Genomic DNA, 57671 nt, shown 5'->3' with positions numbered 1-57671 from the left:
GTACTTCAGGACGTTCTTGCGGATCTCGGCGTTGCGCCCCTCGACCTGCGACTGCGCGCTCTTGATGGCACGCGAGACCATGCCGGATTCGATCGCGACGTCGTCGGGGAAGTTCGTCCGCGCCAGGATCGCCTCGGCCGCACCCGACTGGAACAGACGCATGAGGTCGTCCGTGAGCGACAGGTAGAACCGGCTCTCCCCCGGGTCGCCCTGACGACCCGAACGACCGCGCAGCTGGTTGTCGATGCGACGCGACTCGTGGCGCTCGGTGCCGAGGACGTAGAGTCCCCCGGCGGCGACGACCTGCGCACCTTCCTCGTCGACCGTGGCCTTCGTGGACTCGTAGACCTCGTCCCAGGCCGCCTCGTACTCCTCGGGCGTTTCGACCGGGTCGAGGCCGCGGGACTTCATCTCCTGGACCGCGAGGAACTCCGCGTTCCCGCCGAGCATGATGTCGGTACCACGACCGGCCATGTTGGTCGCGACCGTCACGGCGCCGAGACGTCCCGCCCGAGCGACGATCTCGGCCTCACGGGCGTGGTTCTTCGCGTTGAGGACCTCGTGCTTGATGCCCTTCTTCGCGAGGAGCCGCGAGAGGTACTCGCTCTTCTCGACGCTGACGGTTCCGACCAGCACCGGCTGGCCCTTCTCGTGACGCGCGACGATGTCCTCGACGACCTGCGCGAACTTCGCCTGCTCGTTCTTGTAGACGAGATCCGGCATGTCCTTGCGGACCATCGGCTTGTTCGTGGGGATCGGGACCACGCCCAGCTTGTAGGTCGACATGAACTCCGCCGCCTCGGTCTCGGCGGTACCGGTCATGCCGGCGAGCTTGTCGTAGAGGCGGAAGTAGTTCTGGAGCGTGACGGTGGCGAGCGTCTGGTTCTCGGCCTTGACGGGCACGCCCTCCTTGGCCTCGATGGCCTGGTGGATGCCCTCGTTGTACCGGCGACCCACCAGGATGCGACCGGTGTGCTCGTCGACGATCATGACCTCGTCGTTCATCACGACGTAGTCGCTGTCGCGCTTGAACAGCGCCAGCGCCTTGATCGAATTGTTCAGGAACGAGATCAGCGGCGTGTTGGCCGATTCGTAGAGGTTGTCGATGCCGAGGTAGTCCTCGACCTTCTCGATACCGGGCTCGAGCACACCGATGGTGCGCTTCTTCTCGTCGACCTCGTAGTCGACACCCGCCTCGAGGGTCTTGGCGATCCGCGCGAACTCCACGAACCAGCGGTTCGCCTCGCCCGACGACGGACCCGAGATGATCAGCGGTGTACGCGCCTCGTCGATGAGGATCGAGTCGACCTCGTCGACGATGGCGAAGAAGTGCCCCCGCTGAACGAGATCCTCCTTGCGCCACGCCATGTTGTCGCGCAGGTAATCGAAGCCGAACTCGTTGTTCGTGCCGTAGGTGATGTCGGCGTTGTACTGCTCGCGCCGCACCTCCGGGGTCTGACCGGACACGATCGTCCCGGTCGTCATCCCGAGGGCGCGGTAGATGCGACCCATGAGCTCGGACTGGTAGGACGCGAGGAAGTCGTTCACGGTGATCACGTGCACGCCCTGGCCGGCGATGGCGTTGAGGTACACCGGGAAAGCACCGGTCAGGGTCTTCCCCTCACCGGTCTTCATCTCGGCGATGTTGCCGAGGTGGAGGGCGGCGCCGCCCATGATCTGGACGTCGTAGGCGCGCTGCCCGACCGTGCGCTTGGCGGCCTCGCGGACGGCGGCGAACGCCTCCGGCATCAGCTGGTCCAGCGTCGCCCCGGCCTCGTAGCGGGCGCGCAGCTCTGCCGTCTCGCCCCGGAGCTCCTCGTCGGTGAGGGCCTCGTAGTCCTCTTCGAGGGCGTTGACGGCCTTGACGACCTGGTGAAGCCGCCGAAGGATCCGTCCCTCGCCGGCGCGAAGCAGTTTCTCGAGAGGGTTGGCCACGAAGAGATCTCCATCTGTCGGGTGCGACGCGGGGCGTCGGGCCCCCGGGCGACGCCCGGGCACACTCGCCCATGTTATCCACCTGTGACCTTGAGGTGTGCTGGACGGGGCGAGTGAGGACGCATCCCTATACTCGGAAAACACATACCCGGTATGCAGACCGCCGCGACGGCGGAGTCGAGGAGTCGTCGATGTCGGTGCGTCAGAGCCTCTTGGCCATCCTCGATCAGGGCGCCTGCTACGGCTATCAGCTGCGCGCGGAGTTCGACCGCCGCACCGGATCGACCTGGCCCCTGAACGTCGGGCAGATCTACAACACCCTCGACCGGCTCGAGCGCGACGGCCTGGTCCGCCGCGGCGACGCGGATGAGCTCGGACACGTCTACTGGCACATCACCGAAACGGGCCGCATCGACGTGCGGACTTGGCTCGACGAACCCGTCGCCCGAACCGCCGGCACGCGCGACGCACTCGCGATCAAACTCGCCGTCGCCGCCACACTCCCCGGAGTGGATGCCGCGGACCTGGTCCGCCGTCAGCGGGAGGTATCCGCGCGGATCCTGGAGGAGCTGCGCGCATCGCACCTCCTCGATGCCGCGACCGACGACGCGGAGGACTTCGCCCGCTCGCTCATCCGCGAGGCGGTGGTCTTCCAGGCCGAGGCCGAAGTGCGCTGGCTGGACCACCTCGCCGGCGTTCTGGCGCAGCGTCCCGCCCACGCGATGGGCCTGTCCCTGTCGACGCAGACGCCCAAGCGCGGACGTCCGGTGACCGCTTCGGTCGCCTGAGCCGACCCCTCCTCCGATGGCGTGCTGTCGCCTCACAGGCCGCGCACACTACCCTGAAGCGTGACCGAAACACAGCCTTCGCCCGATTCCGACCCCCAGATCGAGGCCGAGGCTCCGCAGGAGCCCGCCTCGCCGACCTTCGCCGACCTCGGTCTCGGAGACGCGGTCCTGGAAGCGCTCCGCGGCGTCGGATACGAAACCCCCTCCGCCATCCAGGCCGCCACCATTCCCCCGCTGCTCGCCGGCCGCGACGTGGTGGGTCTCGCTCAGACCGGCACCGGGAAGACCGCCGCGTTCGCCCTGCCGGTCATCGATCGTCTGGATCTGACCCAGAAGACACCGCAGGCGCTCGTACTCGCGCCGACCCGCGAACTCGCCCTCCAGGTCTGCGAGGCGTTCGAGAAGTACGCCTCCCACCTCGACGGCGTGCACGTCCTCCCCGTGTACGGCGGGCAGGGCTACGGGGTGCAGCTGTCGGCCCTCCGCCGCGGCGTGCACATCGTCGTCGGCACCCCCGGCCGTATCATCGACCACCTCGAGAAGGGCACGCTCGATCTCTCCGAGCTGCGCTACCTCGTGCTCGACGAGGCCGACGAGATGCTCAAGATGGGCTTCGCGGAGGACGTCGAGACGATCCTCGCCGACACGCCCAAGACCAAGCAGGTCGCCCTCTTCTCGGCGACCATGCCGGCATCCATCCGACGGATGTCGCAGCAGTACCTGAACGATCCCGCCGAGATCACGGTCAAGACCAAGACGACCACCTCGGCGACGATCAGCCAGCGCTACCTCATGGTCTCGTGGCAGCAGAAGATGGATGCCCTGACCCGCATCCTGGAGGTGGAGAACTTCGACGGCATGATCGTCTTCGGCCGCACGCGCAGCGTGACCGAGGAGATCGCCGAGAAGCTCCGCGCTCGCGGATACTCCGCCGCGGCCATCAACGGAGACGTCGCGCAGCCGATGCGCGAGAAGACGGTGAACCAGCTGAAGTCCGGCGCACTCGACGTGCTCGTGGCCACCGACGTCGCCGCCCGCGGGCTCGACGTCGAGCGGATCTCCCACGTCGTCAACTTCGACATCCCCACCGACACCGAGTCGTACGTGCATCGCATCGGGCGCACCGGTCGGGCGGGCCGCACCGGCGACGCCATCAGCTTCGTCACGCCGCGCGAGCGCTGGCTCGTCAAGGCCATCGAGAAGGCCACGCGGCAGGAAGTGACCGAGATGTCGCTGCCGAGCGTGGACGAGGTCAACGAGACCCGACTGACCCGGTTCGACGACCGCATCACGGCCGCCCTCGCCGAGACGGACCGTGTGGACCGCTTCCGTGACATCGTCGCCCACTACGTGCGCCACCACGACGTGCCCGAGGTCGACGTCGCGGCCGCGCTCGCCATCGTCGCGCAGGGAGAGACCCCGCTGCTGCTCGAGCCCGATCCCGAGCCCTCCGCGCGGCCGGCCCGCGCGGCGCGCGACGGCGAGCGCTCGGGGACTGCCCGGGACCGCGGCGGCGACCGCGGTGCGGACCGGGACCGCGGCGGCGACCGCGGCGACCGCGGCCCGCGCAAGGCGCCCCGCGGCGGATTCGCCATGTACCGCATCGCGGTCGGCAAGCGTCACCGTGTCGAGCCCCGCCAGATCGTCGGCGCGCTCGCGAACGAAGGGGGCCTGCGTCGCGACGACTTCGGTGCGATCCAGATCCGCCCCGACTTCTCGCTCGTCGAGCTGCCGTCGCCTCTGCCCGCCGGCACCATGGAGCGCCTCAGCGACACGCGCATCTCGGGCCGGCTGATCGAGCTGCGGCCCGACACCGGCGGCCCTCGCCGCCGCGACGACGACGCGCGCGGTCGGAAGCCCCGCCACGGCGGCCCGCGCGGCTGACGACGCCACCCCGCCTCGGCGGGACCCCTTCACGTTCGCCGAGAGCGCGAGGCTGGTCCCGCCGAGCGGGCTGCCGCCTGCATAGGATCGAGAGCATGGCCGGATTCTGGGGCAGTCGTAAGAAGGAGCGCGAGGAGCTCGCCGCGGCGGACGCCGACCTCGCACGCAACGCGCAGACGGCGCTGGTCGAGGCGGACGAGCGCATCCGCACCACGTCGGACGAACTGGTGTTCGCCGTCGCGGAACTCGGAAACGATGCCACGAAGGATCTCCGCGACGCCCTCGACGCCGTGCGCACGCACCTGCAGGAGGCCTTCCACCTCCACCAGCTGAACCACGACGAGATCCCCGACACCCCGGAGGAGCTCCGCACCCGGAACGCCCGCATCGTGCAGCTGTGCGAGTGGGCCGGTGCCCTGCTCGACGACCGGACCGGCGCACTGTCCGAGGCGATCGCGCGGGCTCGCCGGGCCCCGGAGATCATCGCGCGCGTACGAGCGGATGCCGCCACCCTGCGCACCCGTCTCCCCCACGCGCGCGACACCGTGGAACGCCTGGCCGCGCGCTACTCCGACCACGCTCTCGCCCAGGTGCGCTCGAACCCCGCCGAAGCGGATCAGCTCCTCGGCTTCGCCGAGCACAGCGCCTCGGTCGCCGAGCGCCGGCGCGACGCCGGCAACCGCGAGCAGGCCAACATGGCCCTCGAAGCGGCGACGGAATCGGTGCGTCGCGCCGAGACCCTGCTGGACGCGGTCGAGACCTTCGAGGTCGAAGCACTCCGGGCCGAGTCCCTCCTCGCCGCGATCATCGAGGATTCGCGCGAAGACATCGCCGTGGCCCTGCGCGAACCGCACTCTCCCGCTGTGAGCGCGGCGATCGGCGAACTGCAGGCCGCCCTCGCCGCTCTTCCCGCCGCGGGCGTGAACACCGACCCGTTCGAGCAGCTGTCCCGACTCCGCGAGGCCAATGCGGGGTTGGATGCCGCCATCGCCGCCGCCCGTGAGCGCGCCGCGCGCCCGATCCCGCCTCTCGAGCACGTCCGGCACGCCATCGACGACGCCGACCGTCAGCTCGCCGTCGCGCGCGACGTCATCGCAGGCCACCGAGGATGGATCGGCGCGGATGCCCGGACCCGCCTGGCCGAGGCCGAGCGCGTCCGGCAGGACCTCGATCGCGCCCTCGGCACGAGCGCGTCCACCGCGGTGACGATCGCGGAGGATGACCGCGAGCCCGCGATCGCGCACGCCCGACGGGCGGCGTTCCTCGCCGGAGAAGCGCTGCAGCTCGCCCAGCGCGACATCGACCAGTCCCGTCCGCAGAACCCGGACTCCTGGGGCGGCGGACCCGGCTGGGGCGGCGGCGGACGTCGCGACGGCGGTTCGGGCGTGATGGGCGGCCTCCTCGGCGGCCTCGTGATCGGCAGCCTCCTGGACGGCATGTTCGACTGACACTGGCGCCGGCGTTCCGTCCGGACGTCCGTGCCCGGACGCTCGTGTGCCCCGGCACACGGCCGGGGCACACGCGGGTTGTCAGGACGCCACGACCTCCGGGGCCGTCTGCGTCGTCAGCGCGATGACGCCGTAGTCCCAGCCCTTGCGGCGGTACACCACACTCGGCTGGTCGCTCCGGGCATCGATGAACAGGAAGAAGTCGTGTCCGACCAGCTCCATGCGGTCGACGGCATCCTCCACGGTCATCCACTCCGCGTCGAAGCTCTTCGTGCGGATGACGACCGGGGTGTAGTCCGCTTCCTCCTCCGCAGCGACGACCGGGACCTCCCCGGTGGCCACGGCGCGGAGCATCTCCACGGATGCCGGCTGCACGTCGATGCCGTGCAGCTCGCCGCTCTCCTTCTCGAACTTCGCCCCGCGCGGGTGGTTCCGCGCGTCGATGCGCTTGTCCTTCGCGCGGCGCAGCTGCTCGCACAGCTTGTCCACGGCGAGATCGAGGGCGGTGAACTTGTCGCCGTCCGTGGCCTCCGCCCGCACGATGGGCCCCTTGCCGGTCACGGTGAGTTCGACGGTGTCGTCCTCGACCCGACCGTTGTGGTACGCGCGGTGAGTGACCTTCACGTCCACGCGCTGCGCGCGGGGAGCGAGGTGCTCGATCCGGGTGACCTTGTCTTCGACGACCGAGCGGAATCGCTCGGTGATGCTCACACCCACGCCGACGATGCTGGTTTCCATCCCTGACCTCCTTGTTCCGGTCCTCCCGGTCAAGGGCGGACCTTCAGTCGCCTTGTGCACTCCACGCTAGTGCCGCGCGAGGCCGAAGTCACCTGGCAGTTTCCGATGCGCCGAATCAGCCCGTCCCGTCCCGAGCGGAGGTTCCGTGACGCCGAGGCGTGGCCGCGAGCGCGACCGCTGCCACGACATGGGCGCCCTCCGCGCGCAGGGCCCGCACCGCGTCCTCGAGCGACGCGCCGGTGGTCACCACGTCGTCGAGGACGATCACCGGCAGCCCTCGCACACCCGCCGCCACGAGACTTCCCCGGACGTTCCGGCGTCGCGCCTCGGCGTCGAGCCCGCGCTGATCGGCGGTCGCCCGCGCGAGCCGCAGGCAGCGCAGGGTCGGGAGGCCGGCGCGGAGCGCGAGAAGCTCCGGAACCCGGTAGCCGCGGCGCCGGAACGCCGCTCGCGAGGTCGGCATCGGCGCGATGACCGTCCCGTCGTGCGCGACCGAGTCGACGGCGGCACGGAGTGCGGGTCCGAGCGCACGGGCCAACGACGTCCTCCCCTCCTCCTTCACCGCGCGCAGCACCCGTGCGGGGACGCCCTCGAACCGCAGCGCGCTCGCCAGCGCGAGGTCGGTGCCGGGCACGCGCCCGTGCACGACGGCGGGCGCGAGGGCGTCCCCGCACGCCGTGCAGAGGGCGATGTCCTCGGCGCCGCAGCCGGCGCACTCGACCGGGAGCAGCAGGGTGAGGGCGTCGGCGAGCGCGCCGCGCACAGCCGCGGACCATCGATCGGCATCCATCCGCCGAGCCTCGCGTCCGGTGCCATGCCCACACGGTGCGGATGCGGCATCCGTGGAGGAACACGTCTTCGGCACGCCAGGGCCGCGCCTGGGGAGGAGGGCGGCTCCCGTGAAGGGTTACTGCGGTGCGCCCTGCTGCGTCGCGAGGACACGGATGCCGGCGGCCGCCTGCTGCCACGTGGACCCGCGCCGGACGTACAGGGCGCCGTCCTCGCCGCGCAGGCGCACGTTCGACAGGGACGTTCCGCCGGCGAGGGAGGCTGCGTCCCGCGGCGCCACCACGGTCGTCCCCGGACCTCCGACGACCTGCTCGAGGACGACGTTCGTGTCGTCCTGTCGCACGAGGACGCCGACGGTCTGGTCATCGAGCCAGGCGACGTCGACGCCCGACCCGCCGAGAACCGACAGGAGCAGGGGCTCATCCAGGACGATGGTCCCTTCGTCGGCACCGCGCCCGACCCCCGCGACCCACAGCACGGACCGGCCGCCTGCGGTCACTACGGCGGCGAGCCGCGTGCCGTCGCGGGAGAGAGAGAAGGCCTCGATGCCGGTCGCGTCGGGGAACGCGCCCTCGACGTCGATCGGCTCCCCCGCGAGAGGGAAGACGCGCAGCGCCGACGGGTCCTCGCGCGGGACGCTCCATACCCCGCCGCCGGGACCGATCGTGGGGTCCAGGAGGCCCGTGCGCTCGTCCAGGACCACGCTGGTCCGATCGTCGCGGACGCGCGCGACTTCGCCGGTCCGCAGCAGAAGCGCGGCGAGATCACGGTCGGCGGAGGTCTGGATCGCGATCGGATCCACGGTCGTCATGCCGTCGCTCAGCCCCGCGACGGGTTCGAGCTCGTCGCCGGCGAGATAGCCGAAGCCGAGCTCGGTCAGCACGAGCGGGGCGCCCGGGATGCGGGTGGAGCGGACGGGCGCGGCGGTCGCCTCGAGCGGGGTGCCGTCGACGCTCATCTGCACGGCGGTGACGTTCGCCGTCGCGAGACTCGCCTCAAGCTGCGCCTGCATCCGATCGAGAGCCTGCGTGTCGGACGCGAGGACGCTCTCGGTGAGCTCCACCTCGGCCACGCCCGCGGACACGGGCACCGTCGGCCGGGCCTCGACACCCTCGGGGAAGGCGGAGAACACGGCCCCGTCGAGCCAGTCGCTCTTGCTGCGGTTGACCAGCGCGTCGACGATGCTCGTCGCGGCGGTCGTGGTGGGGAACCACCGCACGTCGGGGACGAGGTACTCCCACCCGGGCGAGAAGTACATCACCGCGTACTCGTGGAACACGCTCGGGAACAGCGCACGGTCGAGGACCACGAGGTCGGGCGCCGCGGTGATCCGCCACTCGCCGTCATCCTGTTGGGCGAGCTCGTAGGAGAGTGTGGTCGCCGCCTCGTCGGCCTGCTGGTATGAACCGCGTGCGTCGGTCGTGCCCACCGCAGTCAACGACACCGAGACGAGCCCTTCAGCCGTCTCGACCGGTACGCGGTCGCTCTCGATATCGATGATCACACCCGCCGCCGGGCGCCACGCCGAGCGGAAGCCCGGCGCGAGGAACTCCCGCGCGCGTTCCCACCGGGCGCCCGCGCCCGGGGCGGAACCGGCGCGGATGAAGCCCTCGACGATCTGTTGCGGCGTCGCGCCGGGGAGGGGGCCGACGGGACGGAAGAAGACCTCCTGGGAGCCCTCCGCCTCACCCGGCGCGCGTCCCGGATTCACCGGGCCGCTCGTGGGGAGTCCGGCGCACGCGGTCAGCACGGCGGCGAGGAGCGCAGCGCCGAGCCACGCGACGAGGCGACGTCCCGCGCTCATCGCGCTCCCTCCCTCTGGGTACCGTCGGGCAGGAGCACGTCGATCGGCTGCGTGCCGCCGAGGGCGTCGAGCGGCGCCGCGGAGTCGTCGCCGGGATCGAGCGCGATCGGAGAAGGCCCGGTGAGCACTCCTCCGCGCCGCGGAAGGGTGAGGACGAAGTGGGAGCCGCGGCCGACCTCGGTCCACACCGCCAGGTCTCCGCCGTGCAGGCGCGCGTCGCCGAGGGAGATCGACAGCCCCAGACCCGTACCGCCGATGGTGCGCTTCCGGGACGGATCGGCGCGCCAGAACCGGTCGAAGACCCGCTCGGCATCCGCCGCACTCATGCCGAGACCGTAGTCGCGCACCCCGAGCGCCACCGCCTGCTGGTCGCTGTCGACGGTGACCACGATGGGACGGCCCTCCCCGTGTTCGATGGCGTTGCCGAGGAGGTTGCGGACCACCCGGCGCACCCGGCGCGGATCCATGTCGACCGGGGAATATCCTCCGGGAGCGACCAGGCGGACATCGGTGCCGTTCTGGTCGGCGAGCTGCTGCATCGAGGCGATGACATCCTCCGCGAGATGGGCGAGACTCGTCGGCTCGAGTTCCAGCTGTACGGAACCCGCGTCGTAGCGCGAGATCTCCAGGAGGTCGGTCAGGAGGGTCTCGAAGCGCTGCACCTGGGCGTTCAGGAGCTCGGCGGCGCGCGCGGTGGTCGGATCGAACTCCTCGCGTCGGTCGTTGATCATGTCCGCGGCCAGGCGGATCGTCGTCAGCGGCGTCCGCAGTTCGTGCGAGACGTCCGACACGAAGCGCTGCTGCACGAGGGAGAGGTCGGCGAGCTCTTTGATCTGCGATTCGATGCTGTCGGCCATCGCGTTGAAGGAGCGCCCGAGCGTCGCCAGCTCGTCCTCGCCGCGCACCGGAAGCCGCACACCGAGCTCGCCCGCCGCGAGCTTCGCACTCGTGTCGGCGGCCTCACCGATCGGCGTGGTCACCGAGCGCAGGACGAACCACGCGATGCCGCTGATGAGGAGCACGAGCCCGATGCCGACGATCCACAGGGTGCTCTGGACGAAGCCCAGGGTCTGGGGCGCGCCGGCGAGGTCGTAGCCGAGGTACAGCTCGTACGGACCGATCTCGGGGACGGACAGTTGCTGACCGACGAGGATGCCGGGCACCGTCGTGCCGTCACCGGCCGGGAGCGCCACCGACTGCCACCACTGCTGATCCGGATCCAGCTGCACCCGATCGCGCAGGCCGTCGGTGACGATGTCCTCGATGCCGAGGAGGGAGGTGAAGTCCTGCGGGGCGTCGGCGGTGGGCGGCCCGATGCGGAACGCCGCGCTGACCGTGCTCGCCGACTGCTGTGCCAGGGTGTTGCGCACGACCGTCCAGACGTTCTGCAGCTGGACGCCGTCGCCCTGCACCGACGCGTCGATCGTCCGCTGCGCGGCGACGGTTGCGCGCTGGGCGTCGCGCAGCACCTGGTCCTTGCGGGATTCGAAGAGCTCGTTCTGGATCGCCAGGGCCATCCAGACGCAGGCCACCGTCACCGCGAGCGCGGTGAGACCGAGCGTCACCAGGATCGTGCGGAAGCGCAGACTCCGCCGCCAGAGGGTTCGGAGGTTCCGCCACCACACGCGCCATCGCACGCGGCGAGGGAGGGACGTTGCGGTGGTGATCACCCCGGTGGTGACGGTCCCCGCGGGAGCCGCGCCCGGGGTGGACGACAGCGTCACCTCACACGACCGTGCCCGCTCGATAGCCCACACCGCGCACCGTCGTGACGATCCGCGGGTTGTCGGGGTCGAGCTCGACCTTGGCGCGCAGGCGCTGGACGTGCACGTTCACCAGTCGCGTGTCGGCCTTGTAGTGATAGCCCCAGACCTGCTCGAGGAGCATCTCCCGCGAGAAGACCTGCTGCGGCTTGGAGGCGAGGGCCACGAGGAGCTCGAACTCCAGAGGCGTGAGCGGGATGACCTCGTCACCGCGCCGGACCTCGTGGGCGGCGACGTCGACGGTCAGGTCGCCGATGCGCAGCGTGTCGCTCGCGGGCTGCCCGGCCGGGCGCAGACGCGTGCGGATACGGGCGACCAGCTCCTTCGGGTTGAACGGCTTGACGATGTAGTCGTCCGCGCCCGACTCCAGGCCCTTCACCACGTCGGCGGTGTCGGTGCGCGCGGTGAGCATGATGATCGGGATGCCGGACTCCGCGCGCACGCGCGTGCAGATCTCGATCCCGTCCATGCCGGGAAGCATGAGGTCGAGGAGGATGAGGTCCGGCCGCTCGGTGCGCCACGCCTCGACCGCCTGCCCGCCGTCCGCGCAGAACGCCGTGTCGAAACCCTCCGTGCGCAGGACGATGCCGATCATCTCGGCGAGAGCGGTGTCGTCATCGACCACCAGGATGCGTGAGGTCATCTCGCGGGTTCGTCCTCCACGTTCGGCGGGGTCGCCGATCAAGCGGTCCCCGTGCGCTTGTCACAGAGTAGTCGACCCGTCTGGATACCCGCCGCACACCGGGCCGGTGTCGCTGATCGGCCGCGGCGCGTGTGACACGATAGGACCACCGTCCGGTCCCCGAGACAGGACGGAATCCGAGCACAGGGAAACCATGCACAAGGGGGCACCGTGACCGCGTACCCGGCCTGGACGCCGGCTTCTCGCCCGGGGATCATCCCCCTGCATCCGCTCTCCTTCGGCACGATCCTCGGCCGCTCGTTCACGGCGCTGCGGCAGAACCCGCGCGTGCTGCTCGGGTTCGCCCTGGTGGTGCAGACGGTGGCCTATCTCGTCGTGCTCGTCGCCATCGGCGGCGTGGCGTTCGCGACCTTCGCCCGCCTGGACACGCTCCGCCCGGGAAGCGACGAGTTCGAGACGATCCTCGTCGGCTCCATCGCGATCACCGCCATCGCGTCCCTCGTGCTGGGCCTGGCCGCCGGAGCCCTCGGGGTCCTGGTGCAGGCGATCGTGGTGACCGAGGTCACCCACGCAGCCGTCGCCGAGAAGCTGCGCCTGGGACAGCTGTGGCAGCGGGTGAAGCCCGTCGCCTGGCGGCTCATCGGCTACACCGCCCTCATCCTCGTCGTGATCGTCGGCGCGCTGGCGCTCGTCGCCCTGGTGATCGTCTCGCTCGCGCTCGTCGCCGTCCCCGTCGCGGTCATCCTCGGCATCCTGATCGTGCTCGGGATGATCCCGCTCGCCTGGTGGCTGACGATCAAGCTCCTCCTCGTGCCGGCTGTCATCCTCATGGAGCAGGCCACGATCGGTCGGGCCATCGGCCGGTCCTGGCGCCTGACGAAGGGGCGCTTTTGGCCCGCCCTGGGCGTCATCTTCCTCATCTCGCTGGTCTTCGGAGCGGTCGGGCAGGTCATCTCGATCCCCTTCACCTTCCTCTCCAGCGGCCTGACGACGATCATCTCCCCCACCGGCGACCCCGCCCCGGCGGTGATCATCGGCACGATCGTGACCCTCCTCCTCGCGCAGGTGCTCACCCTCCTCATCCAGGCGGTCGCGGTCGTGGTGACCTCCACCGCGACCGCGCTCATCTACATCGACGCGCGGATGCGGCGCGAGGGCCTCGACCTCGACCTCATGGCGTACGTCGAGCAGCGCGATGCCGGGGCCACCGGCCTCGGCGACCCCTACCGAGCACACATCGGTCGCGAGATCGCCCCGCGTGCGGCGGCGCCGGCGCCCGTCCCCGGTGCGGCGCCGTACCCGCCCGCGGCCGGATATCCCGGCGCGGGATACACGGCGCCGGGCGCGACGTACGCTCCCCCGGCCGGGTACGCACCGGCAGGGGCACCCGCTCCCCCGGCGCCGGAGGCACCGGCCGCGTCGACACCGGACACCGCGCCGCAGTCTCCGGCCGCGCCGGCACCGACCCAGTGGGCGGCTCCGGGCGCCTCCGGATCCGAGGCCCCGCGCGAGTGAGGCCGCCGCTGACCGTCACGGCCGTGCCGCCGCTCCTCCCCGACGGGGACGAGGCACGGGAGTGGGCCGAGCGCGAGCTCGCCGACCCCGCCTACCGGATCGCCGAACCGACACCGCTCGATCGCGCGGCGCGCGCGGTCGTGGACTTCTTCACCGACCTCTTCTCCACGCCGCTCGACGGTGGCCTCGGCCCGACCGTCGCGCTCGTCGCGGCGATCGTGGCCGTCCTCCTCATCGGCGCCGCCTTCGCCGTGTGGGGGATGCCGCGTCGGCGCCCCCGGGCACCCGCGGCGTCGACGATCCTCTTCGGAGAGCGGGAGGACCGATCCGCCGACGACCTCCGACGGGCGGCGGACGAGCGCGCCCGCGCCGGCGACTTCGACGCCGCGGTGGTCCTGCGCTTCCGCGCCCTCGCGCGCGGATGCCTCGAGCGGGGAGTCGTCGACCTCCCTCCCGGCGCCACGGTGCACGCCTTCGCGCGCGCGGCAGCGGCATCCTTCCCCGCGTCGCGAGAAGGGCTGGACCGGGTCGCCGACGACTTCGACGATGTGCGCTACCTCCGAAAGCCCGGGTCAGCCGAGGCATACCGCCGCGTGAGCGAGGTCGACGACGAGATCCGCCGTGCCACGCCCCGCATCGCCGCGGCGGTTCCGGCATGAGCGCAGCATCCGTCTCCGAGCGGACGACCACGCGCGGACGGCGCATCGGCACGTGGATCGTGATCGCGCTCGTCCTGCTCCTGGTCGGGGCGGCCGGCGCCGCGATCTCGAGCCTGTCCGAATGGAGCCAGCGGGGGGTCCTGGACCCTGAGTCGGCGGGCCCTCAAGGCACCCGCGCGGTCGTGGAGATCCTGCGAGAGCAGGGCGTCGAGGTGCGCGTCGCCCGGTCTCGCGATGATGCCGCCGAGCTGCTCGAGGCCGGTGCGGCGACCCTCGTCCTGCCCGATGCCCCCGCACTGTCGGATGAGGCGTTGGCGGCCCTCGCCGACGAGGCCGCGGACGTCGTGCTGATCGAGCCGCGTTCGCGCACCCTGTCGATGTTCCTCGCGGATGCCGCACCCGGCGGAGTCGCCGACGGCGACGCGGTCGCCCCCGCCTGCACGCTGCCCGCCGCGGAGCGCGCCGGCGCGATCACGCCCGGAGTCCTGTATCTCGCGGGCGATGCCGCCACCGCCTGCTATCCGGTCGACGACGCCCACGCCCTGCTCGTCACCGAGGACGGCGATGCCTCGCGCAGCGCCGTGGACGGCCGGTCGATCATGACGAACGAGAACCTCGCCGCCGAGGGCAATGCCGCCCTGTCGCTGGCCCTTCTCGGGCAGAACCCCGTGGCGGTCTGGTACGTCCCGAGCGTCGCCGACTCCGACCTGGCGCCCGGCGACCTGTCGCTCGGAGAGCTCACTCCCCCGTGGGTGAGCCCCGTCATCGTGCTGCTCCTCGCGGCGGGCGTCGCCGCGGCGATCTGGCAGGGGCGCCGCTTCGGCCCGCTCGTCGCCGAGCGGCTTCCCGTGACCGTCCGCGCCGCCGAGACGACCCAGGGTCGCGCGCGCCTGTACGCCCAGACCCGCGACCGCACGCACGCGCTCGACGAGCTGCGGATCGCGGCCCTTCGACGCCTGGCCCGCGCGCTCGGCCTCGGCCCCGCGGCTTCCGCTGCGGAGATCGCCGACGCCGCGGCGCTGCGCACCGGCACCGACCGCGGCGTCGCCCGCGGCATCCTGATCGATGACCTCCCCGGCACCGACGAGCGCTTCGTCGCCGTCGCCGCGTCCCTGCGAGACCTCGAGGACGCCGTGCACGCGGCCGTCCGACCGGAAAGGAACACCCCGTGACCGATTCCCCGCTCACCCCCGCCGCCGAGGCCGACGCCGCGGCATCCGTCGGCGGCTCCTCCTTCGACGACGCGGCTCTGCGCGAGGCCATGAACCGCGTGCGCACCGAGGTCGGCAAGGCCGTCGTCGGACAGGACGGCACCGTCACCGGGCTCCTGATCGCGCTGCTGGCTCGCGGTCACGTGCTGCTGGAGGGTGTGCCGGGAGTCGCCAAGACGCTTCTCGTGCGCGCGTTCAGCACCGCCCTGGGCCTGGACACCAAGCGCATCCAGTTCACCCCGGACCTGATGCCCGGCGACGTGTCGGGTTCGCTCGTCTACGACGCGCGGACCGGCGAGTTCGAGTTCCGCGACGGACCGGTGTTCACCAACATCGTGCTCGCGGACGAGATCAACCGCACCCCGCCGAAGACCCAGTCCGCCCTCCTGGAGGCGATGGAGGAGCGCCAGGTGTCGACCGACGGCGTCTCGCGGCGTCTGCCCGACCCGTTCGTCGTCGCCGCCACGCAGAACCCGATCGAGCACGAGGGCACCTACACACTCCCCGAGGCGCAGCTGGACCGGTTCCTCCTGAAGCTCATCGTGGAGGCGCCGTCCCGCGAGGCCGAGATGACGGTGCTCCGCCGCCACGCGAGCGGGTTCGATCCGCGCGACCTCGCCGCCGCGGGCCTCGTGCGCGCCGCGAGCATCGACGAGGTCCACGCGGCGCAGCGTGCCGCGGCGCGGGTGGACGTCTCCGACGACCTCCTCGGCTACGTCGTCGATCTCGCCCAGGCCACCCGCCGGAGCCCCTCGGTGCAGGTGGGTGTGAGCCCCCGCGCGACCACGGCCCTCCTCGCCGCGGCGAAGGCATGGGCGTGGCTCGGTGGCTACCCCGCGATCACCCCCGATCACGTGCAGACCATGCTCGTGCCGACGTGGCGTCACCGCATCCGTCTCCGGGCGGATGCCGAGCTCGAGGGCGTCTCGGTCGACGCCGTCCTCACGTCGGTGCTGCAGCAGACCCGCGTGCCCGTCTGACCCGCCGTGTTCGTCACCGCCCGCCTCCCCCTGCTCGTCGCCGCCGGCGCCGTGCCGGTGGTGCTGCTGTCGCTCGCGGGCATCGACGCCTGGATCGCCGCCGGGGCGTGGCTGCTCCTGTGCATCGCCGTGACGCTCGTCGACGCCTTCGCCGCCCCCGATCCCGGCGACCTGCGCGTGGAGCGCTCCCTGCCGAGCAGGGCGCGCCTCGGCACGCCGGTGACCACCGACCTGACCCTCCGCAACGCGGGATCACGGCGCATCCGCGGGCGCGTGCGCGACGCCTGGCAGCCCACCGCGGGCGCGCCGGCCGACCGGCCGCGCATCGACATCCCCGCGGGTGAGGCGCGCACGCTGCACATCCCGCTGCTCCCCCGCCGGCGCGGCGAACTCACCTCGCGTTTCGTCGTCGTCCGCGCGGAGGGGCCGCTGCGGATCGCGGGACGCCAGCGCCGCCTCGACGCCCTCGGCGCCATCCGCGTGCTCCCGCCCTTCCACGCCCGTCGTCACCTGCCCTCGCGCCTCGCGCGTCTGCGCGAACTCGACGGCAACACCAGCGTGCAGGTGCGCGGACAGGGCACCGAGTTCGACAGCCTGCGCGAGTACGTCCGCGGAGACGACGTCCGCTCCATCGACTGGCGCGCCACCGCGCGCACGGGCACGACGATGCTCCGCACCTGGCGGCCCGAACGCGACCGGCACATCGTCATCGTCATCGACACCGGACGCACCTCCGCCGCGCGCGTCGGCGACGGCGTGCGCATGGATGCCGCGATGGAAGCGGCGCTGCTCCTCTCGGCGCTCGCGACCCGCGCGGGCGATCACGTTCACCTGGTCATGTTCGATCGCGCCGTCCGCGCCCGGGTGAGCCGCGAGGACGGACCGGCACTGCTCCCCGCTCTCGTGGACGCGATGGCACCGGTGGAACCGCAGCTGATCGACACCGATTGGGACACCGCGATCGCACAGGTCCGCGCGCTGACCTCCCGCCCGTCGCTCGTGGTGCTCCTGACGGCGCAGGACGCCGTGGGCGCCGCGCGCGGATTCCTCGCGACGCTGCCCGCGCTGACCCGCGATGCGGTCGTGCTCGTGGGCTCGGTCACCGAGGATGCGGCATCCGTTCCCGACCGTCCCGACGTCGATGACCTCTATGCGCAGGCGGCCGCGGCGCGCGCCGAGCGGGATGCGGCCGCGGTGGCTGCGGCGGTCGTCCGTGCCGGGGCCGATGCGATCGCCGGCTCACCGGACGACCTCCCCCCGCGGATCGCCGACCGCTACCTCGCCCTCAAGGCCGCAGGCCGCCTGTAGCGGAGCGCCGACACGCGAGGTCATTTCGCGCGGCGAGTCTGGGAAAAACCTGGGTGCGTCGGTACTCTCACGTCGAGGAAAGGAGTCCGCCATGTCGGATGCCGCCACCACCCCGTCCACGGCGACCAAGCTCGTCGCGGAGGCTCTGGGGACGTTTCTGCTGGTTTTCGGTGCGATCGGGACGGCGCTCGTCGCCGGAGAGGTCGTCGGAGTGCTCGGGATCTCGCTGGCCTTCGGTCTGACGATCCTCGCGGGCATCTACGCCTGGGGCCCGATCTCGGGCGGCCACTTCAACCCCGCGGTCACCGTGGGGCTCGCCGCCGCGGGACGTTTCGCCTGGAAGGACGCCCCGGCCTACATCATCGCCCAGGTCATCGGCGGGGCGCTCGGGACCACGCTCATCGTCCTCATCGGCCTGTTCGGCCCCGAGGGATGGCTCACCGCCGCGCAGGACGGCGGCTTCGCCAGCAACGGCTTCGGCGGGGCATCCCCCGGCGGCTTCGGACTGGGAGCGGCGATCATCGCCGAGATCCTGTTCACCGCGATCTTCGTGCTGATCATCCTCGGGGTCACGCACCCGCAGCGGGGCACGGCGGGCTTCGCCGGCATCGCGATCGGTCTCACCCTGACCCTGATCCACCTCGCCTCGATCCCGATCGACAACACCTCGGTCAACCCCGCCCGGTCGATCGCGACCGCCCTGTACGGCGGCGGTGAGGCACTCCTCCAGCTGTGGGTGTTCCTCGTCTTCCCGATCGTGGGCGCGCTCGTCGCGGGTCTGCTGCACCGCGCGCTGTTCGAGCCGAAGGGGTCGGTGCCCCCGGCCCCCAAGGAAGCACGCGTCAAGTAGCCCCGCCGTCGGTGAAGAACGCGGGAGAAATCGCGCGAAACGGGGCCGGAAATCCCCGACACGCCGAAGATCACCCCGGGGTTTGACGGGGGTCGCACACCGCGAACGACGACAGGCCCGCCCCGGAGGTTCCGAGGCGGGCCTGTCGTGTCGATCAGACGTCAGCGCGGTGTCAGCGCAGGTCGAACCGATCGAGCTCGGTGACCTTGCCCCAGGCCTTCACGAACTCGCGCACGAACTTCTCGTTCGCGTCGTCCGAGGCGTAGACCTCGGCGAGCGCGCGCAGCTCGGAGTTCGAGCCGAACAACAGGTCGGCACGCGTTCCGATGCCGACGACCTCGCCCGAGCCGTCCTTCGTGCCCTGGAACGCGTGGGCTCCCGGGTCGAGCGGCTTCCAGGTGGTGCCGAGGTCGAGGAGATTCACGAAGAAGTCGTTCGAGAGGACTCCCGGACGCTCGGTGAAGACGCCGAGCTGCGATCCGTCGTAGTTGGCGCCCAGCACGCGGAGCCCGCCGACGAGGACCGTCATCTCCGGCGCGCTGAGGGTGAGGAGGTTCGCCCTGTCGACCAGCAGGTACTCCGCCGGCAGCTCGGCGAGCGGGCCGTAGTAGTTGCGGAACCCGTCGGCGACCGGCTCGAGCCAGTCGAAGGACTCCACGTCGGTCTGCTCGATCGAGGCGTCGGTACGACCCGGGTGGAAGACCACCTGGGCCTCGACACCGGCATCCGCCGCCGCCTTCTCGACCCCCGCGTTGCCGGCGAGCACGATGAGGTCGGCCAGCGACACCTTCTTGCCGTCGGCGCGGTCGGCGTCGAACGAGGCCTTGATGCCCTCGAGCACGCCGAGCACCTTCTGCAGCTGGGCGGGGTTGTTGACGGCCCAGTCCTTCTGCGGGGCTAGCCGCACACGCGCGCCGTTGACGCCGCCGCGCTTGTCGCTGCCTCGGAAGGTGGATGCCGCGGCCCACGTGGTCGAGACGAGCTCGGCCACGGTCAGCCCGGAGTCCAGGATCTGCGCCTTCAGCGCCGCCGCGTCGGCGTCGTCGATGAGGACGTGGTCGACCGCGGGGATCGGGTCCTGCCAGATGAGGTCCTCTGCGGGGACCTCGGGGCCGAGGTAACGGGCCTTGGGTCCCATGTCGCGGTGAGTCAGCTTGAACCACGCGCGCGCGAACGCGTCGCCGAACGCCACCGGGTCCTCGAGGAAGCGGCGCGAGATCTTCTCGTATGCCGGGTCCATGCGAAGCGCCAGGTCGGTGGTCAGCATGCGCGGCTCACGACGCTGCGACGGGTCGTGGGCGAGGGGAACCATGTCGGCGCCTCCGCCGTTCTTCGGACGCCACTGGTGCGCGCCGGCCGGGCTCTTGGTGAGCTCCCAGTCGTAGGCGAACAGGATGTGGAAGAACTCGTTGTCCCAGCGGGTCGGGTGGTAGGTCCACGTCACCTCGAGGCCCGAGGTGATCGTGTCGTCGCCCTTGCCGGTGCCGTAGGAGTTGCTCCAGCCCAGGCCCTGCTCCTCGAGACCGGCGGCCTCGGGGTTCACGTCGAGGTGCGCGTCGGATGCCGCACCGTGGGTCTTGCCGAAGGTGTGCCCGCCGGCGATGAGCGCGACGGTTTCCTCGTCGTTCATGGCCATGCGGCCGAACGTCTCACGGATGTCGTGCGCGGCGAGCAGCGGGTCGGGGTTGCCCTCCGGGCCCTCGGGGTTGACGTAGATGAGACCCATGTGGGTCGCGCCGAGCGGACCGCGGAGCTTGCGGTCGGACCCGGTGAAGCGCTGGTCGCTTCCCATCCACTCGGTCTCGCCACCCCAGTACACGTCGTCGTCGGGCTCCCAGACGTCGGGGCGCCCACCGGCGAAGCCGAAGGTGTTGAAGCCCATGGACTCCAGCGCGACGTTGCCGGCGAGGATCATGAGGTCGGCCCACGATAGCGACTGGCCGTACTTCTTCTTCACGGGCCACAGAAGGCGCCGCGCCTTGTCGAGGTTGACGTTGTCGGGCCAGCTGTTCAGCGGCGCGAAGCGCTGCTGACCGGCACCGCCGCCACCGCGGCCGTCGGTGACGCGGTAGGTGCCCGCGGAGTGCCACGCCATGCGGATCATGAGCGGACCGTAGTGTCCGAAGTCGGCGGGCCACCAGTCCTGCGAGGTGGTCATCAGCTCTTCGATGTCCTTCTTCACCGCGGCGAGGTCGAGCGACGCGAACGCCTCGGCGTAGTCGAAGTCCTCACCGAGCGGGTTCGCCACGGCGGGGTTCTTCGCGAGGATCTTCAGGTTCAGCTTGTTCGGCCACCACACGCGGTTGGCCTCGCCCGCGGTGGGATGGGGCATCGAGGTGTGGACGACCGGGCAGCCGCCGGCTGCGGCCTCGGGCTCGTCGGTGACGGTGACGGACTGTTCGGGCTCGACCTCCCCGCCGACGCCGGCGGTGGCCTCATCGTGATGGGACATGGTGTTCCTTCCTCGAGGGGTGGGGTGACGGATGCCGGTTCAGGTGACGGGTGCGCCCGCACAGGCGGGGCACACCCCCCAGAACGTGACCTCCGCGGAGGCCACGGTGAACCCGCGGGAGTGGGAGGGGGTCAGGCACGGCGCTTCGCCGACGACGCAGTCCACGTCTTCCACCGCGCCGCAGCGCGAGCAGACGAGGTGGTGGTGGTTGTCGCCGACGCGGAGCTCGTACATCCCCGCGCGCCCGGCCGGCTCGATCCGGCGGGCGATGCCCGCGTCGGTGAAGTCGCCGAGGGCGTTGTACACCGACTGACGGCTGGCGCCCGGCATCCGTTCGACGACGAGCGGGAAGAGCTCGTCGACGGAGGAGTGCGGGCGTGCCGCGAGCGCGCCGAGCACCGCTCGTCGCGACTCGGTGACCCTCAGGCCCGCGTCGCGCAGAACGGCGCTCGCGTCGGGTCCGGAGTGGTCGTCATGCACCCCGCCATCCTAACCCTTTTTTGATCAGATCAAAAGAAGAGCGGATGCCGGATCACCCGGCGACGAGGGTCGGGGTGCCGGCGTCCGCCTCGTCGAGATCGCCCGTCTCCCCCAGCCGGACGGCGCGTCGCCCCACGACCAGCATGTAGACGAGGAACAGGGCGAGGGCGAGCGCGCCGATGCCGATCTTGATCGGCCACGGCCACGGCTGCGCGGTCACGAAACCCTCGATGAGACCCGAAACGGCGAGCGCGATGACAAGCCCGATGGCGATGGTCGCCAGCGATCGTCCGGCCGCGGCGAGGGCCTCTCCGCGCGAGCGTCGGCCGGGCGCCACCCACGCCCAGAAGATGTGCAGGCCCGCCGCCCCCGCGACGAAGATCGACGTGAGCTCGAGCAGCCCGTGCGGGAGGATGAAGAGCAGGAACACGTCGCCCCGGTCGAAGGCGAGCATGATGGCGGCGGCTGTTCCGACGCCCACGGCGTTCTGAACCAGCACCATCAGCGGCCAGATGCCGGTGATGCCGAACAGGACGCACTGCGCGGCGATCCAGGCGTTGTTGGTCCACACCGTCCCGGCGAAGACCGCCGCGGGGTTCTCGCTGTAGTAGTCCGTGAACTGCTCTTCGGCGTACTGCTCGAGCTGCAGCTGCGGGCCGAGGCTCGCCACGAGCGCCGGGTCGCCCGAGACCCAGAACGCCACGACCGCGCCTGTGGCGATGAACGCGAGCGCGATCACGAGCGTGGTCCAGCGCACGCGGTACAGCGCCGCGGGCAGCTGGAGCACGAAGAAGCGCGGGATCTGTCGCATGACGTTCTCCGGCGCCCCGGTGAGCTTCAGCCGGGCGCGGGCGAGGACGGTCGAGAGGTAGTCGCCCTGTGTGGTGCGACCGGCGGAGGTCTTGAGGTCGGCGAGATCCGCGGATGCCGCGCGGTACCGCTCGACGAGCTCATCGATCTCGGCTCCGGTGAGGTGACGCTGCCGGCTCAGGGCGTCGAGGCGCGCCCACTCCTCGCGCCGTGCGGAGGTCAGGGCGTCGAGGTCCATTTGATTTACTGTACCCATGGCCGCCGACCCGATCCTCGTCCAGATCCATCAGGACGAGGTGCTCACCGGGGAGGCCGTCGCCCTCGACGTGCAGCCGGTCGGCTTCTTCCTGCGGGCCCTCGGCGTCCTCATCGACATGCTGGCGAGTCTCGTGCTCCTCCTGCTCTTCGCGCTCGTGGCGTCCTGGATGGTCGGCGCCGGCGTCGTGGACGAGACCGTCGTCCCGATCCTCACCATCGTGATGGTGGTCCTCGTCCTGGTCGTCCTGCCCACCGTGGTCGAGACGACCACGCGCGGGCGGAGCCTCGGCCGACTCGCGGTCGGCGGGCGGATCGTCCGCGCCGACGGCGGGGCATCCGGATTCCGACAGGCCTTCATCCGGGCGCTCACCGGCGTCCTCGAACTGTGGTTCACCTTCGGCGCCCTCGCGGCGATCGTGGGGGCCTTCACGCCGCGGTCCCAGCGCCTCGGCGATCTGCTGGCCGGCACCTACTCCGAGCGCACGCGGACGCCGAAGCTCGTCGACACCCCGCTCCCCGTCCCGCCGCCGCTGGCCGCGTGGGCCGAGATCGCCGACGTCGCGCGCCTTCCCGACCCGCTCGCGCGCCGCATCGCGCGGTTCGCGGTGTCGGCCCCGAACCTCGATCCGGCCGTGCGGGCACGGCTCGCCGCATCCCTCGTCGAGGAGTCCCGCGCGTTCGTCTCTCCGCTTCCGACGATGGATGCCGAGACCGTGCTGCGCGGTATCACCGCCGTCCGTCGCGAGCGCGAGGAGCGGGCCCTGCAGCTCCGCGCCGAGCGCGTCGACACCCTCGCCCGGCACGCCGGCGACCCGCCCCGCGGCTTCCCCGCCCGCTGAACCGCGGGCCCGCGGAACCGCACACGCGAAGAGCCCCGGGCTCGACGCCCGGGGCTCTCTGCGAGCGTCAGTAGCGGTAGTGCTCGAGCTTGTAAGGCCCCTCGACCGGCACGCCGATGTAGGCGGCCTGGTCACGGGTGAGCTCGGTGAGCTGCACGCCGAGGGCGTCGAGGTGCAGGCGCGCGACCTTCTCGTCGAGGTGCTTGGGGAGCACGTAGACCCCGGTGGGGTACTCCTCGCGCTTGGTGTACAGCTCGAGCTGGGCGAGCACCTGGTTGGTGAAGGATGCGCTCATGACGAACGAGGGGTGGCCGGTGGCGTTCCCGAGGTTCATCAGGCGGCCCTCGCTGAGGATCAGGACGCTGCGGCCGTTCGGCAGGCGCCACTCGTGCACCTGCGGCTTGATCTCGATGCGCTCGGCACCGGGCAGCGACTCGAGCGCGGCCATGTCGATCTCGTTGTCGAAGTGGCCGACGTTGCCGACGATCGCGAGGTGCTTCAGCGACAGCAGGTCATCGACCGTCACGACGTCCTTGTTGCCGGTCCCGGTGATGAGGATGTCGATCTGGTCGGCGACGTCGGTCAGACGCGCGACCTGGTAGCCGTCCATCGCGGCCTGGAGTGCGCAGATCGGGTCGACCTCGCTGACGATGACCCGCGCGCCCTGACCGCGGAGCGCCTCCGCCGCACCCTTGCCGACATCGCCGTACCCGGCGACGAAGGCGACCTTCCCGCCCACGAGGACGTCGGTGGCGCGGTTGATCCCGTCGGGAAGCGAGTGACGGATGCCGTACTTGTTGTCGAACTTCGACTTCGTGACCGAGTCGTTGACGTTGATCGCGGGGAAGAGCAGCTCACCCGCCGCGAAGAGCTCGTACAGGCGGTGGACGCCGGTCGTGGTCTCCTCGGTGACGCCGATGATTCCCTCGGCCATGCGGGTGAAGCGCTGCGGATCGCGGGTGAGGCTCGCGCGCAGGATGTCGAGGATGACCCGGTACTCGCCGGAGTCGCCCGCGGCGGCATCCGGCACTGCTCCCTCGCGCTCGAACTGGACGCCCTTGTGCACCAGGAGCGTCGCGTCTCCCCCGTCGTCGAGGATGAGGTTCGGACCGTCGGCGCCCTCGGCGCTCCAGTCGAAGATGCGGTCGGTGCAGCGCCAGTACTCCTCGAGCGTCTCGCCCTTCCACGCGAAGACGGGGACGCCGGCGGGAGCGTCGACCGTACCGGTCGGGCCGACCACGACGGCCGCGGCGGCTTCGTCCTGCGTGGAGAAGATGTTGCAGCTGGCCCAGCGCACCTGCGCACCGAGGCTCACGAGCGTCTCGATGAGGACGGCGGTCTGCACCGTCATGTGCAGGGACCCCGCGATCCGCGCGCCCTTGAGCGGCTGCAGCGGACCGAACTCCTCGCGGAGGGCCATGAGGCCCGGCATCTCGTTCTCGGCGAGGCGGAGCTGGTGGCGTCCGGCCTCGGCGAGGCTCAGATCGGCGACCTCGAAGTCGAGGGCGGGAACGGCGGGAGCAGCGGCGGTGTCGATGGACATTCCGCCATTGTCCCACGCGCCGGATCGAGGCCGGCGGCGTGCGTCAGACGCGCAACGTCTCGTGACGGACGACGACCCACCCGCGGGGGACGGAGAGTCGATCGGTGTGGATGGCGCACAGATCGTGGGCGTGCGGGTCGTTGCCCGCTCCCAGCGGGCCGAGGGCCGCCATCTGATCGCCGTAGTCGTACGTCAGGGTCGTCACGGCCTCGCGGGCGCACCCGACCTTGGAACACAGTCTCTCGCGCATCGCCTCGACCCTAACCGCGAAGGACGCGAGTCGGACGGATGCCGCGCCGCACGACGTAGGCTGTGTCCATGGCATGGCGGCGTACGCGCACTCCGGAGAAGGCTCCGGCCCGTCGCTCCCGGCACGGTCGGCACGGACGCGAGGGCCGCAGCGCCGTGGTCCGTCCTCCGCTCCCGCCGCTGGACACCCGGGTCGAGCGGTTCGACCTCGCCGTCGGCACCGCGGTGGAGTTCCTCCGCTCGGCGTGGCCCGAGCTGCGCGAGGTCCGGTTCGAGATCGCCGAGATGCCCACGGCGGCGGATGCCGACGGCATCCCGCGCTGGAGCGTGCTGACGGACGAGCGTCGCATCGTGCTCTACCGACTGCCGATCGAGCGCCTCGGCCACCCGCACCGCGACGACGACCTGCACCGGCGCATGATCGTCGAGGGTGCCGTCTTCCGTGCCGCCGCACAGTATCTCGACCGTGATCCGTGGGATCTCGGTCACGACCGCTTCCACTGACGCGGCGTCCCTTCCTCAGGGGTAGACGATGATCGGCGGAGCCGCGGCATCCGCCGGCCACACGGGGTAGCCCGCGAGGGCGCCGTCGCCCGAGAGCGACACCGCCGCACGGACGGGCACGGATGCCGCGTCCAGCGTGTACACGGTCTGCGGAGCCAGCCGCAGGGTCGTGCTCTCCCCCGCCAGGACGATGACCTCGACGCGGGACCCGCCGTCGACGGCGGCGAGGACGACGGTGGCGTCCTGGTCGCCGGGGTTCTGCAGGGTCAGCACGGGTTCGGGACCGGCTGGAGTGGCGAAGACGCTCGGGACGTCGACGAGCGGCGCGGGCGTGTACCACGCGAAGTCATCGCCCGCCTCGAAGCCCGTGGCCTGCCAGACGGCGCTGACGACCGGCTGATCGGCCGCGACACCGACGGTGTAGCTGCCGTTCTCGAGCCCGCCGAGGTCGACCTCGAGCGGCTCGCCGGCGACGAGGTCGACCTCGGTCGGGGTGAGGGCGGGGGTCGAGGATCCCACGGGCGTCACGGTCACGCGGACCGTGGCGTCCGCGGACGGCGAGAGCACGCGCACCAGGGTGGGCACCTGGGCCGCGTCGACCGTTCCGCCGGTGACCGTGACGCCGAGGATCGCGGCATCCGTCGCCGGCTGCGCGAGGGCGCCGACCTGGTCGACGCCGCCGGCGGTGAGGGTGCGCGTGATGCTCGACTGCAGCGACGCCTGCACGGGGGCACCGGTCGCCTGCACGCGCACGACCGGGCGCTCTTCGCCGATGGCGAGGCCTGCGAGCGGAACGACGCCCTGCGAACGCGGCGGCACCACGACGCCCGCGCCGCCCGGCGGGACGGTGAGCCCCTCCGCGCCGAACACGGCGAGCTCGACGGTCGCGGCGACGTCCCCCGGGTTGCTCAGCACGACGAGGTCAGCGGCTCCGGTGGCGGCAGAGCCGCCCACGAGCCAGGACTCCAGCAGCGGAGGGCGACACGCGGATGCCGCGTACCCGGCGAGGTCGGGCTCGGCGATCTGCGCGGAGGAGGCGGCGGCGATGTCGGCGCGGGTGCGGCCCTCGGGGAGCGCCGTGAACGCGGCACCTCCTTGGCCTTCGGTGAGGAACGGCGCATCGAGCGCGGCGGCATCGGGAACGGGCACCTCCGCGCGTGCTCCCGCCATGACCGCCGCCGTCGCGGCGATGCTCAGCCCGTCGGCGGCGACGGGGTCGCGCCCGAGCGAGAGGAGCCCCCCGCCGCAGGCGAGGACCACGGGAGCGGGCGCGGGGACCGCGGCGATCTCGGCGGGATCGCGCTGGATCGTCGGCCATGGCGCGGTGAGCCCGGCGACCACGGCGACCACGACACCGGCCGCCACCGCTCCGCCGCCGATCAGGCGCGCGCCGGTGCGGGCGGCGCGGCGGCCCCGGCCCTCACTCATACGGATGCTCCTGTCGTGGGGCCGACGGTGCGCGGCGTCCGGCGCGCCTCGCGCCGGGACGCGGCGGTGGGGACGGCCAGCAGCAGCGCGATGCCGACGACGACGAGCTGCGAGATGGCGATGGCCGTGGCGATGTCGCGGATCGCGGTCGGCTCGGCCGGGCGGGGGGTGATCTCGGGGGTGATGCGCCAGAGCGTGCCGCGGGCGGTCTCGCCGACCCCGTCGAGCGTGCCGCGCTGCGCGATCGCGTTCGCCGCCGACAGGCGGGTGCCGCGGGCGATGTCGGATTCCGGCGGCGCGGCCGAGGCGAGGAGGACGAATCCGACTCCGCGCGAGGCGAGCGCCTCGACGGCGCCGTCGGCCGACGACGTGACGAGGTCGGCGGCGATCTCGGCGACGAGGACATCCGCCGGCGCGGCGACGGTGCGGGTGCGCAGCGACGTCGCCTGACCGTCGAGGGTCTCGGTGGCGCCCCACACGACGCGCGCCGAGAGGCCGCCGTCGTTCTGAGGCGTGAGGATCATGGTGCCGACGTCGGGATCGCCGCGCCCTTCGGCGCTGACGTAGGCCGGGAGGGTCGAGGCGGGGCCGTCGGTGAGGTTCGAGGTGCCGCGTGCGACGGCGGTGAGGGCGGGCACGGCGAGGACGAGGATGCTCAGGCACGCTGCCGCCCCCACGAGGACCCGCGTCCACCGCGCGGGGGCGGGAAGCCCTGCGTCGAGGGTCACGGTCGCTCCGCCGACCAGCCCGAGCCAGGCGAGACTGAGGGCCGCTCCCGGCCAGGTCGGCACGGGGACGGACTGCGCGAACGACACCGCGATCCCCACCGCGGCGAAGGCCGTGCCGAGACCGAGCGTCGTGATCACGAGCATCGCGACACCCTGCGGCCACCGACGGGTGACGGGGGCGAGGAGGGCGAGGACCAGCACCGGGGCGGCGAGGAGCGGCACCCACCAGGACGGGACATCGCCGAGGAACGACGTCCAGCCGAGGAGATCCGGTGCGGGGATGCCGAACACGAGCAGGGTGCGGCCCGCCGCATCGGCGGCCACCTGCGCTCCGGTCCACACGGCGCCGGGGTCGGCGAGGAGCGCCCACCCGTCACCATCGGCGATCGCGCGCCAGATCAGCGGCACGGCGAAGACGACGAGCGGCACGATGACCCACACCAGCCGGCTGGCGCCGCGACCGCCGAGCGCGGTGAGGACGACGAGCACCGCCAGGAACCACAGCACCACGAGCGCGGGGACGAGAGAGGGGGATGCCGCCGCGACGGCGACCACGAGGAGCGACGCCATGCCCGCGCCGGTCCAGGAGCGGTGGGCGACCGAGCCCGCGACGAACAGCCACGGGAGGAGCAGGTGCAGCAGCACGGCCGCCGGACGCCCCGTGGTCAGCGCCGCGAGGAACGTCGGGGCCAGGGCCCACAGGACGCCGGCGACGATGCGCAGCGACGACCGCTCGGTCAGGCGGGTCGCGGCGAACCAGCCGCCGAGCGCGGCGAGCGGCAGGGCGGCGACCCACAGGATCACCAGCGAGAGCGAGGGCGCCCACGGCGTGAACGATCCGACGATCGCGACGAGGGCCGCGAAGGGATCGGCGGGGGCGATCGTGTCGAAGCCCTCGGCGCGGAGTCCGAAGCGCGTCTGCGCCCACAGCTGGCCGAGGTCCGCGCTCAGCGGCAGCACTCCTCCGCCGCCGAGGACGGGCCAGGCCAGAAGCGCGGGGAAGGCGGCGATCGACACCACGAGGGCGCCGAGGACGAGCCACGGCGCGCCACCCGAGAAGAAGCGCAGCTCGCCGCGGCGGTGCGCGCCCGCGACGAGATCGTCGACGGGCTCGTGGTCGAGCCGTTCGCGGAACTCGGCGCGCGACATCCGCAGCTGGTCCAGCTGCCGCCACGACATCGTCCGGTTCTTCGCGATCCGTCGTCGCGCACGGACGACGGCCGCCAGCCGCACGGCGACGAGGATCGACGCGGCCCACTCGGGGGCGATGAGACCGGGGTCTTTGCGCAGGAGGTGCAGCAGCGAGCGCGCCACGGCGAGCGGGAGCAGGGAGAGCCAGTGCAGCGGCACGACGAACCAGGGCGCGTACGCCAAGCGGCGGTGCAGCTGCGCGGTGCGCGACGACAGGGCCGCCGCGCGGCGCCGACCGGCTGTCAGCGGCTCGGGTTCACCCGCGACGCCGTCGCCGGCGGTGGCCACGACGGCGCTGGAGACGAGCGAGACCCGGTCGCCTGCGAGACGCGCGCGGATGCCGAGGTCGAGGCCCTCGTCGGCCCCGAGGAGCGCGCGGTCGAGGCCGTCGAGCGCGCGCCAGCGGTCGGATCGGACGAGGATGCCGCGGACGTCGGCGCCGAGGGCGTCCTCGCGCGCGTCGTGCTGGCCCTGGTCGAGCTCGCCGTCGGAGACCCCCACGGCCCGTCCCCCGCGGGTCATCGTCACGCCGAGCGAGACGATCTCGGTCCGATCGTCCCAGCGGACGACCTTCGGGGCGACGTAGGCGACCGTCGGCGAGAGCTCGAGGATGCCGGCGAGGCGCTCGAGCGCGTCCGGCTCGGGCGCGGTGTCCTGGGCGAGGAGCCATACCGCGTCGCCGTCCAGGCGCCGGGTGGCGAGAGCGACGGCTTCGGCGTAACGGGTCGAGGCCGGCGCGGTGATCACGCCCTCCGCGGGCGCCGCGGAGACGACGTCGCGGACGCCGGGGTCATCGCCGCACACCACGATCGTGAGCACATCGACCGGGCGCGTCTGCGCGCGCAGCGACGCCAGCGTGCGACGCAGGTGGTACGCGGCCGGCGTGCGCCCGTCGGGGCGCACCACGAGGAGGGCGTGAACTCGGAGGGGCATGACGGGGAAAGCCTAGGCGGGGGCGGCGCGGGGTCGTGGCGCACGCGCCGTGGCGCGCGGAGCGCGGTGCGGGCGGGAGCGGCTGCCGCTCAGCTCGCGCGGCGCTTGAGCTTGCGACGCTCGCGTTCGCTGAGGCCGCCCCAGATGCCGAATCGCTCGTCATTGGCCAGCGCGTACTCGAGGCACTCGGTGCGCACGTCGCACGTGGTGCACACGCGCTTGGCGTCGCGGGTCGATCCGCCCTTCTCCGGGAAGAAGGCCTCCGGGTCGGTCTGGGCGCACAGGGCGTCGGTCTGCCAGGCGAGGGCGTTGTCCTCTTCCTCCACGGCCGGCCGGCGCACACCCGGCACACCGAGGTTGACCGGATCGACGAACCAGTCTTCTGGAACGCCGGAACGATAGTGCGAAGTCGTCATCTCTCGTTCTCCCCCCTGGGAATCCCCCATCACGCGTTTTGCGCTTGAGTAATTACACCCGTGTCATTCCCGGAGGTCAAGTCGCAGATAGTAAATCCTCAACCCGGTATTGAACCTTTGCGACGCGCCGGGCGTGTCGAACCGTTCGATAACGGTCCGACCCTCACCGCCCCGGCGTCGCGACGAAGACGGTGCCGGTCCCGCGGAGGGTCAGCGGCCCCTCGTCGGCGCTCGCGAACACCGCCTGTCCGGGGCGGAGGCGCACGGCATCCGATCCCGCAGAGGAGACCTCCACGTCGCCCGCGACGGCGAGCGCGATCGCATCGCCGGATGCCGGGAGCTCGACGTCGTCGCCGGCGACGTCGGCGCGCACGAGGGCGAAGTCCGACACCGGCACCGGGTACTGCACGATCCCGGCCGAAACGGCCTCGGCGGCGACGGTGGGCGCGGCGGAGGGCCGGGCATCCAGGACGCTCAGGAGTTCGTCGATGTCGATGTGCTTCGGGGTGAGCCCGCCGCGGAGGACGTTGTCGCTCGCGGCCATCAGCTCGACGCCGAGGCCGGACAGGTAGGCGTGCAGGACGCCGGCGGGGACGAAGAGCCCCTCGCCCTCACGGAGCTCGACGAGGTTCATCAGCATCGCCACGACGATCCCGGGGTCGCCGGGGTACGCCGCCTCGAGCTCCGCCACGAGGGCGAGCTCGGCGGCGAACTCCTCCGACGTCGCCGCGAGCGCGGCGTCGATGACGGCGCGGGTGTCGCCGTCGGAGGAGGGCGCGAGCACCCACTCGATGACGTCCGCGAGCGAATCGACCGCCGTGGCCAGGCGCTCGGCGAGCGGCGCCGCCGACAGACCCAGCTCGGCGATGAAGCGGCGGGTGGTGTCCAGGTCGCGGATGCCGGCGAGCGCCCGGAACGTCGGACTCACCGCCACGATGAGCTCGGGCTTGTGGTTCGCGTCGCGGTACGTGCGCGTCGGGGCGTCGCGATCGATGCCGGCGGCCTCTTCCCGCGCGAAGCCCTCGATCGCCTGCGGACGCGACGGGTGGGCCTGGATCGAGAGCGGCGACCCCGCCGCCAGGAGCTTCAGCAGGTACGGCAGCGCCTGCTCCTGGGCATCCGTCGCCCCCAGGACCTCGTCGAGACGTCCGTCGGGGGTCTCGGCCGGGTCGCCGGGGTGAGCGCCGAACCACACCTCGGCCTCGGGGCGTCCGGAGGGCTCGCGCCCCTCGAGTTCGGCGATCAGCGTCGTCGAGCCCCAGGCGTAGTCGCGCGGCTCATTGCGGAGGGGTGCCAGCATGCCCCCACTTTATTCGGCGGGCCCTCGCTCGCCCGTCGCGCGCGCAGGAGGGGCGCGGGCGGCGGGGGTACCCTGAGGGACGATGGCCGTCCACTCGAAGCACCCCGCGTCGGCACCGCCGACCGCTCCGGTGCGCGAGAAAACCGGACACCTGCTGCTCCGGGGCTGGTGCATCCTCGTGCTCGTGCTCGCCCTGGGCGGCACCGCGTGGGTGAACGCGTTCGGCGAGACGGTCGCCGCGGTCGGGGCGATCGCCTCCGGCATCCTGTCGGTGATCCTGTGGGTCGTCGTGCGGCCGCCGGTCCAGTGGCGGCGTCTGCCGTGGTTCGCCGTGGCGTACGTCGCGTGGGCGACGGCCTCCCTCCTCTGGTCGGCATGGCCGGCGACGACGGCGCTGACGCTGCTTCTGCTCTACATCACCACCGTGCAGGCCCTCTTCGTCGGCACCGTTCTGACGTGGGCCGAGCTCGTGCGCGCCGTCGCGTCGGCGCTGAAGTGGGTCATCGGCCTCTCGCTCGCCTTCGAGCTGTGGGTGTCGCTGTTCATCGGCGGACCGCTCCTCCCGGGTTTCATCATCCCGAGTGAGCCGGCAGCGGATCCGATCCTGTATTGGTCGCGCGACAACCTGTTCGACGGCGGACGCATCCAGGGGATCATGGGCAACGCCAACCTCCTCGGCTCGGTCGCTCTTCTCGCCATCATCGTCTTCGCAGTGCGCCTGGGTGCACGCGCGCCTCGACGGGTCACGCTGTGGATCTGGATCGCCGTGTCGGCCTACCTGCTGGTGCGCTCCTCGTCGGCCACGGCGTTCGTGGCCGGAGCGATGGTCGTCGTCGTGCTCGTCACCGTGCTGCTCATGCGCCGCGCACGCCGCCCCGGCGAGCGCACCCGCTACTACATCGCCTACGCCGTGATCGCGATCGGCGGCGGGATCACACTGTGGACCCTCCGCGACACGATCTTCGGCGCGCTCGGTCGCGACTCCGACCTCACCGGGCGCGAGCAGATCTGGGAGCAGGTGCTCGCCCGCGCGAACGAGCACCCCGTGATCGGGTGGGGCTTCGCCACGCCCTGGCTCCCCTCCGACCCCGCCTTCGACCGCTGGATCGTCGACCACGGCCAGACGGTGATGCAGGCCCACAACGTGTGGGTGGACGTCTACCTGCAGCTCGGTGCGATCGGCGTCGCCCTGCTCGGACTCGTGTACCTGGCCTTCGTGTGGCGGGCCTGGTTCTTCGCCGTCGACCGCCCCCGCTGGGACCTCCGCGCCGACCGCCCCTACTCCGCGCTCACGCTCCTCCCGACGCTCGTGGGAGCCGTGGTGCTCGTCCAGGGCTTCGCCGAGTCCACGCCGCTGCTGCTGTGGGGATGGATGTTCGTGGTCATGTTCGGCGCGAAGATCAAGCAGTCGCCGCACGTCGGCGTCGGGCCCGCCGAGCAGAGCGCGGCCATCGAGCGCGGCGAACCGGCGAAGCAGGCCCCGTGAGCGGCGGGGGAACCCCCTCCTCCGGTTCCTCCGGGTGGGTGACGACTCTCCTCGCCTCGGCATCCTTCGCCCGCGCCTACACGCTCACCGTCTTCGCGGCGGTGTTCGCGTCGTTCGCCATCGAGCGGCTCATGAGCCCGACCACGTACGTGACGATCGTCGCCGGGCTCTGCCTCCTCGGCATCGGAATCCTCATCGCGCGGCGCGACGAGATCGCACTCCTGCGGCTCGTCCCGTTCACGGTGCTCGCGTTCATCGCGTGGGCGACGATCAGCGCGGTCTGGAGCACGGATGCCGCCGCCACGCTGCGGAACGCCCTCACCCTCGCGGGGATCGGGCTCCTGGCCGTCGTCATCGGCCACATCCGCGACACCCTGCAGACCGTTCGCGCGCTCGGCGATGTGCTGCGGACGCTCCTCGGCATCTCGCTGGGCGTGGAGATCCTCTCCGGCATCCTCCTGGACACGCCCTTCCGCTTCCTCGCCGTCGAGGGGAACCTCGCCTCGCTCGGGCCGGTCCAGGGCATCTTCGGCACCCGCAACCTGCTGGGCTTCGTCGCGGTGCTCGCCCTCATCACCTTCCTCATCGAGTACCGCACGCAGTCGGTGCGCACCGGGGTGTCGGTCGCCTCGGTGATCCTCGCGGGGTCGCTCGCCGCGTTCAGCGACTCCCCCACCGTCCTCGTCCTCGCTGTCGCCGTCGGCCTCGCCGTCCTCGCGCTGGTGCTGGTGCGCCGCGTGCGCCCCGCCCGCCGACGTGCCGTGCAGTTCACCCTCGGCGGGGTCGTCGTCGTGGGGATCGCCGTCGGCTACGCGCTGCGGCATCCGATCGTCGCCCTCCTCGGCGCGGGCACCGACTTCTCGATGCGCGTCGACCTGTGGAACCTGATGGTCGACTACCTGCGCTTCCGCCCCGTCCAGGGGTGGGGCTGGTACGGCCCGTGGGACGACGGCGAGTTCCCCTTCAACGCCCTGAACTTCGCGCTGCGCTCGGACCACGCCACCGGCCTCAACTCCTATTTCGACGTGCTCCTCCAGCTCGGCTGGCTGGGCCTCCTCCTCTTCTTCGCCCTCGCCGGCATCGCGCTGGTGCGCTCGTGGCTGGTGGCGACCGAACGCCGCTCGGTCGTCTACGCCTGGACGCCCCTCCTCCTCGTCGCCCTCCTCGTCGACTCGATGTTCGAGAGCTTCACCCTCACCGGCCTCGGCTGGCTCATGCTCGTGCTCTGCGCCGTCCGCGCCGGCCAGTCGCGCTCGTGGCGCGAGCGCATCGGCGAGCGCCTCGACCCGAGCCTTCCGCCCGCCGCACCGGGGCTGTAGAGCGGCATCCGCCCCTCCCGGGGAACGCGAAAGCGGGCACGGTAGGCTTACGCCTCGGCCCGACGCCCTCGGCGCCCCCGCGAGCCCCTTCGGAGAAGCCCCGTGCCCCACGTCCTGCAGAACGTCGTCTTCCCGACCGACCGCGATCCGGACCTCCTGCCCCTGTACGTCGACCCGGAGACCTGGTCGGTCATCGATGAGGAGCCCGTGCGCGTATCGAACCGCGCACAGCTGGGGAACATCCTCGGTCGCACCACGGCCCGGATCGTCGCCGGCCGACGGGTGTCGTTCGGCACCTACTTCAACGCCTTCCCCGCGTCGTACTGGCAGCACTGGACTGCGGTGCGGCAGGTCACTCTGACCGTCGACACCGAGGGCATGGCGACGATCCTCGTCTACCGCTCGAACGGAGCCGGCGTCCGTCAGCGCCTCGAGACCCGCGAGGTCGAAGGAGCCACGCATTCGACTTTCGATCTCGTGCTCGACCAGTACAGCGACGGCGGCTTCATCTGGTTCGACATCGTCGCCGACGACGACACGGCGATCTTCCGCGGCGCGCAGTACAGCACGGAGCAGGAGCCCGCCCGCGCCGGCAAGGCCTCGATCGGCATCACCACGTACAACAAGCCCGACTACTGCGTCGGCACGCTCCAGGCACTCGCGGCCGAACCGGAGGTGCTCGAACTCATCGACCGCATCTTCCTGGTCGATCAGGGTGACCGACGCGTCGACGGCGAAGCCGAGTATCCCGACGTCGCCGCGTCCCTCGGCGACACGCTGCAGGTCATCACCCAGCCGAACCTCGGCGGGTCGGGCGGATTCGCCCGCGCGATGTCTGAGTCGCTCGAGCGCCCCGAGAGCGACTTCGTGCAGCTCCTCGACGACGACGTGCGGATCGAGCCCGAGTCTCTCCGACGCTCGGTCGTTTTCGGTCGTTTTGCGAGCACCCCCACAATCGTCGGCGCGCACATGTTCGACCTCCTCGACCGGCCGAAGCTGCACGCGTGGGCCGAGGTCATCGACGACGCGCCCTTCATGTGGCGTGCGCTCTATCAGGAGAAGCTGCCGCACGATTTCAGCGTCGCCAACCTCCGGCAGTCGCCGATCCTGCACCAGCGACTGGATGCCGACTACAACGGCTGGTGGATGTGCCTCATCCCCCTGTCGATCATCCGCGAGGTGGGCCTCGCCCTTCCGGCGTTCATCAAGTGGGACGACGCGGAGTTCTGCATCCGCGCCCGGAACGCCGGCTACCCCACGGTGTCGATGCCCGGCGTCGCGCTGTGGCACGTCTCGTGGGTCGGCAAGGACGACTCGATCGATTGGCAGGCGTACTTTCACGCGCGCAACCGGATCGTCGCCGCGCTCCTGCACTCCCCCGTGCCCGACGGCGGCACACTCCTCCGGCACAGCCGCCGGGTCGACCTCAAGCACCTGATGATGATGCAGTACTACCCGGTCGCGCTCCGCCACCGGGCGCTGCGCGACATCCTCTCGGGACCCCAGCACATGCGCGCGAACCTCGCCACGGCGATGCCCGCGGCGCGTGCCCTCGCGAAGTCCTTCCCCGAGACCGTGGTGCACAAGGACGCCGGCGTGCCGCTGCGCGCCCGCCGCGGACGTGTGGTGTTCAGCAAGCTCAAGAATCACGAGTTCGACAGCCCTCGCGGCATGCGGCTGCGCTGGTTCACCGCGACCACGCTCATCGCGCATTGGCTGCACGCACCGAAGCCCGAGAACGTCAGCCACCCCGAGGTCGAGTTCGGCAAGCTGGACGCGCACTGGTGGCGGGTTCCGCTCTACGACAGTGCGCTGGTCAGCGCCGCCGACGGCTCGGGCAAGAACATCTACACCCGCGACCGCGCCCAGTACCGACGGATGCTGCGCGACACCGTCCTCCTCCACCGCCGTCTCCGGCGCGAGTGGCCCGCCCTGTCGGCGAAGTACCGCGCGGCAGCGGCGGAGCTGAGCTCGGTCGACGCGTGGCGGCGGACGTTCGGAGAGGCCTCGTGAGCGGCATCAGCGCATTCGATCCGGCATCCGCGACGATCGCGATCGTCACCTACAACCGTTCGGGGCTGCTCACGCGGCTTCTCGGGAGCATCGCGTCGATGGAGCCGAAGCCCGGACACGTCGTCATCATCGACAACGCCTCGACCGACGACACCGGTGACGTCGTGGAGTCCTTCCGCGACACGATCGGTGCCGAGCTGGTCTACCGCCGCATGGAGACCAACACCGGCGGTTCCGGCGGCTTCAGCGAGGGCATGCGCGTCGCGCACGAGATCGGCTCCACCTGGATCTGGCTCATGGACGACGACGTCGAGGTCATCCCCGACGGCCTGGCGAAGATGGGCAAGTGGGCTCCGCGCTTCCAGAGCATCCAGGGACGCCGCTACGACTACGACGGCAGCGAGTTCTACTGGCAGTACCGCGTGGCCGAGCCGCTCGGCATCCCGATCCCCTTCGCTCCCGCCGGCTTCGACGCGTCCGGGTACAAGGAGATGAACTCCGGATGCTTCGAGGGCATGTTCATCCACCGCGACATCGTGTCGCGGATCGGCCTGCCCGACCCCCGCTTCTTCATCTACTGGGACGACCAGCTCTACGGCTGGCTCGCGTCGCGTCAGACGACGTCGGTGATCGTCGACGAGTTCGTGCTCCGTCGGACGCGCGAGATCAAGCAGTGGGACATGGGCATCCGCCACATGAACGCCTCGAGCAACGCGTATCGCTACTACATCATGCGCAATCGGGCATACATCAAGCACTACTACCGCGAGCTCGGTGTCTACCGTCCGGTGCCGTTCGCGATCGGAACGGCGCTGACCTTCGGCAAGGAGCTCATCCGGCTCTTCTTCGTCGAGCGGACCGTCCGCGGGACGTCCAACCTCTTCCGCGGCCTGCGCGACGGCGGAAAGATCTCGCGCGACCGGTCGTGGAAGCCGATGCCTCCGCTGTCCGGCTGACGGCGGGGCGGTTGCAGCGACTGCCTTTCCCTCTCAACCCGCGGGTCGAAACACACCGAGCATAAGAAGACGCGACAGGGGAAGCTCGGCTCCGAAGATGTCGCCATCCGCCTTTGCCAAACGCCACCGCGCGTTGGCGAGCACCTCACGGTAGGTCTCCCGTACAGCACCGTCCAGCAAGTCGAGATTCGCCTCCGCGTACTCAAAAGCCGCGGTCGGGTTGGCGGAGTCGGGGTATCCCGCTCGTTCGGCGATCGTGAGCGAAAGCCGAGAAGGACCCTGGGGGATGTCGTCGGGAGAACCGTAAGTCGTGTAGGGCGCGATCTCGGCGGAGCGCAACGGACCGCCGAGATCGCGCTGACGATCCCGAGCGTCATCGAGGGTCCATGCGTGCCGCGGTTCGTCATACTCAAAGACGGCCGCCTCCGGACTCAACAGAGCGGTGAGAGCGAGGATGTCGTCCCCCTGACCTCCGAATGCACCCTCTCGGGTCCGCGCGTGTCCCCGGCGCGCGAACCCCACGTTCTGCAAGGGGGACACTCCCGTGAGATGCAGACCGATGTGTTCGGCCGCAGAGTGCAGTCCGTTCCGGAAACCGAAGTAGTACACCTCGCTGGCGCCCTCGTCTTCTGGATCAACCCCCAACGCCCGCGCAGCAATCGCCATCTGCGCGCTCAAGGCGTCGCGCACCGCTCCGGGTTTTGCCGCTCGGGCCGCGAGCGAGTTCAGATCAGTCCAGCCCCACGCTCCCTTGTGCGCTCCCGCACCGAGCCCGAACAGCTCGAACTCCGCGCGCCGACGACGACGAGGCCCGAGGGGACCTAGTCCGTCGTAAACCCCGGCGAGCCCTGACGCCCACAGCCGCAACCCGTCTTCAGGTCGCGATTCTCGCCATTCGGCCACGTCGTCGACACTCGACCGAGCCGTACCCCAGGTCGTCGCCAGCCTGTTCGCGACGACATTGTCACGTGCGGTCACATCGCCCGAGCGGAGTCGGCTGATGAAACGCAAGTCCTGCTGCTTCCCTGCGGCGACGGCGGCTGCATAGACGGCACGGGAATCCAAGCCCCCGGAAAGGTGCAGAACACTGGACCAGCCGTTCTGGCATGAGAGAGCCGAGATCGTTCGCGTCATGGAAATTGCGGCGTCACGCACTTCTCCCGGCACGAACGCGTCACTCCGGAGCAACTCGGCAGCTGTCGTTCCGACTTCCGTAACGGCCAATTGCCTGATGTCGATGCGGATATTGGTCCCCGGGAGGACGAACCGTACCTCTTCGATGATCGTGTCCGGAGACAGCTGCTGACCCGCTATCTGACTCGGCGCCGCGCGAGCGGTGAGGACCTCCTCGTGCGGGTTGACACTGTCATTCAGGGCCCGTCGAAGGGCAGCGAGGACCAACAGCGAATCTGACGCTGCGACGAAGCCGCGCCCCGTCGTCGTGAGCAAGCGGACGTTGCCGAAGAAGTCCCGCTCGAGAGTGAGGTCATCGCGGTTCCACCCGAGCCGAACAAACTCGCCCACGTGTGTGGATGCGGCGCTCCTGAGCGGCTCGGGTGATGCCGACCAGCCGTCCGCGCCGAAGACGACAGCCCCTGCCTCATGTGCGATGAGATGTCCGCGAAAGTAGTCCGAACCTCGGACGGAACGCTGGACGTCTCGACTCACGACATAAAGCACGCGGGTAGAACGAAGCCGAACGCGGAGGACGTCGTTCAGATCCGAGTGGCGTCGCAGCCACGCGCGGAGTCGATGCTCCTGACGCGGGGAGACGACGACGGCGAGGTAGTTCGACACAGAACGAGCGTAGGGCGTCGCGGCACCGTCCTCAGGCCATCGGCTCCTGTCTCAGCTCTGTATCCAGGGCGGTAGTGGAGCGACGCCTGGCCCACGGCCGAGCGAACAGTGGGACCGACACAGCAGTGACGAGCGCAGCGCCGAGGAGAAGTACCACCGAGGCGATCGACCAAGGCCGCCACGCCCCGGCCTCGAGCATCGAGGCAATGTCTCCCTCCCACCTTCGGTTCACGACCAACACCAGGGCGAACACCTGAACCGAGGCCGGCACGACAACGAAGAGCGACGCAAGCGCGAACCGATACCGTCGACCGCTCGCGGCCCTGACGACGAGCCACACCAGTGCCACCGTCACGATCAGGATGGTGATCCAAGGGAAGAAGTAGCGCCCTTGAATACCTACGATCCGACCGGTATTCCAGTACACCCGCCAGGCGTTGGCTGTGATCAACGCCGTCGTCAAGAGCGGCAGAAGCGCAAGGATCACCATAACGGCCCGGGTTCGGCCTCCCGCCCCGTACAGGGCGATTCCGATCGCGAGAAGCAATCCCAGTGTCAACGAGATCACGAGCAGTGCAGGAAGGGCGGTGTCGGCGCGAAGCGAGCCCCAGGTCGTTCGCGCAAGTTGATCGGCCACTCTGAGCAGAAAGCTGCCGAGATCGTATCCATCGAAGGCAGTCTCGGATCGGGCTCCACCCGAGTTGCTCGACTGCAGTTGACCGTACAGGACTATGTTTCGTACCCACCACCAGCCGCCGATGGCGGCCGCGAAGGACAACGCGGCAAGCGCGCGGATCCAGGAGGCGCCGGAGCGACGAGATCGCGCATCGCAAAGACAGGCGACGACAAGAAGGAGGGCGAAGACCGGGACGGCCACGAGCAGAGTGCCCTTGGTGAGGATGGATAGCCCGAGGAATCCCCCGACACCAAGAGCGTCTAGCCAACTCAGCCCGCGTGGCGCCACGATGGCGCGAACAGCGAACCAGAGGGCCCCCGAAACGGCGAAGACGGCCAATGCATCATTGGTCACAAGACTCAAGACGTTGAAGAACTGCGGGACAAGGAAGACAACAAATCCCCCGAGAACGGCGGCGGTGTAAGAGTTCGTCAGCATTCGAGCCGTCGCCATGCCGAACGCCAGTCCGCCCACGACCAAGAGGATGGATACTCCGCGGGCACCCGTGACGAACTGATCCCATCTCAGCGCTTCTGCGAATGGCGCAAGCGTCGCCGCCACGATGACGTAATAGGTCGGCGGGTGCTGGTTCATCCAATCGATCGCGCCTACATCGTCGTACAGGCTCGACTGAAACCCGACGAGAACCGATCGCTGCTCGGAGTCAGGCAGGACGGCCAGATCCAGAACATCACCAGGCGGACTCCCGGCCTCACGGAGCGCGTTCAGCGTACCGTCCAGCATTGGTGCCGTTCGTGGCGCCGGCCAACCTCCTCCCTCCAGTAGGCGCACGATGGAGTTGACGTGGCGCGGCTCATCGACAGTCGTGAAAGGCGGCGTCAGAGCTGACCAGATGAGGAGGACACATCCGACGGCGACCATCACGGCTGCCATTCCCGCTCTGCCTACGAGGCGTCGCCTACGGTCGTCATCCCCCTGGCCAGCAGACGAATGCGACGGCGGAGTCGACGCGTGCGCGGTCATCTGCCGATCACGTCGACGATCAAATCCGCCTGCATTCTGGAACGGCTCTTGACCTCGGGAAGGCGTACTTCGAGCATTGCCGCCACCTCCGCTCGACGAGCATCGAGTGCCTCGAAGCGCTGTGTCAGGAAGTCGACCGCCAGCTCATCGTGGCCGAACGCCCATTCCTCTGCGCCGAACATCTCCAGAACCTCTCGGTACTTGTGGCTCCACCCGATGACGAGCGTCGGGACGGCCATCGCGAGGGAAGAGACCATCGCGTGGAATCTGCTGGCGACGAAGAGGTCACAGCGCCCGATCAGGTAGCGCAGCTGCTGGGAGCTCAGTTCCCGATCGACGAAGAGGAGGTCATCCCCGAGACGGAGGCGGGAATGAATGTCGCGACACAACGGCAGGTCGTTGTTGTGCGTCTTGTCCGTGCCGGTACGGACGCTGTGCGGCAGAAGCAACACGCGCTTACCTCGCGCACGAAGCTCTTCGATGAACGACACCATCTGCCCGACATAGTCTCCACCACGGGCATCCACCTTCTTCTGGAGCACGACGCTCGGGCAGACCCCGACAGTGTCACCTTCGAAGAACCCGAGATCGACGTGTTCCGACACCGCGTCGGCTTCCGAGCCGTCGAGCTCAAGAGAGAAGGCGTAGTCGGCGCCGGCGACGATGTTGCGAAGACCCAGTCCCTCTGCAAACTCGTGCGTGATGCGACCGCGGGTGACGACGGTGCGCACCTTCGGAAGGAAGAGACGGGAAGCGCGACGGTTCACGGAGTTGCGGAACGGACCGATCGCTTGCGCGCACTTGAACACGGGCGTTCCGACGTTCAACGCCGGGAGGATCGACGCGATGTTGTAGAGAAGGAATTTCTCCCTGCCATCCGTGAAGGTGATGCCCCCCTGATCCAGCAGAATGTCGGCGTCGACGAGGGCTCGTACCGCTCGCGAGCGAGACCGCAGGATCCCCCTGAGGAAAGGGAGCACTCGATAGGCCAGCGCCAACGAGTTGATCGTGACTCCCAGCTGGCGGGGCGCAGCCGGCACGATGTCGAGATTGTCGTAGTGGTTCTGCGCGGCATCCTCCGCGGGATACATGCTCAGGAGGGTGAACTGCGGATGATCCAGGCGCGCACTGAGCGTTTGAATCGCCGCTTCCAGCATCGCGGACGCTCCTTTGTTGCCGGAGAGTGCGGAACCGATGATCGTGATGCGGGGGCCGGTCATGGGCGGGACTCCTTGGGGATTGTTCGACGAAGGATGACGTAGATCAGCGCGACGACCGCGTCGGCGGCGGTCGACACCAACCTCGCCAACAGGCTGATCACGATCGCCTCCGAGATGGGGACGTACTGGCTGAGGACGAGGACGATGACGGCTTCGCGCACGCCGAGACCGCTGGGAACGAAGAAGGCAAGGATTCCGATCGCGCCCGCCAACACATAGGCGGCAGCGAAAGGCAACCACAACCTGGGCTCGATAGTGGAGATCGTCGTCGCCAGCAGAACGAAACCCGCGCCATTGAGAATGCGAGGCCCCAGGAACTCGAGCGTGAACCCGAGCGACTGGGGCGTCGAGAGGAAATGCGACTCCGGGACTTCCTGCTTCAGGACCCTTCGCGCGGGTACGTTCACGATGCGATGGAAGATCGGCTTGTACGCGACCGCGGCGAGGGGAAGGAGAATTGCCAGCGGGAGGAGAAGCAACGTGGCATTCTCGCCAAAGATCTCCGGGCCGAGGCTCAGCAAAAGGATGATGACGCTCGGCACGATCGACGCGAACTGCAAGAACAGGTTCTCGTAGACGAACGTGATGACGACCAACGATCGGCTGACGCCCTTCTTGCCTGCCCAGACGACTTTGTTGACGACAGAGCCGACCTGCCCGGGGATGTACTTGAGCAGCCAGGACGCGCACTGCACAGCGATAGCTTCGAGGTGCGTCACACGTGCAGCCGCTCCCCTGTCGAGCGCCCGCAACATCCTTCCCCAAAGCAATCCGGTCAGAGGGACAGCGACGGCGAAGATGAGAGTGGCCACGACCCAGCGCACGTCGAACGTCAGCTGCTGTTCCGCGACCTCATCCCAGTTCTCCCAGAGAGCTGTGGCGAAGAAGTAGGCGACGACACCGACGACGACGACGGTCAGGCCCCAGCGAAAAGCCAGCCGTCGCCAGCGAGAGGGATTCGGAGTGTCCGTCACCCTCGTCAGCCGAATCGCCGGAAGGTGTCGAGCTCCTTCTTCTGCGAGAACGGAACCATCCCCTCGGGATGCGCGTAGCCGAAGGCGATCAGCATGACGACTCGATCCGTCAGTTCCAAGCCCAATGTCTTCTGCATCTTGCGTTCGAGCGGCTCGAAATCCGGCCAGTTGATCACGGATGACGACAGGCCGAGAGTCTCGAGGCCGAGCATGAACTGCATCGCGGCAAGCGAGCTGTCGACGTAGATCGCATGGCGATCCCGCGGGCTGAAATACGACTCGAGCTTGCCGACCACCACGGCGATGGCGGGGATGTTGTGCCCATAGCCGGCCGTGCCGAACGGAATTGCTGCGACCAGCTTGGCTTGCGCCGGATCGTCGAAGACACGGAATTCGTAGGGAAGGCGATTGCACGCGGTGGGTGCCTGCCGCGCGAGGAGCAACGCGCGGTCGATTTTCTCGCGCGGGACTGCTCGATCCTCGAACCAGCGCACGCTTCGTCTCTGCATCACGAGCTTCTCAAGCTCGTCGTACCCGACGTCGGAGAGCTGCTTTTTGACGTAGGGAATCTTGCCCGTGAACTCGCCACTGTAGAGAGCATTGCCGAAACGCGCTCGCGCGGCATCCACCGTTGAATCGCCCGTCGCGCTGACACGGAAATACTCCGTGAGCACGTCGTGCGCCCAGTCCATCTCGCTCTGTTCCATCGTGCCCGGAGCAGTACGGCACTGCGCGACAGCCTCTTCGTAGAACTCGATGGTCTCTGTGATGTAATCGCGCGCGAACACATCGCGCCGCGGCCGCATGATGAGGCCCTTCTCCAGCCGATGAATGTTCCGACGCAGCTCGACATGCGTCGCCCGCTCTCGGTGCTTGTTCCGGTAGTAATTGCGGCGCCCACGAAGGACAGCCGACTGCTCACGATTGAACGTGATGAAGCTCACGAAGTAGAGGAGGTGCGTCAGGATGCGACTCGACCCGAACGATTCCAGGATCATTCGGTTCACCGCCTCGTACACCCGTCGGATCCAGGTGATCGCCAGAAGATCTTTGGCGATGCGCTTGAGCGTGTTCAGCACGCGGTCTCCAAATCGTGTCGAGGGGGGAAGGGTCAGCGAGCGTCGGCAGATCCGTCGGCGCGCACCGGCATCGACGGATGCCGCGCTTCCTCGCTCGGATCATGCTGACGCGGATCGATGATGCGCTCCGGCGCGTATTGCATGATTTTGAGGCGTTCGAGGGCGTCCTCGACAAGGGTCCGATTGGTCCGCAGCATGTCCGAGATCACCAGCAGAGCGAAGCTCAATAGCGATCCCACGAGCAGCGCCGAGCCGAGGACGAGCGACTGGATGTGGTCTCCCGCGACTCCCGCCCAGGTCAGCACGAGGAAACGTATGAATGGAATGGCCGCGCCGACGAGGAAGGCTATCGCCAAGGTCAAGAACACGGCATGGGGCTTGAACATGATGTAACTGCGCATGATCGCCTGAGCGGAGCGCCCCATGTGCTGGAAGATGTTTTTGAAGAGGCGGGACTCCCGCGTCTTCGGGTTGGTCGTGATGGCGACGCTCTCGATGCGCAGGCGCTTGTTGCCCGCCTGGATGATGGTCTCCATGCAGTAGCTGAATTGGGTGACGACGTTGAGGCGAATCAACGACTCGCGAGAGTAGGCGCGGAACCCACTCGCCGCGTCCGGAAGGTCGGTCTCCGCGGCGAAGTTCACCACGCTGCTGCCCACGCCCTGCATCAACTTCTTGAATCCGGAAAAGTGCGCGATCGTCTTCGTCTGCCGGTCACCGATGACGATGTCGGCCGTGCCCCGAAGGATCGGCTGAACGAGGTCCGCGATGCGCTCCTGCGGGTATTGGTTGTCGCCGTCCGTGTTGACCACGATGTCGGCGCCGTGCTGCAGCGCATAGTCGATTCCGTCGCGGAACGATCGAGCGAGTCCCATGTTGCGGGTGTGGAAGACGAAGTGCTCGACGCCGAGAGCCCGTGCGACGGCGACCGTCCGATCGGAGGATCCGTCGTCGATCACCAGAACGTGGATCTCGTCGATCCCGTCGATCTGCTGGGGGATTCCCGCGAGAACCGAGGGGAGGGTCGTCTCCTCGTTGAGGCAGGGAATCTGGATGAACAGGCGCATGGCGAGAAGTCTCTCCGCTGGTCGGGCGGTCAACGGTGCGGATGCCGCACGAGCGGGCCCACACGGCGAGAACACCGAATCGGAGCCGACCACATCCTAACCGAGGTCGCCTCGACGCCACCCGAGGGTCACTGCGCGTGGTCGGCGTTGTACCGGTCGAGGACGTCTCCGATGGGGGCGTCCATCGCCAGCTTGCCTTTGTCGAGGTACAGCCCCCGCGTGCAGAACCGGCGCAGGTCGCGCTCGTTGTGGCTGACGAAGAACAGCGTCCGCCCCTCGGCGAGCAGCTCATCGATGCGGCGGTAGCACTTCTCCCGGAAGGCTTTGTCGCCCACGGCGAGCACTTCGTCGACGAGCAGTACGGGCTCTTCGAGCTGCGAGACGACCGAGAAGGCCAGTCGCACCTTCATGCCGTTGGAGAGGTGCTTGTAGGGGGTGTCGACGAAGTCGTGGAGTTCCGCGAAGTCGATGATCCCGTCGAAGCGACGCGCCACCTCGGCGCGCGGCATCCCGTGGAGGCCGGCGGTCAGACGGACGTTCTCCCGCACGGTGAGGTCGCCGACGAACCCGCCGGTGATCTCGATGAGAGGTGCGACTCCCCCGGACACCGTGACCGTGCCTTCGTCCGGAAGAAGTACGCCGGCGACGAGCTTGAGGAGCGTCGACTTGCCCTGTCCGTTGCGTCCGACGACGCCGATGGCCTCACCGTGCTCGACCGTGAAGGAGACGTCGCGGAGCGCCCAGAACTCGCCGGGACGCGTCCGACGCTTCGCCCCCGCGAACAGGTCTTTGAAGCTGCGACGACCACGGCGATTCCGGCGGAAGCGGACGCCGAGAGTGTCGACGCGAATAGCGAGTCCGTCCATCACAGTTCTTTCAGAACGGGGCGTTCCAGCCGGCGGAACACCAGGATTCCGATGATCAGGAAGCCGACACTCATGGCCGCGCCGACGACGACGCTCAACGTGTCCCATACCTCCGGGAAGAAGCCCACCCGATAGAGGGTGAAGATGCCCGAAAGCGGGTTGAAGGCCGCGAGCTCGGGGAAGATGCCGGGGAGGTCGGAGACGGAATAGATGATCGGGGACGCGTAGAAGAGGACCCGCAGGATGAGCTTCGTCGTGCGCTCCAGGTCCGTGTAGATCACGCACAGCGGCGCCACCAGCAACCCGAGACCTATGAGGAGTGCGGTCTGTAGGAGAACCCCGATCGGAAAGAGCAGCAGCCCCCAGTTGAAGGCGATCGGCACGGGGCTCGTGAGCACGGCGACGACGATGAACCCGACGAGGACGGGAAGGGAACAGAGGAATTCGATGCCCTTGCTCAGCACGATGCGATTGACCCAGATCGTGCGCGGGATCGCGGTGGACCGGACGAGCCGCGCGTCTTTGTTGAAGGCCCGCGTGAAATCGGAGACCGCCGCGTTGAACCACACCCACGGGAGGAGTGCGGTGATCAGGAAGACGATGTAGGGATCGTGGCCGACCGATCGCTGGAACACCTGGGTGAAGATGAACCAGTAGATGAGGCTCATCACGAGCGGATCGAGCACCGACCACAGATAGCCGAGCGCGCTCGTGGCATAGCGCACCTTCAGATCGCGCGCCGACAGCAACCACAGCGAGTGGAGGTAGCGCCGCGGCGAGCCCGGGGCACCGACGGTCGCAGTGGTCACCCGATGATCCTACGGCTCACGAGTCAGGCGAGTTGGTTGTTCCACATCGACAGCGCGGCGCCGATGGCCATGTGCATGTCGAGGTACTGGTAGGTGCCGAGTCGTCCGCCGAAGTGCACGTCCTTCTCCCCCTGGGTGAGATCGCGATACGCGAGCAGACCCTGCCGGTCCTCCGGGGTGTTCACGGGGTAGTAGGGCTCGTCCTCGCGCTCGGCGAAGCGGGAGAACTCGCGCATGATGACCGTCTTGTCGGTCGGGTAGCGGTCGGCGCGCTCGGGGTGGAAGTGCTTGAACTCGTGGATCCGCGTGTAGGGGATCTCGGCGTCGGCGTAGTTCATCACCGGCGTGCCCTGGAAGTCGCCGACGTCGAGGACCTCCTCTTCGAAGTCCAGCGTTCGCCAGGACAGGGCACCGGCGGTGTAGTCGAAGTAGCGGTCGACCGGACCCGTGTACACGATCGGGAGCTGCCCGACGGTGTCACGTTTGTTCAGCGGCTGGGCCGTGTCGAAGAAGTCGGTCTCGAGACGCACCTCGATGTTCGGGTGGTCCGCCATCCGTTCCAGCCATGCGGTGTAACCGTCGGTGGGCAGACCTTCCCACGTGTCGTTGAAATAGCGGTTGTCGTAGGTGTAGCGAACAGGCAACCGGCTGATGACTTCCGCGGGAAGGTCCTTCGGGTCGGTCTGCCACTGCTTGGCGGTGTAGTCGCGGATGAACGCCTCGTAGAGGGGGCGCCCGATGAGGGCGATCCCCTTCTCCTCCAGGTTCGCCGCTGTCTTCACGTCGAACTCGCCCGCCTGCTCCAGGACCAGGGCGCGCGCTTCGGCGGGCGTGTACGCGGCGCGGAAGAACTGGTTGATCGTGCCCAGGTTGATCGGCATCGGGAAGACCACACCGCCGTGGTTGGTGTACACCCGGTGGACATACGGCGTGAAGGTCGTGAAACGGTTGACGTACTCCCACACACCCGGGTTGGAGGTGTGGAAGAGGTGTGCGCCGTACCGGTGGACCTCGATACCCGTGGTGGGCTCGTCCTCGCTGTACGCGTTACCCCCGATGTGGTGGCGGCGATCGATGACCGTCACCTTTCGCCCGGCGGCCGCAGCGCGCTCCGCGATGGTGAGTCCGAAGAAGCCGGAACCGACGACGAGAAGATCCATGAGCAGACGAAGCCTTTCCGGCAGTGAGGTCGAATCGAGTTTAGGCGAGGTGGACGGTCGATCTCAGGCGACGGCCCCGGGCGCACTCTTCCCCCGGCCGATGGCGAGGAACTTCTCCGTGTTGTCGACGTAAGTGACCGCACGGATCCGCGCTTCCGCGCGGTCGATACGCGCCTGGGCGGCATCGAAGTCGTCGAGCACCTGCAGCACACGGGCGCACAGGCCGTCGACATCGCCGACGGGAGCGTAGAGCGCATCGTCCTCCATCGACGCCCGGACTCCCCCGATGTCGGTGGAGACCACCGCCGCACCGGAAAGCGTGGCCTCCGCCGGCGGCAGATGCCACCCTTCGGCCTCGCTGCCACAGAGGTAGACCGTCGCCTCGCGATACAGCCGTCGCAGATCTCCCGGTGACGGGTCAGGGTGGTAGTGCGCACCGCCTGGCAGCTCGACAGGCGGCTCTCCAGTCGGGCCGAACGCGTCGAGCCGAACTCCGGCTCGACGTTCAGCGATGGCCGCGAGAACCGCGGCGACCGTGTCGGGCCGCTTGTACCCGTGCGGCGAGAGCAACGCGAGCACGGCGGGTGCTCGCTGGTTGAGGGGCGGTCCCTTCGGGAAGCTGTCGGTGTCCAGGGCGTTGGGCAGGAGACGGGAGCTCAGCCCGGCGGCAGCGCAGAGCTCCGCCAACCACGGCGCGATGACGATGCGCTCGTCCGTTGCACCCCATGCCGACAGGACGCTCGACTCCGGTGCCGCCCACGTCTCGGAATGCTGGATGAAGGCGACGGACCGCGCACCTGATCGACGCGCGATTCTGGCTGCATACCTGATCGTCTCGTAGGCCGTTCCGACGACGAGATCGCCCGGGCCGATCTTCGGCCGCGGGAAGAGAGCGGTGTTGCGCACCTCCACGGGGATGTCGAAGGTGAACCAAGGGATGGTGTTCGTCGCGCGCACGAGGCGCTGGCGAAGACGTCCCAGCGCGGGGACGAGCGCGCGAAGAGGGCGGAAGCGACCGCCGGAGTGCGCCGCGAAGGCCGCGCAATGCCACACGGTCACGGGCACGCCGGTGCGCGCCATCTCCCGCGCGTACTCATAAACGACCTTGTATCCGCCGATCGGTGTCGGCGAGATGCCCGGAAGCAGGAAGTGGACAGCGGAACGAGACTCAGCCATCACAGATCCTTCATCACCGGCGCCGCCGCAGAGAAGCCCGGTCGAGCGGAGAGACCGATGCGCCACGACAACCACGCGCAAGCGAGGAGGGTGATCATCTCGCTGATCGCGAGGCCCGCCGCAACCCCCGCAGCGCCTAGGGCGTCGCCCAGCAGAATCATGCCCGCGAGACCGGAAACGGCACTGACCACGGTCACGATGAAGACGGGACGCTGACGCCCGGCAGGCATCAGGACATTTCGGATGAGGGGCGTCGACGCAGCAACGGCGAAGAACGCCACCCCCAGCCACAACAGGGTCAGTGGCTCTGCGGCGAGTTCGGCGCCGAACAGGAGCGCTGTCACGGGTTGGCCCGCGAAGAGCAGAAAGAAGAAGCCGATGACGCCGACGACGGCGAGGATGATGATCGCCGCTCGATTGCGGACGCGCCGACGAGCGTCGTCGACTTCCAAGACCCATCCCTGGAGGGCGTTGCCCACCGCGACGACACCGAGCAGACCGTAGCGGTAGAGGCGGTCACCGGAGCCGTAGGTCGCCGCCTGCGTCACGGATGAGGTTGCCGTCGCGACCGGTACAGGTGCGTTCGCGTACAGGTTTCCCACGACCTCGACACCCCACGCTGCACGCAATCGGCTGATGTCATGCCTGACGGTCCGCCAGCCGACCCAGCGCGGAACGAGCGTCCGGCAGTAGACGAGGTGGAACGCCATGACGCCCGCGATGGAAGCGGCGAGCATGAGCAGGCCGTACCAGAAGACATCGCCGGTCCACAGCAGAAGAGGGATCGCCAGCGCTGTCGCAGCCGCACGAGGAACGATCTCGAACCACACGATCATGCTGACTGACGAGACGCCCACCGCGAACCATGCGATGCCTAGTCCCCCGACCGCTCCCGTCAGTGCGAACAGCACCGCGACGGCACGGGTGGATTCGGGAGCGAGCACGACCGCGATGACAGCGGCACCCGCACCCACGGCTCCGACGATCCCTATCCGTGCGTAGAACGAACGCGCGTAGAGCGCGGTCCTCTCGCCTCGATCGCGCGTGACAGCGACCATCGGAGTTCCCATGACGTTCCACCCGACGTAGCCGACCGCGGCCGCGTAGGCGCCGATCGCCTGTCCGAGGTTGAACGACGTCCACCCGTCGACACCGCCGACGCGCGCCACGATGGGAAGCGCGACGAACGGCAGCAGCGCCGAGAGGAACGGGAGTGATGAGAATCCGACCAAGCGCGCGATGAGGTTGGCCACGGATCGAGCGTACTTGACCCGTCTCTTCTCGAACCGGAGCATCGCGACGCGGTCGAGGACAATGGAGAGGTGAACTCCGATTCAGCACACGCGCCCGAGGACTCCCCCGCGTCCGCCGCCGAGCCGGATGTCCACATCCTTCTACCGTTCTGGGGCGATCCGGATCACCTGTTCACCGCCGTCCGCAGCGTTCTTGACCAGTCCGACCCACGGTGGCGTCTCACGGTCCTCGACGATGCCTATCCAGATCCGCAGGTCGCGGTGTTCTTCGCAGAGCTCGATGACTCTCGTGTCGACTATGTTCGGCATCCTGAGAACATCGGCATCACTCGGAACTTCCGGCGGGCGGCCGAACTGGTATCCGCGCCACTGTGTTGCATCTTCGGTTCCGACGACATCATGGGTCGTGACTTCGTCGCCACCGTGCGGGATCTTGCGCGGCGTTCGCCGGACGCATCGATCATCCAGCCCGCTGTTGAGGTGCTCGACGACCGGGGAATGCCGCACCTCCCGCTGGTCGACCGGGTCAAGCAGCGCCTGCTTGCTCCGCGCGGCCGCAACCGCACTGCCCGATTGCGCGGAGAAGACCTCGCCGCGAGCCTGCTTCAGGGCAACTGGCTGTACTGGCCATCGCTCGTCTTCCGCACCGCAACCCTTCAGCGGCATGACTTCCCCGATGACCTCCCGATCATTCTGGACCTCGCGCTTCTCGTCGATATCGCGTTCGATGACGGGGAGCTCGTCTATGCACCCGGAGACCCCGTCTTCGGCTATCGACGGCACGCGGCCAGCCTGTCCCAACGGGCGCTCGTCGACGGAAGCCGATTTAGGGATGAACGACGCTTCTACCGCACCGTCGCCGCGCGTGCACGCGCGAGGGGGTGGCGGCGCGCATATGCGGCTGCACGGCTGCGATTGTTCTCACGCCTGCATGCGGTGACGGTCCTTCCGACCGTGTTCGCATCGAGAAACCGTGCGGGGATCACGTCGACGCTGGCTCACGTGTTCGCGTTCTAGCGCGGGCCTCCCCGGCGCACGCGACGGATCGCGACGAGCGTGCAGCGCAGGAGCATCACCCGCGCGGCGAGGACCGAGCGCCATCCGCGCGGTTTCGAGGGTGAGGCGTTGTTCTCGTGCAATCGTCGGCGCACGGTTGCCATCGAGACATGGCCGAGACGACCGCCCGCGTTGGCGAGCGTCGCCAGCCAGAGGTCATGCGACTCGGTGAGGAACCGTGGAAACGGCAGAGCCACGTCGAGAAACTCCCGCCGGGCACCCATCGCGCATCCAAAGTACGGTGCGATCCCCGCCCAGATCCGCAGCTGCGTCGCGATGGGCCCGGGTGATGGTGTCGGCTGCAGCCGCCATGGGCGGCCCGTCAGAGGGTTCGGCAACGGGCGCGAATCGGGGAGGAGGACGAGGTCGGAGGCGACGAGCGCACGCGAGGACAGAGCGTTCACCAGAACCGCGCGACGCCCGGGCACCCAGAGGTCGTCTTGGTCGGAGAGGAAGATGATCTCTCGAGTGGCGAGTTGCAGAGCATCCTCGAAGGTGCGCACGTATCCGCGATTCTCCTGCCGGCTCTCCAGCCGAAGGCGCGGGTCGTCGATCGACCGCACGACGTCCAGACTCGTATCCGTGCTCGCGTCATCGACGACGATGACCTCGTCATCGGGCTCGAGTTCGGCAAGGATCGATTCGAGCTGCGCGCCGACCCACGGCGCCCCGTTGTACATGGCGATGCACACGCTCACTCGCGGAGGGGAGATCGCAGCGTCCATCGAGTCCACGATACGCGTTGTCCCGTGAGGCTCGAGCGCGCACATTAGACTGACAACGTCATCCGGTCCGTCCGATGGGAAGTGTGCCAGTGCCTGTGACCAGCCCGGGCGCGATCGCGCTCGCTGCATATCGGCCTCGCCCGGATCTGTTCCGCCGCCAGCTTCAGTCGATCGCCGCACAGACGATCTCGAACTGGACGTGCGTCATCTCATCGGACAGTGACACCGATGAGATTCACCGGCTGGTGCACGAGTTCGTCCCCGGCGACACACGTTTCCAGGTGATCGACACGAGGGGCGAGCGATTGGGGTTCTATCTGAACTTCGAACGGGCTCTTCGCGCCATCCCCCGGGACTCGGAATGGGTCGCCCTGGCAGACCAGGACGACTACTGGTACCCCGGCAAGCTCGAATCGCTGCTCCCACTCCTCGAGGACCACGAGATGGTTTCGGGACAGGCGCGTCTGGTCCGGCATCCGTCCGGTGACGTGCTCGGGGTGACCGAGCGACGCAACGGGACCGTCGCTCAGATCACGCTGAGTAACCAGTTCACCGGCTCGCTCACTGTGCTCCGGGCGTCGTTGCTCGATGTCGCCGTTCCGTTCCCGCGACTGAACTCGCGCGCCGCGGCACACGATCATTGGCTGGCTGTCTGCGCAGGTGCTTTGGGAAAGACGCGCGTGGTCGACGAGGTCGTCCAGGACTACGTCCAGCATGACGCGAACGTCTTCGGTGACCCGACGTCCATGGCACCCCCGAGCGGATGGCGCGCGTCGCTGACGAACGCACGGCGCATGAGCGTCGACGCGTCGGGATCCGCCGGGGTGGGGAACATCCTGCGCACGACGTTCGATGTGTACGTCGGTTGGCGGCAATTGATGGCGGACACCCTCCGCATCCGGACGCCGGAGTCCGTGCCAGCCTCGCTCGGTTTGGGGTTCTCGGGGCGGAGGCGGCTAGGGGTGACTGCTCGTATTCTCGGTCGCGCGCTGAGAGAGGGCTACGTTCCGCGCCCGTTCGCCATCCAGTACGCCGCGAGCTGGATCTGCGGCGCGCTGACGCGCGGCCGGCGACGGATCACTCAAATCGCGCGCTCCAGCTGAGCGACGCCGCGCGTGCCTTGAGAGCGGACGGGATAGGCCCGAGCCTCCGCCGCAGGCCGTCGGACCCGCCGCGGAGGACGATCGCCAGGAACACACGGCGCGGGCGCGCGCAGATAGCGAGCACTGCGAAGTAGACCGCGTCTCGCACCGCGTCCCCGAGAACACGGATCGGGAACCGGAAAATGTAGGAGCGCGTCAAGACGATTCGATTCCGCACGCGGTAGTAGTAGCGGAACGGAGTGCTCACCATGGTCGTGAAAGCGATCCGATTCCACGGCCGCTTCGAGAAAGGACTGAGTCTCAGCGATCTGCCGAGCGCGTGTGGCAAAGAAAGCCCTTCGACGGCGAGGACCCTTCGCCCCGCCGCCTCCAGGCGGAGTTCGAACTCCGTATCGACCAGATCGATGAAGTAGTCCTCGCTCAGCGTCCCGACGCGATCCCACGCCGTTCGCGGGATGACCATTCCCGACTGAATCACCCGCCGAGCGGCGCGAACGCCGGGCGCAAGCATGCCAGCGTGGGCTTGGCGCACCTCCGCGAACCACTCGGGGACCAGTGCGCCTACAAGCACGCCGTTCGCAGTCGCGGCCTCGCCCGCCGCGATCGATCGAGCGATGTGGTCCTCGGCCGGCCGGGAGTCCTGGTCGAAGGTGGCCACCCACCTCGCGCCGAGTTCGTAGGCGTGCGCGATCCCTGCGTTCAACGCACCGGCGATCCCCCCGTTCTCGGGGCGTCGCAGAACCGTGGCTCCGACGGACTCGACCTCACGCAGCACGGTATCGGCGTCAGGTCCGCTTCCGTCGTCCACGACGATCACGCGGCACTGGAGCACCATGTCGCGGATAGCGTCGACCAGCTCCACCGACGGGTGGTAGGCGGAGACGACCGCCACGCAGTCAGCGACACTCATTCGTCACGCGGCGGGTGCCTCGGAGCCTCATGCTCCGACACAGGCCTGGCCTCGATGCGTTCCACTGCTTCCCGAAGGATGGCGACTTCCTCTGCAAGACGCCGGATCTCCTCCTCCGCGCGGGAAAGCTCCCACGACAGGTGCAGTGCGACTCCCAGAAGGAGGATGATCGCGATCGTGAAGAGAAGGTTCGCCGGAAGCTGGAATCCGAACGCCGCCGTCATCCAGCGAAGGAGCTCCGGGAACAGACCCAAGACCAGGACGGCAGCGCCGATGATGATCCAGAGCGCCGCGTACTTCTCGCGCAGCTGACGTCGCACGAGCAGAGTGACGACCACCCCGAGAAGCAGAACGGCAAGCAGAATCGCTCCGATGGCCATCAGGCGCGCTCCTCTCCCGGGCCGCGCAGCCCCGTGGGCCTGCGGATGATGGACAGCATCAGGGCGAAGACGGATCTGATGAGGTAGACGGTCGACCCCGCCGCACCCTGACTGGGTCGTCCCGCAGCGCGTGGTCGCATCGCCACCGGGACCTGCGTGACCGAAAGGCCCGCATGTTTGGCCGCGACCAGGCTGTCGATCGTGTCGCCGAGGTACTCGGCCGGGTAGTACCGCACGTACTGCTCGATCGCCGCGCGGTTTCCGGCGCGAAAGCCGCTGGTGACGTCTGTGAGACGTGTCTGCGCCACCCTGCTGAGCACCCCGGCGAGGAACGACATCGCCCACCGCCGCGGGCCACGTGTGACGTAGTCGCCGACGTCGGCGAATCGTGCGCCGATCGAGATGTCGGCGTGCTCGAGACCCTCGAGGACCCGAACGATGTCTTGCGGGTTGTGCTGCCCGTCCGCGTCCACCTGGATGGCCCGTTGGAACCCGTGACGCTGAGCGAACGCGTACCCCGCACGCATCGCTCCCCCGACTCCCAGGTTGAATGGAAGCACCAGAACACGAGCACCCGCGCGACGCGCGACAGCCGCGGTGGCATCCGTCGAACCGTCGTCGACCACCAGCACGGTCGCGCCTGCGATCGCCGATTCGATCTCTTCGACGGTGTTGCCCACATTGGCTTCTTCGTTCCACGCGGGGACGATGACGAGAAGATCGTCGAAGCGTGCGGGCATGGCCACCATCCTACGGTCGCGGGGTTCCGGATCTCGGCAGCGGGGCGCACAGTGACGGCGCACTCGAGGTTGCTAGCCTCGTCGGGGTTCGGTCTACCGGAGAGAAGGTCGCATGTCACCGTGGGGCGCCGCACTGCCGGCCATCGTCGTCGCTGCAGGCGTACTGTTCCTCCCGGGCCTCGCGGTGGCGTTCGCGGCCGGTGCGCGCGGATTTCGCCTGTGGGCGCTCGCGGCGCCGCTGACGTTTACCCTGGCCGGCGTCAGCGCAGTTGTGCTCCAGATGGTGGGGATCGGCCTGAACCCTGCGGCATTCGGCGCGACCGTTCTGCTGACGGCAGCAGCGGCAGCGGTCGTCAGGGTTCTGTACCGGCGTCGCGCGGCGCCTGCTGCACCGCCCGAGGGCGCGCCACAGAGGCCAGCTCCTCCCGCGTCCGTGTGGCGGTATGCAGCACCGATCGCTGGAGTCCTCCTCGCAGCCGTCGCCATCGGCGCGCGTATCATGACCGCAATCGCCGATCCGACCGCGATCGCGCAGCTGTTCGACAACGTCTTCCACCTCAATGCTGTGGCGCTCATCGCCGCCAGCGGCGAGGGCTCGTCGCTCACGCTCGGGAACCTCACCGAGGCATCGCGCATGTTCTATCCCGCGGCGTTTCACGACGTCGCCGCGCTCATCGCGCAGCTGTCCGGAGCCGGCATCCCGGTCGTGATGAACGCGACCGCACTTCTTCTGTGCGCAGTCGTGTGGCCGGTGAGCGCTTTGTACCTCGCGACGCGTATCTTCGGCACGCGGCCGGAGGTCTTGATCTTCGCCGGGGCTCTGGCCGGCGTGTTCGGGTCGTTCCCTTATCGACTTTTGTCCTTCGGTGTCCTGTACCCGTTCCTCGCCGGTCTCACGCTGCTCCCGGTTCTGCTCGGCCTCATCGTGGAGTTTTTCGATCGATCCCGTGCGGATCCGCGCGAGCGCGTCCTCACCGTCGTCGCGGTCGTCGCCGTGGCACCCGGGATCGCGTTGACACATCCGAGCGTCATCGTCGCGGGCGCTGTCCTCGGAACCCCGTTCGCGATCGGCAACGCGATCCGTTCCTTCCGGAAAGGTCAGATGCTGAGCGGCGCGCTGGCCGTGGCCTACCTGATCGGCGCGACGGGCGCATTCGTCCTCGTGAGGCCGCCGCTGAACTCGGCCCCGTGGACACCGAGTCAGACCTACAAAGAGGCGATCGGCGCCGTCCTCACCCTCTCCCCCGGCTCGATAGCCATTCCCTGGGTGGTCTTCGGGCTCGTCCTCCTGGGGTTCGTCGGCGCCGCTCGGCACCCGAAGCGATTCGCCGGCATCCTGGCTATGTTCGGCATCGGCGCTCTGATCTACTTCGCCAGCGCCGCGGTCGCCAACGACACGATTCGCGACCTGCTGTCGGGGGTGTGGTACCGCGACACCGAAAGGGTCGCAGCGATTTTCACCATCGCCGCCTTCCCCCTCGTCCTCGGTGGTGGACTCGTTCTCGCGACCGCGACGCGCGCCGGACTCAGTCGGGCGCGCTTCCCTCGCGGCGCGGGCGCCCGCCGACTCACCGCGGCGGTCGTGGTCGTCGCCATCGTCCTTCTGGGCACCGTTCGCGGGCCGATCCCTCAAGCACAGGAGTGGATCCACCAGTCCTTCGGGCAACACGGCGTCGAGCAATTGCTGTCTGCCGACGAGCGCGCACTTATGAGTGACGTCGAAGCCTTGGTCCCCGTCGACGGGGTCGTGGTGGGGAGCCCTCGAACCGGTGCGTCTCTCACTCCGGTGTTCGCCCACCGGGAGGCCCTTGCGCCCCACATCTTCGGCAACCGCACAACGGCCGAACAATACCTCCTCGACAACTGGGATCAGGCCGGGATCGATCCCGCGGTGTGCGAGTACATCCAGGAGCTGAACGCCTTCTGGGCCCTCGATTTCGGGACGGACGACGTTCTCGGGGGTGTCCATCCGCCCCTCGCCGGCACAGACGATCTCGACGAGGACGACGCACCCCGCGTGACGGAGATCGCTCGCGTCGGCGACGCGGCTCTCTACGAGGCCACCGTCTGCGGCCCTCCTTCGCGCTGACAGCCGTGAGTGACTCTGACGATCAAGTCGTCTGTGACACGATTGAGCCGTGAAGGGCATCATTTTGGCCGGGGGTTCCGGCACGCGGTTGCATCCGATTACGTTGGGTGTGTCGAAGCAGTTGATTCCGGTGTTCGACAAGCCCATGGTGTACTACCCGTTGTCGACTCTGATGTTGGCGGGTGTGCGGGAGATCCTGGTGATCACGACTCCGCATGATGCGCCGTTTTTCGAGCGGTTGTTGGGGGATGGGTCGCAGTTCGGTATTGAGTTGTCGTTCGCGGTGCAGGAGTCTCCGGACGGGTTGGCGCAGGCGTTCACGATCGGTGCGGACTTCATCGGGGATGACAAGGTCGCCCTAGTCCTGGGTGACAACCTCCTCTACGG

The 57671-nt window shown here is 69.3% G+C and carries 49 protein-coding genes (1 of these 49 running past the window's edge); 19 read left to right on the top strand and 30 right to left on the bottom strand.

Going from position 1 to position 57671, the window contains the following annotated elements; all coding sequences use genetic code 11:
- On the bottom strand, positions 1-1935 hold the 5' portion of the coding sequence (secA, locus tag AB0O93_RS11685; protein ID WP_363343520.1) for a preprotein translocase subunit SecA. 870 nt of this gene lie to the left of the window's left edge; 1935 of the gene's 2805 nt are visible here — the first part of the coding sequence; the start codon lies at positions 1933-1935; its stop codon lies beyond the left edge, outside the window.
- 191 nt (positions 1936-2126) lie between these two features.
- On the opposite strand from secA, the gene AB0O93_RS11680 reads away from it, so the two are divergent.
- The 3 genes from AB0O93_RS11680 (at position 2127) to AB0O93_RS11670 (ending at position 6055) form a co-directional block, all read left to right on the top strand.
- The gene (locus AB0O93_RS11680) at positions 2127-2723 is read left to right on the top strand and encodes a PadR family transcriptional regulator (protein ID WP_363343518.1); all 597 of its coding nucleotides are present in this window, start codon (positions 2127-2129) and stop codon (positions 2721-2723) included.
- Between the two features lie 99 nt (positions 2724-2822).
- On the top strand, positions 2823-4607 hold the full coding sequence (locus AB0O93_RS11675) for a DEAD/DEAH box helicase (RefSeq protein ID WP_363343854.1): 1785 nt from the start codon (positions 2823-2825) through the stop codon (positions 4605-4607).
- 95 nt (positions 4608-4702) lie between these two features.
- Positions 4703-6055, top strand: a complete 1353-nt coding sequence (locus AB0O93_RS11670; protein ID WP_363343516.1) for a hypothetical protein — start codon at positions 4703-4705, stop codon at positions 6053-6055.
- Positions 6056-6136: 81 nt separating this feature from the next.
- On the opposite strand, the gene raiA is transcribed toward AB0O93_RS11670, so the two are convergent.
- The 5 genes from raiA to mtrA form a co-directional block, all read right to left on the bottom strand.
- Complete coding sequence (gene raiA / locus AB0O93_RS11665; RefSeq protein ID WP_053547703.1) at positions 6137-6793, bottom strand: ribosome-associated translation inhibitor RaiA; 657 nt, start codon at positions 6791-6793, stop codon at positions 6137-6139.
- 115 nt (positions 6794-6908) lie between these two features.
- Positions 6909-7583: a phosphoribosyltransferase family protein gene (locus tag AB0O93_RS11660; protein ID WP_363343513.1), complete on the bottom strand. Its 675-nt coding sequence runs from the start codon at positions 7581-7583 to the stop codon at positions 6909-6911.
- Between the two features lie 117 nt (positions 7584-7700).
- On the bottom strand, positions 7701-9386 hold the full coding sequence (locus tag AB0O93_RS11655; protein WP_363343511.1) for an LpqB family beta-propeller domain-containing protein: 1686 nt from the start codon (positions 9384-9386) through the stop codon (positions 7701-7703).
- Positions 9383-11023 (bottom strand): MtrAB system histidine kinase MtrB, encoded by a 1641-nt coding sequence (gene mtrB / locus AB0O93_RS11650; RefSeq protein WP_363343852.1) that lies wholly within the window; start codon positions 11021-11023, stop codon positions 9383-9385. Before mtrB ends, AB0O93_RS11655 begins: the two co-directional genes overlap by 4 nt.
- An 88-nt stretch (positions 11024-11111) precedes the next feature.
- The gene (gene mtrA / locus AB0O93_RS11645) at positions 11112-11792 is read right to left on the bottom strand and encodes an MtrAB system response regulator MtrA (protein ID WP_053547706.1); all 681 of its coding nucleotides are present in this window, start codon (positions 11790-11792) and stop codon (positions 11112-11114) included.
- Positions 11793-12002: 210 nt separating this feature from the next.
- Between mtrA and AB0O93_RS11640 the strand changes: the two genes are divergently transcribed.
- From AB0O93_RS11640 to AB0O93_RS11615, 6 genes are all read left to right on the top strand, one after another.
- A complete protein-coding gene (locus AB0O93_RS11640) occupies positions 12003-13307 on the top strand; it encodes a glycerophosphoryl diester phosphodiesterase membrane domain-containing protein (protein WP_363343509.1) in 1305 nt (434 codons plus the stop codon).
- Positions 13304-13966, top strand: coding sequence for a DUF4129 domain-containing protein (locus tag AB0O93_RS11635; protein ID WP_363343507.1), 663 nt, complete (start codon positions 13304-13306; stop codon positions 13964-13966). Before AB0O93_RS11640 ends, AB0O93_RS11635 begins: the two co-directional genes overlap by 4 nt.
- Positions 13963-15138, top strand: coding sequence for a DUF4350 domain-containing protein (locus AB0O93_RS11630; protein WP_363343505.1), 1176 nt, complete (start codon positions 13963-13965; stop codon positions 15136-15138). The genes AB0O93_RS11635 and AB0O93_RS11630 overlap by 4 nt, the downstream gene beginning before the upstream one ends.
- A gap of 89 nt (positions 15139-15227) precedes the next feature.
- Positions 15228-16157, top strand: a complete 930-nt coding sequence (locus AB0O93_RS11625; RefSeq protein WP_363343850.1) for a MoxR family ATPase — start codon at positions 15228-15230, stop codon at positions 16155-16157.
- A 6-nt stretch (positions 16158-16163) separates the two neighbouring features.
- On the top strand, positions 16164-17465 hold the full coding sequence (locus AB0O93_RS11620) for a DUF58 domain-containing protein (protein ID WP_363343503.1): 1302 nt from the start codon (positions 16164-16166) through the stop codon (positions 17463-17465).
- A 91-nt stretch (positions 17466-17556) separates the two neighbouring features.
- Entirely contained in the window at positions 17557-18315 is a 759-nt protein-coding gene (locus tag AB0O93_RS11615) for an aquaporin (RefSeq protein WP_363343502.1), read from the top strand.
- A gap of 172 nt (positions 18316-18487) precedes the next feature.
- Here the strand turns inward: AB0O93_RS11615 and katG are convergent, their stop codons facing one another.
- Genes katG through AB0O93_RS11600 form a run of 3 tightly spaced genes read right to left on the bottom strand, consistent with a single transcriptional unit; the run spans position 18488 to position 22295 of the window.
- The gene (gene katG, locus AB0O93_RS11610) at positions 18488-20767 is read right to left on the bottom strand and encodes a catalase/peroxidase HPI (protein ID WP_363343500.1); all 2280 of its coding nucleotides are present in this window, start codon (positions 20765-20767) and stop codon (positions 18488-18490) included.
- A 39-nt stretch (positions 20768-20806) separates the two neighbouring features.
- Positions 20807-21247, bottom strand: coding sequence for a Fur family transcriptional regulator (locus AB0O93_RS11605; RefSeq protein WP_363343498.1), 441 nt, complete (start codon positions 21245-21247; stop codon positions 20807-20809).
- A 52-nt stretch (positions 21248-21299) separates the two neighbouring features.
- A complete protein-coding gene (locus AB0O93_RS11600) occupies positions 21300-22295 on the bottom strand; it encodes a stage II sporulation protein M (RefSeq protein WP_363343496.1) in 996 nt (331 codons plus the stop codon).
- A gap of 16 nt (positions 22296-22311) precedes the next feature.
- On the opposite strand from AB0O93_RS11600, the gene AB0O93_RS11595 reads away from it, so the two are divergent.
- The gene (locus AB0O93_RS11595; RefSeq protein WP_363343494.1) at positions 22312-23154 is read left to right on the top strand and encodes an RDD family protein; all 843 of its coding nucleotides are present in this window, start codon (positions 22312-22314) and stop codon (positions 23152-23154) included.
- Positions 23155-23221: 67 nt separating this feature from the next.
- Here the strand turns inward: AB0O93_RS11595 and ahcY are convergent, their stop codons facing one another.
- Together ahcY and AB0O93_RS11585 are read right to left on the bottom strand one after the other, a co-directional pair.
- Positions 23222-24697 carry an adenosylhomocysteinase gene (gene ahcY, locus AB0O93_RS11590; RefSeq protein ID WP_363343492.1) on the bottom strand — a complete coding sequence of 492 codons (1476 nt, stop codon included), beginning with the start codon at positions 24695-24697 and terminating at the stop codon, positions 23222-23224.
- A 43-nt stretch (positions 24698-24740) separates the two neighbouring features.
- On the bottom strand, positions 24741-24947 hold the full coding sequence (locus AB0O93_RS11585; protein ID WP_053547717.1) for a DUF3499 family protein: 207 nt from the start codon (positions 24945-24947) through the stop codon (positions 24741-24743).
- Positions 24948-25015: 68 nt separating this feature from the next.
- On the opposite strand from AB0O93_RS11585, the gene AB0O93_RS11580 reads away from it, so the two are divergent.
- The gene (locus AB0O93_RS11580; protein ID WP_363343490.1) at positions 25016-25450 is read left to right on the top strand and encodes a metallopeptidase family protein; all 435 of its coding nucleotides are present in this window, start codon (positions 25016-25018) and stop codon (positions 25448-25450) included.
- Between the two features lie 15 nt (positions 25451-25465).
- Here the strand turns inward: AB0O93_RS11580 and AB0O93_RS11575 are convergent, their stop codons facing one another.
- The 4 genes from AB0O93_RS11575 to manA form a co-directional block, all read right to left on the bottom strand.
- The gene (locus AB0O93_RS11575; protein ID WP_363343488.1) at positions 25466-26878 is read right to left on the bottom strand and encodes a DUF5719 family protein; all 1413 of its coding nucleotides are present in this window, start codon (positions 26876-26878) and stop codon (positions 25466-25468) included.
- Positions 26875-29730, bottom strand: a complete 2856-nt coding sequence (locus tag AB0O93_RS11570; protein ID WP_363343486.1) for a glycosyltransferase — start codon at positions 29728-29730, stop codon at positions 26875-26877. The genes AB0O93_RS11575 and AB0O93_RS11570 overlap by 4 nt, the downstream gene beginning before the upstream one ends.
- An 89-nt stretch (positions 29731-29819) precedes the next feature.
- A complete protein-coding gene (locus AB0O93_RS11565) occupies positions 29820-30146 on the bottom strand; it encodes a WhiB family transcriptional regulator (RefSeq protein ID WP_363343484.1) in 327 nt (108 codons plus the stop codon).
- A 163-nt stretch (positions 30147-30309) separates the two neighbouring features.
- Positions 30310-31446 (bottom strand): mannose-6-phosphate isomerase, class I, encoded by a 1137-nt coding sequence (gene manA, locus AB0O93_RS11560; RefSeq protein WP_363343482.1) that lies wholly within the window; start codon positions 31444-31446, stop codon positions 30310-30312.
- Positions 31447-31528: 82 nt separating this feature from the next.
- Here manA and AB0O93_RS11555 point away from each other — a divergent pair, with 82 nt between their 5' ends.
- From AB0O93_RS11555 to AB0O93_RS11540, 4 genes are all read left to right on the top strand, one after another.
- Positions 31529-32932, top strand: coding sequence for an O-antigen ligase family protein (locus AB0O93_RS11555; RefSeq protein ID WP_363343480.1), 1404 nt, complete (start codon positions 31529-31531; stop codon positions 32930-32932).
- A complete protein-coding gene (locus AB0O93_RS11550) occupies positions 32929-34251 on the top strand; it encodes an O-antigen ligase family protein (protein WP_363343478.1) in 1323 nt (440 codons plus the stop codon). Before AB0O93_RS11555 ends, AB0O93_RS11550 begins: the two co-directional genes overlap by 4 nt.
- A gap of 102 nt (positions 34252-34353) precedes the next feature.
- The gene (locus AB0O93_RS11545; protein WP_363343476.1) at positions 34354-36264 is read left to right on the top strand and encodes a glycosyltransferase; all 1911 of its coding nucleotides are present in this window, start codon (positions 34354-34356) and stop codon (positions 36262-36264) included.
- 5 nt (positions 36265-36269) lie between these two features.
- A complete protein-coding gene (locus AB0O93_RS11540; RefSeq protein ID WP_363343848.1) occupies positions 36270-37220 on the top strand; it encodes a glycosyltransferase in 951 nt (316 codons plus the stop codon).
- Positions 37221-37253: 33 nt separating this feature from the next.
- Here the strand turns inward: AB0O93_RS11540 and AB0O93_RS11535 are convergent, their stop codons facing one another.
- The 11 genes from AB0O93_RS11535 to AB0O93_RS11485 all read right to left on the bottom strand — a co-directional run bounded on the left by AB0O93_RS11535 (position 37254) and on the right by AB0O93_RS11485 (position 50281).
- Entirely contained in the window at positions 37254-38744 is a 1491-nt protein-coding gene (locus tag AB0O93_RS11535) for a hypothetical protein (RefSeq protein ID WP_363343474.1), read from the bottom strand.
- Between the two features lie 304 nt (positions 38745-39048).
- Entirely contained in the window at positions 39049-40587 is a 1539-nt protein-coding gene (locus AB0O93_RS11530; protein WP_363343472.1) for a glycosyltransferase family 39 protein, read from the bottom strand.
- 86 nt (positions 40588-40673) lie between these two features.
- Positions 40674-41897 (bottom strand): polysaccharide pyruvyl transferase family protein, encoded by a 1224-nt coding sequence (locus AB0O93_RS11525; RefSeq protein WP_363343470.1) that lies wholly within the window; start codon positions 41895-41897, stop codon positions 40674-40676.
- On the bottom strand, positions 41894-42871 hold the full coding sequence (locus AB0O93_RS11520) for a lysylphosphatidylglycerol synthase domain-containing protein (protein WP_363343468.1): 978 nt from the start codon (positions 42869-42871) through the stop codon (positions 41894-41896). The genes AB0O93_RS11525 and AB0O93_RS11520 overlap by 4 nt, the downstream gene beginning before the upstream one ends.
- Positions 42872-42876: 5 nt before the next feature.
- On the bottom strand, positions 42877-43950 hold the full coding sequence (locus tag AB0O93_RS11515) for a nitroreductase family protein (protein WP_363343466.1): 1074 nt from the start codon (positions 43948-43950) through the stop codon (positions 42877-42879).
- A 32-nt stretch (positions 43951-43982) separates the two neighbouring features.
- Positions 43983-45017, bottom strand: a complete 1035-nt coding sequence (locus tag AB0O93_RS11510; RefSeq protein WP_363343464.1) for a glycosyltransferase family 2 protein — start codon at positions 45015-45017, stop codon at positions 43983-43985.
- A gap of 128 nt (positions 45018-45145) precedes the next feature.
- On the bottom strand, positions 45146-45883 hold the full coding sequence (locus AB0O93_RS11505; protein WP_363343462.1) for an ABC transporter ATP-binding protein: 738 nt from the start codon (positions 45881-45883) through the stop codon (positions 45146-45148).
- On the bottom strand, positions 45883-46692 hold the full coding sequence (locus AB0O93_RS11500) for an ABC transporter permease (RefSeq protein WP_363343460.1): 810 nt from the start codon (positions 46690-46692) through the stop codon (positions 45883-45885). The genes AB0O93_RS11505 and AB0O93_RS11500 overlap by 1 nt, the downstream gene beginning before the upstream one ends.
- A 23-nt stretch (positions 46693-46715) precedes the next feature.
- Entirely contained in the window at positions 46716-47852 is a 1137-nt protein-coding gene (glf, locus tag AB0O93_RS11495) for a UDP-galactopyranose mutase (RefSeq protein ID WP_363343458.1), read from the bottom strand.
- Positions 47853-47915: 63 nt separating this feature from the next.
- Positions 47916-49028 (bottom strand): glycosyltransferase family 4 protein, encoded by a 1113-nt coding sequence (locus AB0O93_RS11490; protein WP_363343456.1) that lies wholly within the window; start codon positions 49026-49028, stop codon positions 47916-47918.
- Complete coding sequence (locus AB0O93_RS11485) at positions 49028-50281, bottom strand: hypothetical protein (protein ID WP_363343454.1); 1254 nt, start codon at positions 50279-50281, stop codon at positions 49028-49030. The genes AB0O93_RS11490 and AB0O93_RS11485 overlap by 1 nt, the downstream gene beginning before the upstream one ends.
- Positions 50282-50350: 69 nt before the next feature.
- On the opposite strand from AB0O93_RS11485, the gene AB0O93_RS11480 reads away from it, so the two are divergent.
- On the top strand, positions 50351-51298 hold the full coding sequence (locus AB0O93_RS11480) for a glycosyltransferase (RefSeq protein WP_363343452.1): 948 nt from the start codon (positions 50351-50353) through the stop codon (positions 51296-51298).
- Here AB0O93_RS11480 and AB0O93_RS11475 read toward each other — a convergent pair.
- Entirely contained in the window at positions 51295-52035 is a 741-nt protein-coding gene (locus AB0O93_RS11475; RefSeq protein ID WP_363343450.1) for a glycosyltransferase, read from the bottom strand. The genes AB0O93_RS11480 and AB0O93_RS11475 overlap by 4 nt on opposite strands.
- A gap of 122 nt (positions 52036-52157) precedes the next feature.
- On the opposite strand from AB0O93_RS11475, the gene AB0O93_RS11470 reads away from it, so the two are divergent.
- Entirely contained in the window at positions 52158-53165 is a 1008-nt protein-coding gene (locus AB0O93_RS11470; protein WP_363343448.1) for a glycosyltransferase, read from the top strand.
- Here AB0O93_RS11470 and AB0O93_RS11465 read toward each other — a convergent pair.
- From AB0O93_RS11465 to AB0O93_RS11455, 3 genes are read right to left on the bottom strand one after another with little or no spacing between them, the layout of a single operon-like run.
- Positions 53140-54057, bottom strand: a complete 918-nt coding sequence (locus AB0O93_RS11465) for a glycosyltransferase (protein ID WP_363343446.1) — start codon at positions 54055-54057, stop codon at positions 53140-53142. The two genes, AB0O93_RS11470 and AB0O93_RS11465, sit on opposite strands and share 26 nt — an antisense overlap.
- Positions 54058-54071: 14 nt before the next feature.
- A complete protein-coding gene (locus AB0O93_RS11460; RefSeq protein ID WP_363343444.1) occupies positions 54072-54455 on the bottom strand; it encodes a DUF2304 domain-containing protein in 384 nt (127 codons plus the stop codon).
- Entirely contained in the window at positions 54455-55195 is a 741-nt protein-coding gene (locus tag AB0O93_RS11455; RefSeq protein ID WP_363343442.1) for a glycosyltransferase family 2 protein, read from the bottom strand. The genes AB0O93_RS11460 and AB0O93_RS11455 overlap by 1 nt, the downstream gene beginning before the upstream one ends.
- Positions 55196-55307: 112 nt before the next feature.
- Here AB0O93_RS11455 and AB0O93_RS11450 point away from each other — a divergent pair, with 112 nt between their 5' ends.
- Entirely contained in the window at positions 55308-57284 is a 1977-nt protein-coding gene (locus AB0O93_RS11450; RefSeq protein ID WP_363343440.1) for a DUF6541 family protein, read from the top strand.
- 49 nt (positions 57285-57333) lie between these two features.
- Positions 57334-57671, top strand: a 338-nt coding sequence (locus AB0O93_RS11445; RefSeq protein ID WP_363343438.1) for a sugar phosphate nucleotidyltransferase, incomplete at its 3' end; no start/stop codon positions are given.

The organism is Microbacterium sp. NPDC077184 (genome assembly GCF_040687055.1).
Classification (GTDB): domain Bacteria; phylum Actinomycetota; class Actinomycetes; order Actinomycetales; family Microbacteriaceae; genus Microbacterium.
This window is presented reverse-complemented; position numbering and strand designations above follow the sequence as displayed.

What these genes read in the sequence shown, in the direction of transcription:
- AB0O93_RS11680 (WP_363343518.1), top strand. Translation starts at nt 2,127, where the DNA reads ATGTCGGTGCGTCAGAGCCTCTTGGCCATCCTCGATCAGGGCGCCTGC.
- AB0O93_RS11670 (WP_363343516.1), top strand. Translation starts at nt 4,703, where the DNA reads ATGGCCGGATTCTGGGGCAGTCGTAAGAAGGAGCGCGAGGAGCTCGCC.
- raiA (WP_053547703.1), bottom strand. Translation starts at nt 6,793, where the DNA reads ATGGAAACCAGCATCGTCGGCGTGGGTGTGAGCATCACCGAGCGATTC.
- AB0O93_RS11660 (WP_363343513.1), bottom strand. Translation starts at nt 7,583, where the DNA reads ATGGATGCCGATCGATGGTCCGCGGCTGTGCGCGGCGCGCTCGCCGAC.
- AB0O93_RS11655 (WP_363343511.1), bottom strand. Translation starts at nt 9,386, where the DNA reads ATGAGCGCGGGACGTCGCCTCGTCGCGTGGCTCGGCGCTGCGCTCCTC.
- mtrA (WP_053547706.1), bottom strand. Translation starts at nt 11,792, where the DNA reads ATGACCTCACGCATCCTGGTGGTCGATGACGACACCGCTCTCGCCGAG.
- AB0O93_RS11630 (WP_363343505.1), top strand. Translation starts at nt 13,963, where the DNA reads ATGAGCGCAGCATCCGTCTCCGAGCGGACGACCACGCGCGGACGGCGC.
- AB0O93_RS11625 (WP_363343850.1), top strand. Translation starts at nt 15,228, where the DNA reads ATGAACCGCGTGCGCACCGAGGTCGGCAAGGCCGTCGTCGGACAGGAC.
- AB0O93_RS11615 (WP_363343502.1), top strand. Translation starts at nt 17,557, where the DNA reads ATGTCGGATGCCGCCACCACCCCGTCCACGGCGACCAAGCTCGTCGCG.
- katG (WP_363343500.1), bottom strand. Translation starts at nt 20,767, where the DNA reads ATGTCCCATCACGATGAGGCCACCGCCGGCGTCGGCGGGGAGGTCGAG.
- AB0O93_RS11600 (WP_363343496.1), bottom strand. Translation starts at nt 22,295, where the DNA reads ATGGACCTCGACGCCCTGACCTCCGCACGGCGCGAGGAGTGGGCGCGC.
- AB0O93_RS11595 (WP_363343494.1), top strand. Translation starts at nt 22,312, where the DNA reads ATGGCCGCCGACCCGATCCTCGTCCAGATCCATCAGGACGAGGTGCTC.
- ahcY (WP_363343492.1), bottom strand. Translation starts at nt 24,697, where the DNA reads ATGTCCATCGACACCGCCGCTGCTCCCGCCGTTCCCGCCCTCGACTTC.
- AB0O93_RS11585 (WP_053547717.1), bottom strand. Translation starts at nt 24,947, where the DNA reads ATGCGCGAGAGACTGTGTTCCAAGGTCGGGTGCGCCCGCGAGGCCGTG.
- AB0O93_RS11580 (WP_363343490.1), top strand. Translation starts at nt 25,016, where the DNA reads ATGGCATGGCGGCGTACGCGCACTCCGGAGAAGGCTCCGGCCCGTCGC.
- AB0O93_RS11575 (WP_363343488.1), bottom strand. Translation starts at nt 26,878, where the DNA reads ATGAGTGAGGGCCGGGGCCGCCGCGCCGCCCGCACCGGCGCGCGCCTG.
- AB0O93_RS11570 (WP_363343486.1), bottom strand. Translation starts at nt 29,730, where the DNA reads ATGCCCCTCCGAGTTCACGCCCTCCTCGTGGTGCGCCCCGACGGGCGC.
- AB0O93_RS11565 (WP_363343484.1), bottom strand. Translation starts at nt 30,146, where the DNA reads ATGACGACTTCGCACTATCGTTCCGGCGTTCCAGAAGACTGGTTCGTC.
- manA (WP_363343482.1), bottom strand. Translation starts at nt 31,446, where the DNA reads ATGCTGGCACCCCTCCGCAATGAGCCGCGCGACTACGCCTGGGGCTCG.
- AB0O93_RS11555 (WP_363343480.1), top strand. Translation starts at nt 31,529, where the DNA reads ATGGCCGTCCACTCGAAGCACCCCGCGTCGGCACCGCCGACCGCTCCG.
- AB0O93_RS11530 (WP_363343472.1), bottom strand. Translation starts at nt 40,587, where the DNA reads ATGGCAGCCGTGATGGTCGCCGTCGGATGTGTCCTCCTCATCTGGTCA.
- AB0O93_RS11525 (WP_363343470.1), bottom strand. Translation starts at nt 41,897, where the DNA reads ATGACCGGCCCCCGCATCACGATCATCGGTTCCGCACTCTCCGGCAAC.
- AB0O93_RS11510 (WP_363343464.1), bottom strand. Translation starts at nt 45,017, where the DNA reads ATGCGCCTGTTCATCCAGATTCCCTGCCTCAACGAGGAGACGACCCTC.
- AB0O93_RS11505 (WP_363343462.1), bottom strand. Translation starts at nt 45,883, where the DNA reads ATGGACGGACTCGCTATTCGCGTCGACACTCTCGGCGTCCGCTTCCGC.
- glf (WP_363343458.1), bottom strand. Translation starts at nt 47,852, where the DNA reads ATGGATCTTCTCGTCGTCGGTTCCGGCTTCTTCGGACTCACCATCGCG.
- AB0O93_RS11490 (WP_363343456.1), bottom strand. Translation starts at nt 49,028, where the DNA reads ATGGCTGAGTCTCGTTCCGCTGTCCACTTCCTGCTTCCGGGCATCTCG.
- AB0O93_RS11460 (WP_363343444.1), bottom strand. Translation starts at nt 54,455, where the DNA reads ATGGCCATCGGAGCGATTCTGCTTGCCGTTCTGCTTCTCGGGGTGGTC.
- AB0O93_RS11455 (WP_363343442.1), bottom strand. Translation starts at nt 55,195, where the DNA reads ATGCCCGCACGCTTCGACGATCTTCTCGTCATCGTCCCCGCGTGGAAC.
- AB0O93_RS11450 (WP_363343440.1), top strand. Translation starts at nt 55,308, where the DNA reads ATGTCACCGTGGGGCGCCGCACTGCCGGCCATCGTCGTCGCTGCAGGC.